The following is a 57,671-nucleotide window of genomic DNA, read 5'->3' as shown; positions in this document are numbered from 1 at the left end:
GGCCGAACCGCCCGCGTGGCGGCCCCGGCCGTCAGCCGCGCTTCATGAGCCGGCCGACCGCCGCCATCATCTCGGTGGCCATCTCGTCGGCCCGACCCTCGGCGGCGCCCTCGTGCATGCAGTGCCGGGCGTGCCCGTCGAGCAGCCCCAGGGCCACCTTGTCGAGGGCGGCCTGGATCGCGGAGATCTGGGTGAGCACGTCGATGCAGTAGCGGTCGTCGTCGACCATCTTCTCGATGCCCCGGACCTGCCCCTCGACGCGGCGGAGCCGCGCGAGCAGCTGGTCCTTGCTGGCGGTGTATCCGCGGATCGGGGTGGGTGCGGTCATGTCGACCAGGATAGCGTACCCCCAGGGGGTATGGTACGGTCGTGGCCGGACGAGTTACCCCCACCGGGTACCGGTACCGTAAAGGAGACGATCCAATGGTCAACACGACGTACCAGGTGCAGGGCATGACCTGTGGGCACTGCGTCAGCGCGGTCAGCGCCGAGGTCGGCGCCATCGCGGGCGTGCGTGACGTCCAGGTCGACCTCGCGGCCGGCCGGGTCACCGTCAGCAGCGATCAGCCGCTGGACACCGCTGTTGTCCGGGCTGCCGTCGACGAGGCCGGCTACGACCTCGTCGACGCGTGATCGGAGGGCCGGCGTGCGTACCGTGACGAAACTGGCCGGGTTCGCCGTCGGCCTGGTGGCGGTCTTCGGCGCGACCTACGGGGTCGGCCGGGCCGTCGACCCCGCCCCGGCCGCCGAGAGCCGGCACGACGATGCCGCCACCCCGACGGCGGACGAGTCCGGCGGGACGGCCGACCGGCTCCCCGGCGGGCTGCTCGTCTCCGAGCGCGGCTACACCCTCGAACCGCTCGACGCCCCGGCCGGCGAGTTCGCCTTCCGGATCGCCGGCCCGGACGGCCGCCCGGTCACCCGGTACGACGTGGCGCACGACAAGCAGATGCACCTCATCGTCGCCCGACGTGACCTGTCCGGCTTCCGCCACGTCCACCCCGAGCTGTCCCCGGACGGCACCTGGCGGGTCGGCACCCCGCTGACCGGCCCCGGCCAGTGGCGGGCATTCGCCGACTTCACCCCGACCGGGGGCGAGCCGCTGACCCTCGGCGTGGACGTGGCAGTCCCCGGCGAGCTGACCGAACGGCCGTTGCCCGCCCCGGCGACCAGCACCACCGTCGACGGCTACACGGTCACCCTGGCCGGTGCGCCGCAGCCCGGCCGCACGTCACCGCTGACCCTGACCGTCAGCCGGGACGGGCAGCCGGTCACCGACCTGGAGCCCTACCTGGGCGCGTATGGGCATCTGGTGGCGTTGCGCCGGGGGGACCTGGCGTACCTGCACGTGCACCCGGACGGGACACCCGGCGACGGGCGCACCCAGCCCGGTCCGGCCGTCACCTTCCTCGCCGATGTGCCCTCGGCCGGCAGTTACCGGCTCTACCTCGACTTCCGGCACGGCGGGCGGGTGCACACCGCCGAGTTCACAGTGGTCGCCGGCGCCGCCCCGACCGGAGACGCCCCCACCCCGAGCGAACCCGCACCGAGCGGTGGGGCAGACCACGGCACCCCTGGGCACGGACACAACTGACGGGACCAGACGATGACCACCACCAGCAGACCGTTGCCCGAGGCGCCGAACCGGATCGAACTGGCGATCGGCGGGATGACCTGCGCCGCGTGCGCCGCCCGGATCGAGAAGAAGCTCAACCGGATGGACGGGGTGAGCGCCACCGTCAACTACGCCACCGAGAAGGCGACCGTCCGGTACGCCGACGGCGTCACGCCGGACGATCTGATCGGCACCGTGCAGAAGACCGGTTACACGGCGGCGCTGCCGGCCCCGCCCAGCGCGGAAGCCCCGGTGGACCCGTTGCGGGGGCCGCGCACCCGGCTCTGGGTCTCGGTGGCCCTGAGCGTGCCGGTGGTTCTGCTGGCCATGGTTCCGGCCTGGCAGTTCGACTACTGGCAGTGGCTGTCGCTGACCCTGGCGGCCCCGGTGGTGGTCTGGGGTGGGCTGCCCTTCCACCGGGCCGCCTGGACCAACCTGCGGCACGGCGCGGCCACCATGGACACGCTGGTGTCGCTCGGCACCCTGGCCGCGTTCGGCTGGTCGCTCTGGGCGCTCTTCCTCGGTGACGCGGGGATGCCCGGGATGACGCACCCGTTCCGCTTCGACATCACCCGGACCGACGGCGCCGGCAACATCTACCTGGAGGCGGCCGCCGGGGTCACAGTGTTCATCCTGGCCGGTCGCTATTTCGAGGCCCGGTCCAAGCGGACCGCCGGTGCCGCCCTGCGCGCCCTGCTCGACCTCGGCGCCAAGGACGTGGCGGTGCTGCATGACGGCGTGGAGACCCTGATCCCGGTGGACCGGCTCGTGGTCGGTGACCGGTTCGTGGTCCGCCCCGGCGAGAAGATCGCCACCGACGGGGTGGTCGACGAGGGCACCTCAGCGGTCGACGCCAGCATGCTCACCGGTGAGTCGGTGCCGGTCGAGGTCGCCCCCGGCGACGGCGTGGTCGGCGCCACGATCAACGCGGGCGGACGGCTGATCGTCACCGCCACCCGCGTCGGCGCGGACACCCAGCTCGCCCGGATGGCCGACCTGGTCGAGCAGGCGCAGAGCGGCAAGGCGGCAGTGCAGCGGCTGGCGGACCGGATCTCCGGGGTCTTCGTGCCGATCGTCATCACTCTCGCCGTCGGCACGCTCGGCTGGTGGCTCGGCACCGGGGCCGGCCCGACCGCCGCGTTCACCGCCGCCGTGGCCGTGCTGATCATCGCCTGCCCGTGCGCGCTCGGCCTGGCCACCCCGACCGCGCTGCTGGTCGGCACCGGCCGGGGCGCCCAGCTCGGCGTGCTGATCAAGGGCCCGGAGGTGCTGGAGTCGACCCGCCGGGTGGACACCGTGGTGCTCGACAAGACCGGCACCGTGACGACCGGCCGGATGACACTGGTGGACGTGGTGCCGGCCAGCGGTGTGGACCGGGCCGAGCTGCTCCGGCTCGCCGGGGCGGTGGAGGCCGCCTCCGAGCACCCGATCGCCCGTGCGGTCGCCGCCGCTGCCACCGACGCGGGCGCGCTGCCCCCGGTGACCGACTTCGGCAACCTCGACGGGCTGGGGGTGACCGGCACGGTGAACGGGCAGGCCGTGCTGGTCGGCCGGGTCCGGCTGCTGCGCGAGCGCGAGTTCGACGTACCGCCGGAGGTTGAGTGGGCAGTGCGCGACGCGGAGGCCGCCGGCCGTACGGCGATCGTCGCCGGTTGGGACGGGCGGGCCCGTGGCGTGCTCGCGGTCGCCGACGTGGTCCGGCCGACCAGCCGGGCGGCGGTGGCCCGGCTGCGCGGGCTGGGGCTTACCCCGGTCCTGCTGACCGGTGACAACCCCACGGTTGCTCGCGCGGTCGCCGCCGAGGTGGGCGTGGACGAGGTGATCGCCGAGGTGCTGCCGGCCGGGAAGGTCGACGTGGTCAAGCGGCTCCAGGCCGAGGGGCGGTCGGTGGCGATGGTCGGTGACGGGGTCAACGACGCGCCGGCGCTGGCCCAGGCCGACCTGGGGCTGGCGATGGGCACCGGCACCGACGTGGCGATCGAGGCGGCCGACCTCACCCTCGTCCGGGGTGACCTGGACGCGGCCGTGGACGCCATCCGGTTGTCGCGACGCACGCTCGGCATCATCCGGGGCAACCTGTTCTGGGCGTTCGGCTACAACGTGGCGGCCCTGCCGTTGGCCGCCGCCGGGCTGCTCAACCCGATGATCGCCGGCGCCACGATGGCGCTGTCCTCGGTCTTCGTGGTGGCCAACAGTCTGCGGCTGCGCCGGTTCCGTTCGGCCGCTGCCGATCTGTGACGGCGGTGATGGTTGGGCCGGCGACGGCGGGGGTACCTCTCTGGTCGTAGCGACGCTTGCAATGGAGGTTGGCAATGGGTATCGACGACAAGATCAACAACGCCACCGAGGACGCGACCGGAAAGCTGAAGGAAGGCGCCGGTCGGGCCACCGACAACGAGCAGCTGGAGGCGGAGGGTCGCGCTGACCAGTCCACCGCCAAGCTCAAGCAGGCGGGCGAGAAGATCAAGGACGCCTTCAAGAGCTGACGTACGACGTAACCCGCACGCCGGGCCGGTGATCATCACCGGCCCGGCGTGCTGCGTGTCCGGCCGTTTGCGCCGACCCTGAGATCCCCCTGATTCCGCTCCCGTCCCGCGCCGCCGCCCGCCGGCACCTGCTAACTTTCCTTGGCATGTGCAAGGGCTGGTTATGAGCACCGCTCCACCGCCGACCGGCGACGACCTGGTCCGGGTGCTGGCCACCCTGGCCAACCCGCACCGGCTGCGGGTCGTCGCCGCGCTGGCCCGCGAGCGTGCGTACGTCAGCGGGCTGGCCCGGCAACTGGGCATCAGCCGGGCGCTGTTGCAGGTCCACCTACGGAAGCTGGCGGCGGCCGGGCTGGTCACCGCCCGCCTGGAGTTGTCGGAGGACGGGAAGGCCATGAACTACTACGAGGTGGAGCCGTTCGTGCTCACACTCACCCCCGCGGTCATCGCGGCGGCGGTCGAGACGCTGACCGTGCCCGACTCGGGCGAGCAGCCGGGAGCGCAGCGATGAGCGAGCACGACTGGACCGAGGTGGTCGGCGCGATCGGCATCTTCGCTTTCCTGATCAGCGTGGTCACGGTGACCGTCGTGCAGCTCGCCAAGACCCGGCGGGCCCGGTACGAGGCGGACCGCGCGGACGACTACCGCCGGCTCGCCGAGACCGCCGCTCAGGCCCAGGCGGAGAACGCCCGACTGCTCGCGGCGATGGATGGCCGGCTGGGCGGGATGGAGACCCGGATGACCACGCTCGAACGCGTCCTGCGCGAGGTCGACTGACCCGGCGGACGAGAGGCCCCGGGCCGCCGAGCGGCTACTCGACGGCCCGGGTGGAAGCAGCATCACCTCGCCCGGTGGGCGAGTTTCACCGGCAACGCTCCTTCGAGGAGAGGACAGCACCTCATGCTGCGCGTACGCAAATCCGCAGTCGGCTGGGCGGTCGCCCTGGCCCTCACGGCCGCCGGCCTGGCCCCAGCGAGCCCGGCCACCGCCCGAGCACAGTCCACCCCGACGATCGACTGGCTGCCCTGCGCCACCGACACCAGCGCCGAGTGCGGCACGCTGTCGCTGCCGGTGGACTGGAACCGACCCCGGGGTGAGCGCTTCGACCTGTCGTTGGCCCGTCGGGCCGCCGACCCGGCCACCCGGGAAGGTGCGCTGGTCTTCGGCCCCGGCGGGCCGGGCGACAGCGGGGTCGACCGGGTGGTGAACGGCAGCTCCCGGTTCAGTGCCGACCTGCGTGCCCGGTTCGACATCGTCAGCTTCGACCCACGCGGCACCGGCGGCAGCCACCCGGTGGTCTGCGCCCGGGCCCTGCTCGCCCGGCAACCGCAGGTGATCGCCGACCAGGCCCAGTTCGATGCCGTCCTGGCCAACAACGCGCTGCTGCGCGCCGACTGCCGGGCCCGCACCGGGGCGCTCTACGACCACGTCGACACCACCAGCGCCGCTCACGACCTGGACGCGGTCCGCATCGCGCTCGGCGAACGGCAGCTGACCTTCCACGGCAGCTCGTACGGCACCCTGCTCGGGCAGCGGTACGCCGAGCTGTACCCCGACCGGGTCCGGGCCATGGTGCTGGAGGCCACGATGGACCACAGCCTCGGCACCCGCGCCTTCCTGGACACCCAGGCCGCCACAGCAGAGGGCGCGTTCGACGAGTTCGTCGCCTGGTGTGACCGGTCCACGGCCTGTGCCCTGCACGGCCGGGACTTCCGGGCGATTTGGGCCGGGCTGCACGCGCGGGCCGAGCGCGGTCTGCTGACCGACCCGAAGCGGCCCGGGGTGGTGCTGACCCCATTCGAATTGAGCCGGCTCACTCACAAGGATTTTTACGACACCTGGCGGTGGCCGGGCCTGGCCGAGTGGCTGGGCAAGATGGATGCCGCCACCGCCCTGCGAAGCGCCGGCCCATCGACCGGCGACGCCGTGGCCCCGTACCCCTTCGCGGTCTTCTGTCAGGACTGGAGCCTGCCGGTCCGCGACTACAGCGAGTACGCCGGACACCTGCGCCGCGCGGCCCGGCTCGCACCGGACCTGCGCTACCCGCCGGCGCTGTTCGCCCTGGTCACCTGCCTGGGCACCCCGACGCCGGTGGCCAACCCGCAGCATCGGCTGCGGGTCCACACCGACGTGCCGCTGCTGCTCGCCGCCACTGTGCACGACCCGGCCAGCGGCTACGGTTGGGCGCGCAACGTGGCGCGGCAGTTGGGTCGGCACGGCGCGCTGCTCACCTACCAGGGGTGGGGGCATGGCAGTTACACCAGCAGCCCGTGCGTGGAACGAACCGTCGACTCCTACCTGATCGGCCAGGTGGTGCCCGCCCGGGGTGCCAGTTGCCCGGCCGTCGAACCCGAGGTGTGACCGCCGCTGCCGGCCGTCGGGTGGTCCGGGCCGTCCGACGGCAGGCAGCGGTGTGCTCACCGGCGTCGGGTGGCGCGGACGACCACGTCGTGCAGCGGGGCCTCCCGGCCCGGCGCCGTGCGGCGCTGCTCCTCGGCGGTGACGATCTCCCAGGTGGCGCCGTCCAGGCCGGCGGTGATGTCCGCGAGGGTGACCGAAGCCTCGTCCGGCGGGTGGTGCCCATGCCCGTGTGCGTGCCCGTGCCCCTGCTCGGTGGCTCCCGAGGTGTGCAGATGCCCGACGATCAGGAGGGTGCCGCCGGGTGCCACCCATCCGGCGATGCGGTCGTAGAAGGCCAGCTGTGGCATCGCCGGGTGCGCGTAGTGCGTGGTGACCAGGTCGAACCGCGTCTCCGGAGCCCAGGCCGTCAGGTCCGCCTCCACCCACCGCACGCGCTCGGACACCCCGCTCTCCGTCGCGCGTTCGGCAGCCGTGGCGAGGGCGACGGGTGCGATGTCGACAGCGGTGACCTGCCAGCCGTGGGCGGCGAGCCAGATCGCCTCCGCGCCGGCGCCGCACCCGGCATCCAACGCCGTGCCCGGCACCAGACCGCCGGCCTCCTGGGCCAGGTACGGGTGCGCGGGACTCGTGCTCATCGCACCGGGCCGGTCGTGGTGCGCCTGGTGCCAGTGCCGCTCCCAGTAGCCCTTGTCGAACTCGTGCTGCTCGGTCATCTGTGCTCCTTCGCGCGTCGCCCACGACTGTGACCGGCGACCGGCGTAATGCGCAAAGATTGTTGCCAAAACGGCAAGGTGGCGGCCCTCACCCCTGCCCGGTCAGCCGGGCCGCCCGCACCTCCAGGTACCGCTGCTCGGGTCGGCTCGTGGTGCCCCGCGCCGCGACCAGGTACGCCTCCCGTGCCGCACCGACATCCCCGGCCAGCTCCAACAGGTGAGCCCGGACGGCGGCGAGCCGGTGGTGCCCGACCGTGCGTTCGTCGGCGTCCAACGGCGTGAGCAGGGCGAGCCCCGCCCTCGGCCCGTCGACCATGGCCACCGCCACCGCCTGGTTGAGGGTGACCATCGGGTTCGGCGCGATCCGGGCCAACAGGCGGTAGAGCGCGACGATCTGCCGCCAGTCCGTCTCCGCCGCCGTCGACGCCTCGGCGTGCACAGCGGCGATCGCCGCCTGGAGCTGGTACGGGCCGGGCGGCGACCAGGTCAACGCCTCGGTGATCAGGGCGACCCCCTCCGCGATGGCTGCGGCGTCCCACCGGGAGCGGTCCTGCTCCGCCAGCGGCACCAACTCCCCGGCCGGCCCCACCCGGGCCGCCCGGTGCGCGTCGGTCAGCAGCATCAGCGCCAGCAGCCCGGCCACCTCGCCGTCGTCGGGCAGCAGCCCGCGCAGGATGCGAGCCAGCCGGATCGCCTCGCCGGTCAGCTCGGCTCGGCCCAGGTCCGGGCCACTGGACGCGGTGTAGCCCTCGTTGAAGATCAGGTAGAGCACCCGCAGCACCGTTCCCAGCCGCTCGTCCCGCTCGGCCGGCCCGGGCATGGTGAACCGGGCCCCGGCGGCCTCGATCCGCTGCTTGGCCCGCCGGATCCGTTGACTCATCGTCGCCTCGGGCACCAGGTGCGCCCGGGCGATCTGGGCGGTGCTGAGACCACCGACCGCGCGCAGGGTCAGCGCCACCTGCGCCGATCCGGGCAGCGCCGGATGGCAGCAGAGGAACAGCAGCGTGAGAGTGTCGTCGTCGGCCGGAACGGCCGGCTCCGCGTCCGCCGCCGGAGCCACCCCGGCGTACGCCGGCTCGCGTCGCGCCACCGCCAGTTCGCGGTCCCGGCGCGCGCTCTCGCTGCGCCACTCGTCGGTGAGCCGGCGGGTGGCCACGGTGAGCAACCAGGCGCGCGGATTGTCCGGTACGCCCTGGCCGGGCCACTGCGTCGCGGCGGCGAGCAGCGCCTCCTGGACCGCATCCTCGCACGCGTCGAACTGTCCGTACCGGCGGACCAGCAGGCCAAGGACCTGCGGCGCGAACGTGCGCAGCAGGTCCTCGACCGTCCGGTCCCCGGTCACATCTCCGTCCCGGCCTCGTCCATGATCGGGCGGACCTCCATCGCGCCGCCGTACCGGATGTCCGGCCAGCGGGCGGCGATCTCGGCGGCCCGCTGCGGGGTGTCGCAGTCGACGGCCAGATAACCGGCGAACTGCTCCTTGCTCTCCATGAACGGGCCGTCGAGGACCTCGGGGTGGCCGCCCACCAGCCGGACCGTCAACGTCTGCGACGGACTCGTCAACGCCTGGCCGCCGATCAGCTCGCCGGTCTCGGTCAACTCCTTCATGATCTCGTCGACCTCGCCGAAGAGGGCGGTGCGGTCCTGCTCGGTCAGCTCCTCGGTGAAGCCGGGCCGGTTCCAGATCAGCAGCATGTACTTCACGGCGATGCTCCTCAGGCTCTGGTCGCACCCCCGATCGGGGCGTGACTCACCGGAGGGTCGGAGTCGTTCCCCCGATCCCTACCGCGTACCGAAGAAAATCGCAGAAACGTCCGCCGGGGGTGGTCCCACGCCGGGTGGTTCAGCGGGGATCGGGTCGGCCGGGCACCTGTCGGGGCTTGCGGCCACCGCCGACGTCCAGCGACGCCCGGTCGGCGGCCGAGGTGCCGGACGACCAGCCTTCCGCGTCACGCACGCTGAGCCGGTGCCGGGTGACGCCGGGGAAGAGTGTGTCCAGCCGTTCCCGGACCGCCTCGCCCCGCGCCGCGAGCACCGGCAACAGCCGTTCCGCCCCGGCCGTCTCGGCCGCCGCCTGGTCCGCCGCGTCGGTCGCCGCCTCGGTTGCCGCCCGCAGCCGCTCGCCGATGCGCAGCGCGAACGCGTTGAGGAAGGACTCGTCCCAGACCTTCGTCCGCCGCCCCGACCCCGGCCGCCGCTCGGCACGCCCCCGTAGCATCGCCGCCGTGGCCTGCACCAGCAGCGACGTGTAGAGCAGCTCCACCGCCACCAGATCGGCCGGCCAGCCCAGCACGGTGGCGAAGCCGAGATCGTCGGACCAGACCGCCTCGCACCGGTTCGCCGCCGCCACCTCCTGCACGAGCAGCGCCTTCGCGCCCGCGTACGGGGTGTCGGTGCTCAGGCGTACCCCGCCGGGCAGGTCGCCGCGCTCCGACCCGGCGGCCAGCAACGCCTCGTCGATGCTGTGCCGGGCGATCAGCTCCTGGGCCTTCCCGGTCAGCGCCTCCGCCTCCGCCGGAAAGGTGGTCGACTCGGCCTTGGCCAGCAGCGCCCGTACCCGGTCCAGCATCGGCGACCCGCTGCGGGCCGTGCCGGCCGACCGGGGCAGCGCCGCGCCGCTCGTGCCCGGCGGTGGGCGCAGCACCGCGATCGGCGGCAGGCTCTCCACCAGCGCGAGAGTGTCCACGGCGGCACGGAGCGCGTCGACCCGGTCCAGGCCCTCCCGGCTGGCCCACTCGGTCAGCACGCTCCGGTCGGCGACACCCGCTGTGGCCGCCAACTCGCGTAGCTGGTCGTCCCACCAGGCCGGGACCGGCTCGGCCTGGTCGCGCCGCTGGGCGGCCATCGCGGCGCGGACCAGCCGGGCGGCGCGGGCGTCGAGCCGCCGACTGGTGATGCGGTCCACGTCGACCGGCTGCCAACCGCGCGGCCAGAGCCGTCCCAGGCCGCGGACCAGGCGACGCAGCAGCGCGGTGTCCACCGCCGTGGTGCCGTCCGCGGCGCCGGTACCGACCATCAGGTGGTCCAGCTGCCGTTCGGCCTGCCGTACGTCAGTGCCGCGCACCGCCGCGAGCGCGTTGGCGACGAGTTCGTCCGCGTCCGGCACGGGCACCTCCTTCTCGGGATCTGGCTGTTGTTCTTGTCGGGCTCTGGCGGTCGCTGCCTCTCCAGGCTCCATGATCATGCCGTCCGTGGCGTGTGAGTCGCGAAACGGGGATGTCACCGCTGACGCTGCGCCGCCGCCTGATCAACGCCCGGCCATATCGACACGGCTTTCCGGAAGTCGCGGTATCCCCCCGACCGGACAGCCCGGTTTCACCAAACCCGTGTTGATCATGATTCGGCCGGACGTAGACGGTTGGCATTGGCGGCATGGTCGTCCCGGTCCGGGGTAGTTTGACGCTTACCTGACCCGGCTGCGAGGTGTGTGATGGCCGAATCGCGCCTGCCCGGTGCACGCATCACCGACGTGCGCTCCTCGGTGCTCGCCGGCGTCCTCATCGGCATCGCGATCATGGCTGCGGTCGACGAGATCGTCTTTCACCAACTCCTCGCCTGGCATCACTTCTACGACCGTTCCACTCCATCGGTGGCGCTGCTGTCGGACGGGCTGCTGCACGCCGCCGAGGTGATCGCCCTGGTCGGCGGGTTCTTCTGGTTCGCTGACCTGCGTCGACGGGGTGCCCTGTCGAGCCGGCTGGCCTGGGGTGGCTTCCTGCTCGGCGCCGGAGGATTCCAGCTCTTCGACGGGCTCGTCGACCACAAGGTGCTCCGGCTGCACCAGATCCGCTACGGCGTACACCTGGTGCCGTACGACGTGGTCTGGAACGTGGCCGGCGCGGTGCTGCTGCTGGCCGGCGTCGCTGTCCTGTGGTGGGCCCGGTCCCGCCGGCCCGGCGCCGACCCCCGATGACGGTGGCCGGGCAGCTGGCGCACGCTGGGCACGGTGCCGCTGGGCCGACCTGGCTCCCGCTGTTCCCGGTTGCGGTGCTGGCGGCCGGCTACGTGCTGGCCGCCGTCCGCGATCCGCGGGGTTGGGACCACCGGCGCACCGCGTCCTGGCTGGTCGGCTGCGCCCTGCTGGCGGTCGCAGTCGGGCCGCTCGCCCAACTCCCCGACGACCCGCGCGGGCACATGGCGCAGCACCTGCTGCTCGGCATGCTGGCCCCGCTGGGCCTGGTGCTCGCCGCCCCGGTGACGTTGCTGCTGCGGGTTGCGCCGCCGCCGGTACGCCGAGCGGTCGGCCGGCTGCTGCGCGCCCGCCCGCTGCACCTGCTCGCCCACCCGGTCACCGCCGCGCTGCTGACCACCGGCGGACTGGCGTTGGTGCTGCTCACCCCGCTGTACGCGGCGGCCGAACGGCAACCCGTCCTGCATCACGCCGTGCACCTGCACTACCTGGCCGCCGGGTACCTCTTCGCCTGGTCGGTGGCCGGACCGGACCCGGCACCGCGCCGCCCGGGACTGGCGGTACGGGTCGGCGCGTTACTGGCCGCGTCGGCTGGCCACGCCGTGCTGGCCAAATACCTGTACGCCCAGGCCGAGACCCTCCCACCCGGCCTCACCGACCGGGACCCGGAGGCGTTCCGCGCAGCCGCCCAACTCATGTACTACGGCGGCGACCTGGCCGAGCTGCTCCTGGCGGCAGCCCTCTTCGCCACCTGGTACCACTCCCGCCGCCCCCGCCCGTCCCCATCCCCGTTGATCAAGAGTTTTGCGTCATCGAAAGGCGATTCCCTGACGCAAAACTCCTGATCAACACCGTAATGGTTTGTGCGTGGCGCACTAACCACTGCTAACCTTGGTGGCGCAGGAGGCCCTCTCTCGAGGGTTCCCGCAGCCGCCTTAGGGCCCGCTCACGCGGGCCCTTCGTGCATCTGCCGGGCTGTGGGAGACCAACACCATGAGTGGTACCGCCGCTGTTCGACCCAGGACCAAAGCTTCTCGTTGGCCGCCGCCTCGCGTGGATCGTGACCCGTGCCGTTGGCTATCCGGCGATACAGGAAGGTCACTAGATCCACGGCCTGCACCAGCCGCGAGGCGTGCGACGGCGCGAAGTGCAATGTGTCGACGATCCGGGTGAGCCGTCGTGACCGGTAGCCTCCGGTGCCGTCGACGCGGTAGCGGCTCAGGTCAGAGCGGTGGATCGCTGGGTTGTCCACCTCGTCGGCGATGACCAGAGCGAGTTCCTCGCGCATCGCGGCATACCCGTCGACACGTTCCAGCAGATGCGACAGCACCACCTCGTGGGCAGGTTTCGGGGCGGCATAACGGCGAGCGAGGCCGTGGCGGTCGACCCCGCGCAAAATGATCGTCACGTCGTGCGCGCCGATGGCCTTCATCGCGGCGTTGTAAACGGCGACACGGGCGCGGGGCGGCAGCCCACTCCAGTGCGCCCGCCCTTGAAACAGGTCGTACCCGTGCAGCTCGGACTCCGTGTCGACGCCGTACGCCTTCGCCGCGTTCAGCACGACATCGTCCAGGGCGGTGCTCAATGGGATGGCCACGTTGTCGGGGACCATCAGTGCGCCTATCCAATACCACCGGTCGGTGTACGACTCGTCCAGATAGGTGAGCAGCACCCACAAAGGATAGGGCGTCGCTACACGCCGTGGTCGGCTCGACGCGCCCCTGCCGACGGGCCGAATGCGTCATCAACCACCTAGCTGGTCCGGCCAGTCGGTGAGGATGTCCTCGACGGGCAGGACGTCCCGCTCAGGGTTCGGTGCCGGTGTCGGCCGGTCGGTCGGGGTGCGATCGAAGCGGGGTGCGGGGGCCGGCTGGATCTCGCCGCCCACCTCGACGAACGTGCCCCGGGCCGCGTTGTGCGGGTGCCCGTGCGCCTCGCCGGGGGCGAGCACCGGCGCGACGCAGGCGTCCAGGTCGGCGAAGACCGCCGTCCACTCGTCCCGGGTGCGTTCGGCGAACCGCTCGGTGAACCGGCGGCGCAGTTCGTCCCAGCCGCTCGGGTCGTACTGGGCGGGCAGGTCCGGGTCGTCGGCGAGGTCGAGGCCGGTGAGCAGTACGGCGTAGAAGGCCGGTTCCATCGCGCCGACCGCCATGAATCCACCGTCGGCGGTGGCGTACGTGTCGTAGAACGGCGCCCCACCGTCGAACATGTTGCGTCCGCGCGGTGCGGCCCACAGGCCGCTGCCGAGCAGCCCGTGCAGGAACGAGGTGAGCAGCGCCGAGCCGTCGACCATCGCCGCGTCGACCACCTGACCGAGCCCGGAGCGCTCCCGCTCCAGCAGCGCGGCCAGCACGCCGACGGCGAGCAGCATCCCGCCGCCGCCGAAGTCGCCGAGCAGGTTCATCGGCGCGTACGGGCGTTCGCCGGCCCGTCCCAGCGGCTCCAACGCCCCGGCCACCGCGATGTAGTCGATGTCGTGCCCGGCTCGGGCCGCCAGCGGGCCGTCCTGACCCCAGCCCGTCATCCGCGCGTACACCAGTCGGGGATTGCGGGCCCGGCACACCTCCGGCCCGAAGCCGAGCCGCTCGGCCACCCCGGGCCGGTACGCCTCGACCAGTACGTCCGCCCGCTCGACGAGACCCAGCAGGTCCGCCACCCCGGTGGGGGATTTCAGGTCCAGCGCGGTGACCCGCCGTCCCCGTTGCAACGGCCCGCTTGTCGGTGCGGCCAGCCGACCCGCTCCCGGGGCGCCCGGCCGGTCCACCCGCACCACGTCCGCCCCGAGGTCGGCGAGCACCATGCAGCCGAACGGCGCCGGCGCGAGGCTGGCCAGCTCGACCACCCGCACCCCGGCGAGCGGCCCGCCACGCGCCGCCGTCACGCGGCGCCCACCGGTTCGACGGGGCGATCGGCCGAGGCGGCGAGCCGGTCGACCAGGTCGGCGGGGGGTGTGAACCGGTCGCCGTAGCGGTCGGCCAGCTCGGTGGCTCGGGCCGCGAAGCCGGCCGGGCCGCCCGCGTACTGCCGGACGTAGCGGATCACCCCGCCCGTCCACGCCGGGAAGCCGATGCCGAGGATCGAGCCGATGTTGGCGTCGGTCTCGGTACGCAGCACGCCCTCGTCGAGGCAGCGCAGCGCGTCCAGCGCCTCGGCGAAGAGCATCCGCTCCTGAAGGTCGGTGAACGGCACTGCCCGACCCGCCTCGGTGACCAGGTCGGCGAGACCGGGCCACAGCCGGCCCCGGGTGCCGTCGTCGTAGGCGTAGAAGCCGCGTCCGGCGGAACGCCCAGGCCGGTCGTACGCGTCGACCAGCTCGTCCACCAGGCGGTGCGCCGGCAGGGGCCGGAACTCCTCGCTGGCCGCCTCGAACTGGCGGCGGATCCGCTGGATCAGCGTGAGGCTGACCTCGTCGGCCAGCGCCAGCGGCCCGGTCGGGTAGCCGGCTTGAAGGGCGGCCTGCTCCACCGACGCGGCGGGGACACCCTCGGCGACCATCCCGACCGCCTCGTCGATGAACTGGCCGATCACCCGGCTGGTGAAGAAACCCCGGCCGTCGTTGACGACGATCGGGGTCTTGCCGATCCGCCGGCCCAGGTCGAACGCCCGAGCCAACGCCACGTCCCCGGTCCGCTCGCCCACCACGATCTCCAGCAGCGGCATCCGGTCCACCGGGGAGAAGAAGTGCATGCCGATGAAGTCCGCCGGCCGGTCCACGCCCTCGGCCAGCCCGGTGATCGGCAGGGTGGAGGTGTTGGAGGCGATCAGGGCGTCCGGTGCCAGCACCGGCAGCACCTCGGCGAACACGGCCTTCTTCAGCGCCGGGTCCTCGAAGACCGCCTCGATGACCGCGTCGCAACCGGCGAGGGCGTCCACCTGGTCGGTGGTGGTGATCCGGTCCAGCACGGCGCGGGCGTCCGCCTCGGTGGCGCGGCCCTTGCCCACCTTGCGGGCCAGCAACCGTTCGGCGTGCTCCCGGGCTCGGCCGGCGGCCTCCGGCGTGACGTCCCTGACCACGACGTCCAACCCGGCGCTGGCGCAGGCGTACGCGATGCCCGCGCCCATCATGCCGGCCCCGAGCACCGCCACCCGGCGTACCGGTGGGGCGTCCACATCGGCCGGTCGGGCCGCGCCACCGTTGACGGCCTTCAGGTCGAAGAAGAAGGCACCGATCATGTTCTTGGCGACCTGCCCGGTGAGCAGGCCGATCAGGTGCCGGGTCTCCACCGTCAGGGCGGTCTCCAGGTCGACCTGCGCGCCCTCCACGGCGGCGGCCAGGATCGCCTCGGGCGCCGGCAGCCGGGCACCCTTGAGCTGCTTCCGCAAGGTCGCCGGGAAGGCGGGCAGTTGCGCCGCCAGCGAGCGGCTGGCCGGGGTGCCGCCCGGCATCCGATAGCCCGGACGGTCCCACGGCTGTGCCGGGTTCGGGTTCGCCGCGATCCAGGCCCGGGCATGTTCCAGCAGCTCCGCCTCGGTGGCGACCACCTCGTCGACCAGCCCGGCGGCGAGGGCGTCGGCCGGGCGCATCCGCCGGCCGGTGAGCAGCACCGTGGTCAGCGCCCCGGCCAGACCGAGCATCCGTACGGTCCGGGTGACACCGCCGGCCCCGGGCAGCAGACCCAGGGTCACCTCGGGCAGCCCGAGCCGCGAGCCGGGCGCGTCCAGCGCGATCCGGTGGTGGCAGGCGAGCGCGATCTCCAGGCCACCGCCGAGCGCCGAGCCGTTGATCGCGGCGACAACCGGCCGGCGCAGCGTCTCCAGCCGGCGCAGGTCCCGTTTGATGGTGCCGAGCAGGTCGGCCAGCGCGGGCGCGTCGGCCCGGGTTGCCCTGATCATCTCGGGCAGGTCGCCGCCGGCGAAGAAGGTCGACTTCGCGCTGGTCACGATGACGCCGACGAGGTCTGGCTCGGCCTCCAGCCGGTCCAGCACCGCGCTCATCGACGCGGCGTACGCCCGGTTCATGGTGTTTGCGGACTGGGTGGGGTCGTCCAGGGTGAGCGTGACAATGCCGTCGGCGCCGCGGTCGTACCGGATGGTGGTGGTCATGTGTGGTCCTCCGGTCAGCAGCGCTCGAGAACGGTGGCGACGCCCATGCCGCCGCCGATGCAGAGGGTCACCACGGCGCGGCGCAGGTCGCGGCGCTCCAACTCGTCCAACGCCGTGCCGAGCAGCATCGCTCCGGTCGCGCCGAGCGGATGGCCGAGCGCGATCGCGCCGCCGTTGACGTTCACCCGGTCCGGGTCGAGGCCCAGGTCACTGACGTACTTGAGCACCACCGCGGCGAAGGCCTCGTTGATCTCGAACAGGTCGATGTCGTCGACTGTCAACCCGGCGACGGCGAGCGCCTTCCGGGTGGCCGGGATCGGGCCGGTCAACATCAGCGTCGGGTCGGCGCCAGTGACCGCCGCGCCGACGATCCGGGCGCGCGGGGTGAGGCCGAGGTCCCGACCGACGTCGCCCGAGCCGATCAGCACCAGCGCGGCGCCGTCCACGATGCCGGACGAGTTGCCCGCGTGGTGGACGTGTTCGATCGCCTCCAACCAGTGGAACTTCTGCAACGCGACCGCGTCGAAGCCGGCCGCCTCGCCCATCGTGGCGAAGGACGGGGTGAGCTTGGCCAGCGCCTCCCGGGTGGTCTCGGGCCGCAGGTGCTCGTCGACGGTGAGGATGTCCAGCCCGTTGCCGTCGCGGACCGGCACCACCGAGCGGGCGAAGTGCCCGCCGGCCCACGCCTTGGCGGCCCGCTCCTGGGACCGCAGCGCGTAGCCGTCCACGTCGTCGCGGGTGAAGCCGTCAAGGGTGGCGATCAGGTCGGCGCTCACGCCCTGCGGCACGAACGACGTGGCCAGCGCGGTCTGCGGGTCGGTGGCCCAGGCCGCGCCGTCGGAGCCCATCGGCACCCGGGACATCGACTCCACGCCACCCGCGAGCCAGCCGGAGCGGATCCGCGCGGCGGCGGAGTTGACCGCTTCCAGTCCGGAGGCGCAGAACCGGTTGAGCTGCACCCCGCCCACCTGGTCGGGCAGCCCGGCCAGCAGCGCCGCGGCCCGGGCCAGGTCACCGCCCTGCTCGCCGACCGGGGTGACGATGCCGAGCAGCAGGTCCTCCAGCCGGCCGACGTCGAGGCCGGGGTTGCGCTCGCGCAGAGCGTCGATCAGGCCGACCACCAGGGAGATGGGCTTGACCCCGTGCAGCGCGCCGGTGTCCCGACCGCGTCCGCGCGGGGTGCGGACCGCGTCATAGACGTACGCCTCAGAGAGCACGGGCGATCAACTCCTTCATGATCTCGTTGGTGCCGCCGTAGATCTTCTGGACCCGGGCGTCGGCGTACATCCGGGCGATCGGGTATTCCGTGGTGTAGCCGTAGCCGCCGAAGATCTGCAGGCACCTGTCGACGACCTCACACTGCCCGTCGGTGAGCCACGACTTCGCCATCGCCGCTGTGGAAACGTCCAGGTCGCCACGCGTGTGCCGGACGATGCAGTCGTCCAGGAAGACCCGGCTGACCCGGGCGCGGGTGGCGCACTCGGCGAGCACCATCCGGGTGTTCTGGTGACCCATCAGCGTCTTGCCGAAGGCGCTGCGCTCCTTCGCGTACGCGACGGTCAGCGCGACCGCCCGTTCCATGGCGGCGACCGCGCCGACGCCGATGACCAGCCGTTCCTGCGGGAGTTGCTGCATGAGCTGGATGAAGCCCAGCCCTTCGGCGCCGCCGAGCAGGTTCGCCGCCGGCACCCGGAGTTCGTCGAAGAACAACTCGGCGGTGTCGTTGGCGTGCAGCCCGATCTTGGACAGCAGTCGGCCCCGGCGGAAGCCCTCCGGGTCACCGCCCACCTCGCAGACCAGCAGGGAGACGCCGGCCGCCCGCTGCTCGGGGTCGGTCTTCACGGCCACGATGACCAGGTCGGCCAGGCCGCCGTTGGTGATGAACGTCTTCGCGCCGGTCACCAGGTAGTCGTCGCCGTCGCGGACCGCGCGGGTGCGCATCGCCTGAAGATCGGAGCCACCGTCCGGCTCGGTCATCGCGATGGCGCCGACCAGCTCACCGCTGCACAGGCCGGGCAGCCAGCGTCGCTTCTGTTCCTCGCTGCCGTAGGCCACCAGGTAACCGGTGACGATGCCACTGTGGACGGCCAGCCCGAGGCTGCCCTCCCCGGTGTACGCCTGCTCGTGCAGCAGCACCGCCTCGTGGGTGAACCCGCCGCCCCCGCCGCCGTACTCCTCCGGGACCGACAGGCCGAGCAACCCCAGCTCACCGGCGCGCCGGTAGTGCTCGCGGTCCGGGTGTCCCTGCGCCAGCAGGCGCTCAGCGTGCGGCAGCACCTCCTTGGTGAAGAAGGTGCGGGCCAGCTCGGCCAGGTCGTCGTGCTCCGGCTCGCGCCAGGGTGAGGAGGAGCCGTCGGGCGGGGGGGTCGGCATGTGCATCACCCTCGCGCGCTGTTGGCGGCATGTCAATAAGTACGGATCAACCGCCGGGCGCAGGTCGGCGGGGCATCCGCGACCGCGGCCTCAGGGGGAACCCGAGTCGATCGAGTGGCGGCTGGGTGGGGCACTTCCGCCGCTAGCCGCGGGCCGACTCACGTCGTGCCGAGGCCGCCAGCCGCTCAGCGAGCGCGACGACACGGTCGCGGAGTTCGTCCGGGCGGACGATGACGAATGGCAGGTCGAGCGCGGCGAGCACACCGGGCAACCAGTCGAGACTCTCTGCCCGGATCTCCACGTCCTGCCAGCCTTCGTCCGCACCCTCTCGCACCTCGGCGACGCTGGCCGGTAGCCGCCTGCGGATCTGCTCGGGTGTTCCCTGTATCCGCACCGACACCGCATGCCGGTACGGCGCCTGTGCCATCGAGGTGAGAAGGCGCCCGGCAGGATCGTTCCCGGCGGGCGGCTCGAACGAGCCCGGCAGCGTTCTCGCGTCCGCGATGCGGTCGAGCCGAAGGGTTCGCTCCTCGTCGATCTCCGGATCGACCCCTGTGACATACCACCGGCCCGCATGGTTGACCAGCCCGTACGGATGCAGCACGCGGGCGCTACGCCTACCGTTGCCCGAGGTGTACTGCAGCGAGATCGGCCGGTGATGGCGGACCGCCTCGGCGACGGCGAGTAGTACGTCGGTCTGCGGCGCGGGGAAGTCACCGACTTCGGCGGTGAAGGCGAGGGACTGGAGTGCGGCGTCCAGCCGGTCCGCGGTCCGCGACGGCAGGACGCGACGGATCTTCGCGGCGGCTGTTTCGCCCGCCGTGCCTGTTGCCGTCGCCAACCCGGCGCGGCGGCCGGCAACAAGACCGAGTAGGACGGCCAGGGCTTCGTCGTCGCTGAACATCAGCGGCGGCAGACGATAGCCGGCGGCGAGCCGATACCCGCCGTAGCGACCGCGCACCGACTCCACCGGCAGGTCCAGGTCGACCAGATGACGCACGTAGCGCCGCACCGTGCGCGGTTCGACACCAAGGCGCTCGGCAAGCTCGGTCATCGTCCGGACGCCGCCGGACTGCAGGAGCTCCAGCAGTGCGAGCACCTGGGCTGTCGGTCGGGCCACGGTCTGAACTTTATCAAGATACTGGACCAAATCTGTCCAGTATTCGTTCTAGCGTGATCTCGACAGACCGATACCGACCCGTACTGAGCAGGGAGAAGACATGGACTTCGTCTCGATCCGCATCATCACCGGCGAGATCAACCGCCTGGTCGGCTTCTACGAGAAGATCACAGGCGTGCAGGCGGCCTGGGGCAACGAGGACTTCGCCGAGTTGCGCACCGCCCACGGCACGCTGGCGATCGGCAGCACCCGCACGGTCCCACTGTTCGCGCCAGGCTCGGCCCGCCCGGCCGACAACCACAGCGTGATCATCGAGTTCCTCGTGGAAGACGTGGATGCGCTCTACGAGAAGTTGAAGGGCGTGGTGGAGGACTTCGTGAACGAGCCCACGACCATGCCCTGGGGCAACCGGGCCCTGCTCCTCCGCGACCCCGACGGCAACCTGGTCAACTTCTTCACCCCGGTGACCCCCGACGCGATCGAGAGGTTCAACCGCTGACCGGGTCGACGCAGCCCGGCTTCCGGTCACCGCGAGACCGCAGCACCGGCTGGCGGGGACGTCGACGCCGAAGCCGGCGGTGTGAGCTGCCGATAGGGTCGGGCAGATGAGTGTCGAGACGGCTCCGCGCCGCCGCCGTCTGGAGCCGGACGCCAGGCGTGGGCAGATCCTGGCCTGCGCGGTCCGGCTGTTCGGCGAGCGCCCGTACGCGGACGTCTCGACCACCGACGTCGCCCGCGAGGCGGGTGTCGCCCGTGGCCTGGTCAACCACTACTTCGGGGCGAAGAAGGACCTCTACCTGGAGGTCGTCCGGGTCATGGTGACCATCCCCGAGGTTGCCCTGGAACGGCTGCCCAAGGGTGATCTCCGCACCCGGGTCGACGCCAGCGTCACCTGGTTCCTCGACGTGGTGTCCCGGCACAGCACCTCGTGGCTGGCGGCGGTCACCGCCCGGGGGATGGGCGGCGACGCCGACGTGGAGCGCGTGCTCGCCGAGGCCGAGGAGGTCGCAGCGGACCGGATGCTGGTCGCCGTCGGGCTGGCCGGCGAGGCGGAGCACCACGAGGAGCTTCGCGGCATGGTCCGGGCGTACTGCGGGCTGGCCACATCGACCGCCCGCGAATGGCTCCAGCGTGACGCGCTGACCCGCGCCCAGGTGCACCTGCTGCTCACCACGACCCTGCTGACAATCGTCGAACAGGTCATCCCGCAGGTCCTCGCCAGCGACGGTTCGACCCGGCCGGCGCACCCGGCTGCGTTTTCCGCTGAGGACGAGTTGCTGGACGAGATCGATGTTCGAGGCGCAGCTCGCCGACGTCGGGCGGCGGATCAAGACCTGCCGTAACCCTGTTGCCGGGTTCTCGTTCTACGACCGCTCACGCAACAACAGCGGGGTCAGGTGGGCTGACTCGGTCGCTCAGGCGGCCCGTCGTTCGTCGGCCTCGCCGGTGCGGGTGGATCGACAGGTACGCGCTGCCGGGGCGGCGTACCTGTCGGCTGCCTGCGCCGGATAGGACTCGGGGCGTACCACCCGCAGCGGCCGGTCCACCTCGTCGGCCCCGAACCGCCAGCGGGACGGTGTCGGCTGCCGCTGCGGTGCCGGCCCACCGGGGCGGAGCCCGGGCCGGGACAGCAGCACGGTGATCAGGTAGCCGACCACCAGGAAGCCGTGACTGATCAACCGTTCCCCGCCCACCGAACCGGTGGCCAGGTCGTTCACCGACAGCAGCAGCAGCGTGCCGACGAACGCGCTGAGCATCGGCAGCAGCCCGGCGGGTGGGCTGCGGCGCACCGCCACGAACAGGAATCCCGCGCCCACGGCCACGTTCCACGCCGCCGACTCGTGCCACAGGTGCTGGCCGGTGGGGTGCAGGTGATCGGCGGTCGCGCCCCGGCCCACCTGGGCCAGGCCGAGCACCAGTTGCACCGCGCCGAGCAGCCCGAGCGCCGAGCGCAGGCCGGCGACGAGCGGCCCACGTCCGAACGCCGCGCGCAGGCCGGCGGCCGACCCACCACGCCCGAACGTCGGGCGCAGCCCTCGTCCGGTCATGCGCCGCCACCGCGACTGACCGGCCGGCGCCGACGCGGTGGCGGCGGCCAGGATGGCCGCCGTCCGGTCGGGCACCTCAACGACCAATCGGGTACGAACCCGACGGGTCACCGCGGCCGCAGCCGTGAACCACGCCCGGCACTCGGCACACCCGTCGAGGTGCCCCTGCACCGCCGTCAGTTCGGCGGCGGTCTCCTCCCCGTCCAACTGCGCGGACAGGACCTCCCGCCACTGCTCACACCCCATGTATCGGTAGTCGCTCCGGCAGCCGCTCCGGTTCCCGGCGTTCGTGACTGGTTGTGGAATACTCGCCGGATCATGACGCGTTACGGCCTGCTCATCCTGCCCGCCACCAACCGGGTGTACGCCCGCGCTGCCGTCGACCTCACCCGAGCCGAGCTGGAGATCTTCGGCCGTTCGGCGCTGGACGGCCGGATCGGCGAGCTGGACACCGAGGTCGTCGGAGGGGCGTCCTACGTCACCTTCAGTGGCGACGGGCTGACCGAGCGGGACCTGGCCGTCCTGGGCAACCTCTCCGCCGGGTACGCGCTCTTCGAGATCGTCGGTGAGCTGCTGCGGCCGATCGAGTGGAGCCGGCTGGACCGCTACGACGACGACCTGCTCACCATCCAGAAGTACCCGGGAAAGACCAACGAGCAGTTCACCAAGCTGCTGCTCAACGTCACCCTGCTCGCCTCGGACTGGGCCACCGAGCTGACCAGCCGCCGGTTTCGGGTGCTCGACCCGCTCTGTGGTCGGGGCACCACCCTCAACCAGGCGCTGATGTACGGCTTCGACGCCGCCGGGATCGAGCGCGACCAGAAGGACGTCGAGGCATACCGGGCGTTCATCACCACCTGGTTGAAGCAGAAGCGGGTCAAGCACCGGGTGCTGGAGTCCGGGCCGGTGCGGCGGGAGCGCAAGGTGGTCGGCCGACGGGTGCGGATCGAGCTGGCCCCGACCCGGGAGGAGCACAAGGCCGGCCAGACCCAGTTGCTGGACGTGGTCAACGCCGACACCGCCCGGTCGGCGGAGTTCTTCCGCCCGGAGACCGTGGACCTGGTCGTCGCCGACGCGCCGTACGGCGTGCAGCACGGCAGTCGTACCGCTGGGCAGGGGTTGGCCCGCGACCCGCTGGCGTTGCTCGCGGACGCGGCGCCGGTCTGGGCCCGGTTGTTGCGCCCCGGTGGTGCGCTCGGGATCTCCTGGAACACCCACGTGGCCAGCCGGGACGACGCGGCGGCGGCACTGGCCGACGCCGGCCTGACAGTGGTCGACGCGGAGCCCTACCGCGCGCTGCGGCACCGGGTCGACCAGTCGATCATGCGCGACGTGCTGGTGGCCCGTAAGCCGGCCTGACCGGCCTCGCACCTCCGCCCCCGCGGCGCCAGGCGCCAACCCAGCCGGGTCGCGCCTGGTCTCTCCCGTGCGTCCTTTGCACGGCGGACAACTGGTCCTGACCTCGCGGACCACCGAGGTCTGTGCCGCATTTCACCTGCTCACTCGGCGGGTGTGAAAACCACGTCAAGAAAAGGTTCGCCGCCGTCATGGTCGCGTTATGACCGCTGCCGTCCGGCGGGTGGTGGGGCTTTGATTGCCCGGCGCGACCGGAAGGCGGTCGCGACGAACCTTTCCGGCTGAGGAGTCAGCGTGTCTGACGTGGTGTTCGTGGTCCTGACGGTGGCGCTGTTCGCGGTGCTCGCCCTTGTGGTCCGGGCGGTGGAGAAGCTGTGAACGCGGTAAATGCCGTCGGTCTGGTGCTCGCGATCGTCCTGGGCGCGTTCCTGGTGTTCGCCCTGCTGTTTCCGGAGCGCTTCTGATGACCAGGACAACAGCGGGCGTCATCTTCATCTTGACGCTGGTGGCGGCCCTCGTTGCCGTCTACAAGCCGTTCGGTGACCACATGTTCCGGGCGGTCTCCGGCACGAAGCAGTCGCGGGTCGAGCGGGGCATCTACCGACTGGTCGGGGTCAACCCGGCCGCGGAGCAGACCTGGGGCGTGTACGCCCGCAGCGTGCTGGCGTTCTCCGCGGTCTCGATCCTATTCCTGTACGTGTTCCAGCGGGTGCAGAACCACCTGTGGCTGTCGCTGGGCTTCGACCCGGTGGTGCCGCACGGCGCGTGGAACACGGCCGTGTCGTTCGTGACCAACACCAACTGGCAGTCGTACTCGGGTGAGTCGACGATGGGCCACCTGGTCCAGATGGCCGGCCTGGCCGTGCAGAACTTCGTCTCGGCGGCGGTCGGCATCGCGGTGGCGGTCGCGCTGGTGCGCGGCTTCGCCCGCAGCCGCACCGGGCAGCTCGGCAACTTCTGGGTGGACCTGACCCGGATCACGCTGCGGATCCTGCTGCCGATCGCGGTGCTCGGCGCCATCGCGCTGATGATCGGCGGGGCGGTGCAGAACCTGACCGTCGGCACCGACGTGAGCACGCTTACCGGTGGCACCCAGACCATCACCGGTGGCCCGGTCGCCAGTCAGGAAGTCATCAAGGAGCTGGGCACCAACGGTGGCGGCTTCTACAACGTCAACAGCGCGCACCCCTTCGAGAACCCCACCACCTGGACGAACTGGCTGGAGATCTTCCTGATCTTCCTGATCCCGTTCAGCCTGCCCCGGGTCTTCGGCCGGATGGTCGGGCAGAACCGACAGGGCTACGCCATCGCCGCGGTGATGGGCATCCTCGCGATCGCGAGCGTCGCGATCACCAACATCTTCGAGCTGGCCGGCCACGGCACTGTGCCGCAGGCGGTCGGCGCGGCCCTGGAGGGCAAGGAGGTGCGATTCGACGTGTCGAACTCGGCCACCTTCGCCGCCGCCACCACGCTCACCTCGACCGGTGCGGTCAACTCGTTCCACGACTCGTTCACCTCGCTCGGCGGCATGATGACCATGGTCAACATGATGCTCGGCGAGGTCGCGCCGGGCGGCACCGGCTCGGGTCTCTACGGCCTGCTCATCCTCGCGGTGATCACGGTCTTCGTGGCCGGGCTGATGGTGGGCCGCACTCCCGAGTACCTGGGCAAGAAGATCGGGTCGCGCGAGATCAAGTTCGCCTCGCTCTACTTCCTGATCACTCCGATCCTGGTGCTCGTCGGTACGGCGGCGGCGTTCGCCACCGGCAACAACTCCACCGCGCTCAACGTCGGCCCGCACGGCCTCTCCGAGGTGCTGTACGCGTTCACCTCGGCCAGCAACAACAACGGCTCCGCGTTCGGCGGCATCACCGTCAACACCACCTGGTGGGACACCACCCTCGGGTTGTGCATGCTGCTGGGCCGGTTCCTGCCGCTCATCTTCGTGCTCGCGCTCGCCGGCTCGCTGGCCCGCCAGGCACCCACCCCCGCGTCCGAGGGCACCCTGCCGACCCACCGACCGCTGTTCATCGGCATGGTCGTCGGCGTCACCGTGGTCCTCGTCGCGCTGACCTTCCTGCCCGCGCTCGCGCTCGGCCCGCTGGCAGAGGGGCTCTGACCATCATGAGGAACGAGGACATGTCCGTGACATCCGGGCAGCCCGCCACCGGAGCCGACCAGGGCAACCGGATCGGCGGGGGACTGCTCGACCCCAAGCAGTTGATCCGGTCCCTCCCGGACGCGGTACGCAAGCTCAACCCCAGCACGCTCTGGCGTAACCCGGTGATGCTGATCGTGGAGGTCGGTGCGGCCTTCACCACCGTCCTGGCGGTGACCGACCCGTCGGTGTTCGCCTGGGCGATCACCATCTGGCTCTGGCTGACGGTGGTCTTCGCCAACCTGGCCGAGGCGGTCGCCGAGGGTCGGGGCAAGGCCCAGGCCGCGACCCTGCGGCAGGCGAAGAAGGACACCATCGCCACCCGGCTGATCGACTGGAAACCGGGTGCACGGGCCAACACCTATCGGGACGAGGCGGTGCCGGCACCGGACCTGCGTCAGGGCGACATCGTGCTGATCGAGGCGGGCGGCATCATCCCCGGCGACGGCGACATCGTCGAGGGCATCGCCAGCGTCGACGAGTCGGCCATCACCGGCGAGTCGGCCCCGGTCATCCGGGAGTCCGGCGGCGACCGCAGCGCGGTCACCGGCGGCACCAGGGTGCTCTCCGACCAGATCATCGTGAAGATCACCCAGAGGCCGGGGGAGAGCTTCATCGACCGGATGATCGCCCTGGTCGAGGGGGCCAACCGGCGGAAGACGCCGAACGAGATCGCGCTGAACATCCTGCTCGCCGCGCTCACGATCATCTTCCTGCTGGCCGTGGTCACCCTCCAGCCGCTGGCCATCTTCTCCAAGGCGTACCAGGTGGCCGCCCCCGACACCGGGGCGATCACCGACTCCGGCGTCACCGGGGTGGTGCTGATCTCGCTGCTGGTCTGCCTCATCCCCACCACCATCGGCGCGCTGCTCTCCGCCATCGGCATCGCCGGCATGGACCGGCTCGTGCAGCGCAACGTGCTGGCCATGAGCGGTCGGGCCGTCGAGGCGGCCGGCGACGTCAACACGCTGCTGCTGGACAAGACCGGCACCATCACGCTCGGCAACCGGCAGGCCGCCGAGTTCGTACCGGTCGAGGGGGTCGACGCCGCGACCGTGGCCGACGCCGCGCAGCTGTCCAGCCTGGCCGACGAGACCCCGGAGGGGCGCTCGGTGGTAGTGCTGGCGAAGAACGAGTTCGGGCTGCGCGAGCGCGAGCCCGGGGTCATGCCGCACGCCACCTTCGTGCCGTTCACCGCGCAGACCCGGATGAGCGGTGTCGACCTCACCCCGGACGGCAGCGTGGACGGCGGCGCGGTGGGCGCGGCCCGCCGGGTCCGCAAGGGCGCCGCCGCCGCGGTGATGAAGTGGGTACGGGAGAACGGCGGCCACCCGACCGAGCAGGTCGGCGAGATCGTGGACGCGATCAGCGGCACCGGCGGCACCCCGCTGGTCGTCGCCGAGCACGTCGACGGTGAGCCGGCCCGCGCGCTGGGCGTCATCCACCTCAAGGACGTGGTCAAGTCCGGGATGCGGGAGCGGTTCGACGAGATGCGCCGGATGGGCATCCGGACCGTGATGATCACGGGCGACAACCCGCGCACCGCGAAGGCGATCGCCGACGAGGCCGGGGTGGACGACTTCCTGGCCGAGGCGACGCCGGAGGACAAGCTCGCGCTGATCAAGCGGGAGCAGGAGGGTGGCCGGCTGGTCGCGATGACAGGTGACGGCACCAACGACGCGCCGGCGCTCGCGCAGGCCGACGTCGGGGTGGCGATGAACACCGGCACGTCGGCCGCCAAGGAGGCCGGCAACATGGTCGACCTCGACTCCGACCCGACCAAGCTGATCGAGATCGTGGAGATCGGCAAGCAGTTGCTGATCACCCGTGGCGCGCTGACCACGTTCAGCATCGCCAACGACATCGCGAAGTACTTCGCGATCATTCCGGCCATGTTCGCCGGCCTCTACCCGAGCCTGGACGCGCTGAACATCATGCGGCTGTCCAGCCCGGAGTCGGCGATCCTGTCCGCGGTCATCTTCAACGCCCTGGTGATCATCGCGCTGATTCCGCTCGCCCTGCGGGGCGTACGGTACCGGCCGGCCGCCGCGTCGAAGCTGCTCAGCCGCAACCTGCTGATCTACGGGCTGGGCGGCATCATCGTGCCGTTCATCGGGATCAAGCTCATCGACCTGCTCATCCAGTTCATCTCGGGGATTTCGTGATGCGCCTACCCACCTGGATCGCCCAACACCTCGCCGCCCTGCGCGCCGTACTCGTCTTCACGGTGCTGCTCGGCCTGGTCTACCCGCTGGCCCTGGTCGCGCTCGGTCAGCTGCCCGGCCTCAACCACAGGGCCGACGGTTCGCTGATCACCTCGGACGGGAGGACGGTCGGCAGCGCGCTGATCGGCCAGTCCTTCACCGACGCGGACGGCAACCCCGTCGCCCGCTACTTCCAGTCCCGCCCCTCGGCCGCTGGCGACGGGTACGACCCGACCGCCACCTCGGCCAGCAACCTGGGCCCGGAGAGCGTGGTCGACACCATCGCCACCGACCCGGAGGAGTCCAGCGAAAGCCTGCTCACCCAGGTCTGCGGGCGTAGCAAGGAGGTCGGCGAGCTCAACGGTGTCGACGGTCGACGCCCCTACTGCACCGACGACGGGGTGGGCGCCGTGCTCGCGGTGTTCCGCGCCGACGGTCTGACCGGCCCGGTCACCCGGGTGGTGAGCGTCAACCAGGCCGCCCCGGCCACGCCGTTCGTCTCTTCATACCAGGGGGTGCCGGTGGAGTTGGCCCAGCCCGGCGAGGACTACGTGGCCGCCGGCGGGGTGGTCACCCCGATCCGCGGCGACGCGCCCGCCGACCCGGCGGTGCCCGCCGACGCGGTCACCGCCAGCGCCAGCGGTCTCGACCCGCAGATCAGCCCGGCGTACGCCGAACTGCAGGTGAACCGGGTCGCACGGGAGCGCGGCGCGGACCCGGCGGCGGTCCGCAAGCTGGTCAAGGAGCACACCGGCGGGCGTGGGCTGGGCTTCATGGGTGCCCCCGGCGTCAACGTGCTGGAGCTCAACCTCGCCCTCGACAAGCAGTTCGCCGCACGCTGAGCACCCGCACGGACGGGGCCGCGCCGACTGGGCGCGGCCCCGCCCGCCGATCTGACCAGGGAGGATGGTCCCCGTGCCACGCGGAGAACTGCGCATCTATCTCGGGGCCGCCCCCGGCGTCGGCAAGACGTACGCCATGTTGGAGGAGGCCCAGCGGCGGGCCGCGCGCGGCACCGACGTGGTGATCGGTTTCGTGGAGACCCACGGCCGGCGGCACACCGCCGCGATGCTCGGCGACCTGGAGCAGGTGCCCCGCCGGACCATGGCCTACCGGGGCGTCGAGTTCACCGAGATGGACCTGGACGCGGTGCTGGCCCGCCGGCCACAGATCGCTGTGGTCGACGAGCTGGCGCACACCAACGTGCCCGGTTCCCGGCACGACAAGCGCTGGCAGGACGTCCAGGAGCTGCTCGACGCGGGGATCGACGTGCTGTCCACGGTCAACGTGCAGCACCTGGAGTCGGTGAACGACGTCGTCGCGCAGATCACCGGCACCACCCAGCGGGAGACCGTGCCGGACGAGATCGTCCGCGCCGCCGAGCAGGTCGAGCTTGTCGACATGACTCCGGAGGCGCTGCGCCGACGGATGGCGCACGGCAACATCTACCGACCCGACAAGATCGACGCCGCGTTGGGCAACTACTTCCGCGTCGGTAACCTCACCGCGCTGCGCGAGCTGGCGCTGCTCTGGCTGGCCGACAAGGTCGACGAGCAGCTCGACCGCTACCGCAGCCAGCAGGGGATCGCGGCCACCTGGGAGGCCCGGGAACGGGTCGTGGTGGCGCTGACCGGCGGTCCGGAGGGCGAGACGCTGATCCGGCGGGCGGCGCGGGTCGCGGCCCGCAGCAAGGGCGCCGACCTGCTCGCCGTGCACGTGGCCCGCAGCGACGGCCTGGCCGGCGCCGACCCGGCCCAGCTGGCCCGCCAACGAGTGCTGGTGGAGAGCCTGGGTGGCACGTACCACCAGGTGCTCGGCACCGACGTGCCGGCCGCGCTGCTGGACTTCGCCCAGGGCGTGAACGCCACCCAGCTGGTGCTCGGGGCCAGCCGGCGGGGCCGCCTCGCGCAGATCTTCGCCAGGGGTGTCGGGGTGACCACCACCGCGCTGTCCGGCTCGATCGACGTGCACCTGGTCACCCACAAACAGGCCGGCAAGGGCCGCCGGGCGGCGGCCGTGCCGGCGGCGCTGTCCCGACGCCGCCGGCTGCTCGGCTTCGGCCTGGCCGTGCTGGGCATGCCGCTGCTCACAGTGCTGCTGAAGACCCTGCCCGACCTGACACTGACCAACGACATCCTGCTGTTCCTCGCCGGGGTGGTGGGGGTCGCGCTGGTCGGTGGGGTGTGGCCGGCCCTGGTCGCCGCGCTCGGCGGCTCGCTGCTGCTCAACTGGTTCTTCACCCCGCCCTTCCGCACCCTGACCATCGCCGAGGCGGACAACCTGCTCGCCCTGGCCGTCTTCGTCGGGGTGGCCCTGGCCGTGAGCTGGATCGTCGACGTGGCCGCCCGGCGTACCCGCGAGGCCGCGCGGGCCGCCGCCGACGCGCAGACCCTCGCCGCCGTCGCCGGTGGTGTGCTGCGCGGCGAACGACCCCTGCCCGCCCTGCTGGACCAGCTCCGGGAGACCTTCGGGCTGCGCGCGGTGAGCGTGCTGGAGTTGGTCGAGGAGGCCGGCGGGCGCCCGGAGCGGGCCCGCGAGGAGCACGCCTGGTGTGTGGTGGCCAGCGTCGGCGAGCAGCCACCCTGCACGCCGGACGGCGGCGAGACGGCGGTACCTGTCGACGACCGGATCACAGTCGTGCTCAGTGGCCGGCGGCTGGAGGCCGCCGATCGGCGGATCGTTGAGGCGTTCGCCGCCCAGGCCGCCGTCGCGCTGCGCCAGGAACGGCTCGCCGAGGAGGCCGCCACCGCCCGGCCCCTCGCCGCCGCCGACCGGATGCGCACCGCGCTGCTCGCCGCTGTCAGCCACGACCTGCGTACGCCGCTGGCCTCCGCGAAGGCGGCGGTGACCAGCCTGCGCAGCCACGACATCGAGTTCGACGAGTCCGACCGCGAGGAGTTGCTGGAGACCGCCGAGGAGTCACTGGACCGGCTCGCCCGGCTGGTCGCCAACCTGCTGGACATGAGCCGGCTCCAGGCGGGCGTCCTGGGCATCTCGGCGACCGCGATCGGCCTGGAGGACGCCGTACCCCTGGCGCTTGACGAACTCGGTCCGGCGGCCGCGACCGTGGGCACGGACATCCCGGCCGACCTGCCGGCCGCCACCGCCGACCCGGGCCTGCTGGAACGGGTGTTGGTGAACATCGTCGCCAACGCGCTGCGGTACAGCCCGCCCGGTCAGCCGCCCACGATCACCGCCAGCGCCCACGCCGGCCAGGTCGAGCTTCGGGTGATCGACCGGGGGCCGGGCATCCCGGAGGACCAGTGGGAGCACGTCTTCCTGCCGTTCCAACGCCTCGGTGACCGGGACAACCAGACCGGCGTCGGTCTCGGTCTTGCCCTGTCCCGGGGGTTGGCCGAGGCGATGGGTGGCAGCATCACCCCGGAGACCACCCCCGGTGGTGGGCTCACCATGGTGCTGCGGCTGCCGGCCGCGCAGACCAGCTCGGAGGGGTCGCCGGAATGACGCGCATCCTGGTCGTCGACGACGAACCGCAGATCCTGCGTGCCCTGCGGATCAACCTGCGTGCCCGCAGGTACGACGTGGACGTCGCCGGCACCGGGGCCGCCGCGTTGAAGGCCGCCGCCAGCCACCCGCCCGACCTGGTGGTGCTGGACCTCGGCCTGCCCGACATCGACGGCGTGGAGGTGATCCGGGGCCTGCGCGGCTGGACCGCCGTGCCGATCATCGTGCTCTCCGGTCGGGCCGGCAGCGAGGACAAGGTCGCGGCGCTCGACGCGGGCGCTGACGACTACGTCACCAAGCCGTTCGGGGTGGAGGAGCTGCTGGCCCGCATCCGCGCGGTGACCCGCCGCCTCGGCGCGCCCAGCGAAGCGGTGCCGGCACTGCGGATCGGTCAGCACACCGTCGACCTGGCCGACCACAGCGTGCGCAGAGACGACGGCACCGAGGTCAAGCTCACCCCCACCCAGTGGAGCGTGCTGGAGAAGCTGCTGCGCCACCCCGGCAAGCTGGTCAGCCAACGGCAGCTCCTCCAGGACGTGTGGGGGCCGGAATACCAGAACGAGACCAACTACCTGCGGCAGTACCTGGCCCAGTTGCGGCGCAAGCTGGAGGACGATCCGGCCCGCCCCCGGCACCTCATCACCGAGCCCGGAATGGGCTACCGATACCGGCCGTGACCCGTTGACACCCGTCGGCAGAGATTGAACAATTTCTGTCAGCAGCGGCAGCGGCGTGCTTCTGTAACCGTCCCCCCACCGGTGACCCCCCGGGAGCCCCGCCGTGTCCCTGCACCTGTCCCGTCGTCGGCTGTTGACCGTCGGCGGCGCCGGCCTGGTCCTGGCCAGTCTCGACGGCCCGTTCCGGGCCGACCCCGCCCGGGCCGCCGTCACCACCGCCGACCTGGTCGTCTACGGCGCCACCTCCGGCGGGCTGGCCGCCGCGATCACCATGCGCCGGCTCGGCCGCACCGCCGTGGTGGTGGAGCCCACCAGCCACGTCGGTGGGTTGAGCACCGCAGGGCTGGGTGCCACCGACACCGGCGTCCAGGCGTCCATCGGCGGGCTGGCCGCCGAGTTCTACCGCCGGGTGTACGTGAAATACCACGGCGGAACACTCACGCCGACGTCGCCGCTGCGGATGACCTTCGAACCGCACGTCGCCACCGCCGTCTTCGCCGAGATGCTGGCCGAGGCGGGCGTTCCGGTGGTCGTCGACGCCCGGCTGAGCGGCATCGGCCGCACCGGCAACCGGATCACCGAGCTGCGTACCGAGGACGGGTCGATCTACCGGGGCGGGGTGTTCGTCGACGCCACCTACGAGGGCGACCTGTTGGCCATGGCCGGGGTGGGATTCACCGTCGGGCGGGAGTCCAACGACACCTACGGCGAGACGATCAACGGGGTGCAGTCGCGCAACACCCACCAGTTCGCCTACCCCGTCGACCCGTACGTCACGGCCGGCTCGCCCGCCAGCGGGCTGCTGCCGGGCATCTCCGCCACCCCACTCGCCCCGCAGGGCAGCGGCGACGACCGGATCCAGGCGTACTGCTTCCGGATGTGCCTGACCCAGTCGGCCAACCGGATCCCGTTCGGCAAGCCGTCCGGTTACGACCCGATCCGGTACGAGCTGCTGCTGCGGCACATCCAGGCCGGCTACGCCGGACCGTACTTCACCACCCACTCGATCGGCGGTGGGAAGACCGACTCCAACAACAACGGCGCCGTGTCGACGGACAACATCGGCTTCAACTACGCGTACCCGACGGCGAGCTGGGCGGCGCGGGAGAGCATCATCGTCGAGCACCGCACCTACCAGCAGGGGCTGATGTGGTTCCTGGCCAACGACAGCCGACTGCCGGCGTCGGTACGTGACTCGACCGCCCGGTGGGGGTTGCCGGTGGACGAGTTCACCGGCACTGGCGGCTGGCCACCGCTGCTCTACATCCGCGAGGCACGCCGGATGGTCTCCGCGTACGTGATGACCGAGGCCGACTGTCGGGGCCGGGTACGCGCCACCGACTCGGTGGGCCTGGCCAGCTACACGATGGACTCGCACAACTGTCAGCGGGTGGTCGTCGACGGCCGGGTCCGCAACGAGGGGGACGTGCAGATCGGTGTGCCGGCGCCGTACCCGGTGAGTTACCGGGCGATCGTGCCGCACCAGGCGCAGTGCGCCAACCTGCTGGTGCCGGTCTGTCTCTCGGCGAGCCACATCGCGTACGGCTCGATCCGGATGGAACCCGTGTTCATGATCCTCGGGCAGGCGGCGGCCACCGCGGCGTCGCTGGCGCTCGCCGGGAACCTCGCCGTGCAGGCCGTCTCCGTGCCCGCCCTCCAGGCCCGGCTGCGCCAGGACGGCGGGGTGCTGGAGTGGGGCTCCACCAGCGAGGTGATCCTGGACAACGCGGCGACCACCGGGATCACCCGGGGCGGGACGTGGGTGCGCAGCAGCAGCACCGGCGGCTACTACGGTCCGGACTACGAGCACGACGGCAACGTCGGCAAGGGGGTCAACCGGTTGCGGTTCCGCCCGTCGCTGCCCGCCTCCGGTTCGTGGACTGTGCAGCTGCGCTGGACCGCGCACCCGAACCGGGCGACGAACGTGCCGGTGGACATCGCGTACGCCGACGGGCTGATCACCAGGACGGTCGACCAGCGGCAGGCCGGCGGTCAGTGGGTGGCGCTGGGCACCTATCCGTTCACGGCGGGCACCGACGGCAGCGTGCTGATCCGTACCGAGGACACCGACGGGTACGTGGTCGCCGACGCGGTGCGGTTCGTCCGCGCCTGAGCGACGCGAGGCGCCGGGTCGGCGGGCCGGCCACAGCCATTTCTTGACGCCCCGTTCGCGCGGCTGCCGGCCGGGGACGCCGACAGGGCGAGTATCGTGCGGAACGGACCAAGATCGGCGTACGAGGAGGCACGGTGCTGACGACGACTGTGGACATCCCGACCAGCGACGGAGTGGCGGACGCGTCCCTCACCCGACCGGACGGTGACGGCCCGTTCCCGGCGGTGCTGCTCTTCATGGACGCGTTCGGGCCGCGCCCGCGCCTGGTCGAGATGGCCGAGCGCATCGCCGCCCGGGGTTACCTGGTGCTGACGCCCCACCTCTTCTACCGGGCCGGCCGGGCGCCGTTGTTCGACCTGTCCCGACTCGGCGATGCGGACCAGCGCGGCGCGATCTTCGAGAAGATCACGCCGCTGGTCGGCGCGTTGACCCCCGAGGTGATCAGCCGGGACAGCGCCGCGTACCTCGACTTCCTGGCTGGCCGGGACGACGTCCGACCGGGCCCGGTCGCCATCACCGGTTACTGCATGGGCGGCACGAACGCGCTGCGGGCCATCGAGGCGCACCCGGACCGCATCGCCGCGGTGGCGAGCTTCCACGGCGGGCGGATCGTCACCGAGGCGCCGGACAGCCCGCACCTGGGGGTCGGCTCGATCACCGGCGAGCTGTACTTCGGGCACGCCGACGCCGACCAGTCGATGACGCCCGAGCAGATCGCCACGCTGGAGAAGGCGCTCGACGCCGCCGGGGTGCGCTACCGCTCCGAGGTGTACGCGGGCGCCCACCACGGCTACACCATGGCCGACACCCCGGCGTACGACGAGCAGGCCACCGAGCGCCACTGGGCCGCCCTGTTCGACCTGCTGGACCGCACCCTGCCGACGAGCTGACCACTGACGTGCCGCACGGCACGCTCACGGGCGCAGCAGCACCGGGCCGGCGTCGATGCGGGTGCGGAACAGGGCGTACGGCTTGCGCCGCAGGTCCTTGCCGCGCTGGTACTGCGGCTGCCGGTGCAGTTGGTTCGCTGTGACGTAGAGGTACCCGTCGGTGGCCACCGACATGGTGTCCGGCCAGAGCAGTCGCGGGTCGTGCACCAGCGTCTCGTACTCGCCGTCCGGCAGTCGACGCAGCACCGCGTTGTGCTCGTACGAGGTGATGTAGAGCCGCCCCGCGTCGTCGCTCTCCAACCCGTCCGAGGCGGTGCCCCGGTCGCCCTCGTCGACAACTGTCGCGGCGACCGCCTCCTGGGTGACGCCCGGGTCGACCAGCGCTTCGGTGGAGACGCTGTACAGGCGCCGGGACGCCAACGGGCAGTAGAAGAGCCGGGTGCCGTCGGCGGAGATGGCGATGCCGTCGGAGCCCATGCTCACCGGCTTCGGCGGCCCGTCGGCCGGTCGTTCCAGGAACGGTCGGCCCTCGACCACCGGACGGAACGACGTCAGCGGCTCCGCCTTGGTGGACGGGTGGTCGTGCAGCCGCCGCCAGGAGGCCCCGCTGGCCAGGTCCACCACGATGATCCCGTTCGCCCCGGCGAACGCGGAGTCGGTGATGTAGGCGACCCCCGACTCGCCCCGCCGCAGGTCGAAGCGGACGTCGTTGAGGTACGTCGTCGGCAGCGCCACGTCCGCCGGGAAGGTGATCACCTGGGCGACCGTGTCGGTGTCCAGGTCGACCCGGACCAGCTTCGGGCCGCCCGGCTTGGTGGGTTGCAACATCGGGCTGCCGGTGTCCAGCACCCAGAGCCGGTCGGCCGGGTCCACCACGATGCTCTGCACCGAGACGAACGCGCCCGCGTCGTCGTCGCCGGACGGGTCGTTCCACGCCTGGTCGGGGTAGGGCGTCTCCTGGCCGTCACGCAGCTCGACGACGGTGGCCGGCACCTCGTCGCCCCACTTCGGGAAGTTGACGAAGATCCGGCCCCGGTGCGAGACGCTCACCCCGGTCGGCATCGGGCCGGTGAAGGTGTGCACCAGCTCCAGTTCCCCCATCGGCTCGTCGCCGACCGGCCCGTTCATGCCACCCACCCTGTGCTGCTCATCGGCTCGCTCCCCACCTGGTCGGCTGTTACCGCGCTGCGCGGCGGTTGTTCCCGCCGTGGCGTCCGGTATGCCTCCGGTCAGCCGATCGGTGCGGCGGCCCGCGCGGCGGGCAGGCCGGGCACCGGGACGTCCACCGCGAGCAGCGCGCCGTCCTGCGGGCCCGCATTGTCCAGCCCCACCCGGGCGGTGCCGATGAAGAGTCGGCGCAGGTCGGGGCCGCCGAGGCAGATGCCGGCCGGCTGCTTGGCCGGCAGTCGGATCTCCCGGTCGAGGGTGCCGTCGGGCCGGTAGCGGCGTACCGCGGAGCCGCCCCACAGCGCGATCCAGAGGTGGTCGGCGGCGTCGAGCGTCATGCCGTCCGGGCCGCCGTCGGCGGGCGACAGCCGCACGAACGGCTCCCGCCCGTGCAGGGCCCCGGTGGCGGGGTCGACGGTGAACCGGTCGATCTCGCCGCGTGGCGTGTCGGCCAGGTACATGGTGGTGCCGGTCGCGTCGAACGCCGGCCCGTTCGGGATGGTCAGCCCGGTCACCGCGGGGACCGGCTCGGCGCCCGGGGTGAGGCGGAAGAGCGTGCCCCCGCCGGGCTTCATCGCGTACGTCATGCTGCCGGCCCAGAAGCGGCCGTGCGGGTCGGCGACCGCGTCGTTCATCCGGGTCGGCTCGGGCGCGTCGGCGACCAGCTCGGCGACCGGTCGGGGCTCGTCCCCTTCGGGCAGCACTGTGACGCCGGTCCCGGCGGCGGCCAGCCATTCGCCCGGTCGGTCGACCACCGGGGCGACAGCGCCGAGCGGCATGTCGAGGCGGCGCAGCTCCCGCAGCGGGGTCGGGGCGTCGCCGTCGGTCTCCAACAGTCGCCCGGCCAGCAGGTCGACCAGGACCAGCCGGTTGTCGACCCAGCGCAGGCCCTCACCCAACTCCAGCCGGTCGGTGCTCCAGACGGTCGGCTCGGTCAGCTCCATGATGCTCCTCCAAAGAGATCGTCAGCGGACGGTACCGCCGGGGCCGTGGTCGAGCAGCGCCAGCTCGGCCCGGTCGGGCAGGCCCTCCCAGTCGCCCCGGGTGGCGACCGCGAACGCGCCGGTGGTGACGGCGCGGTCCAGGCGGGTCGGCGCGTCGAGGCCGTCGAGCCAGCCGGAGAGCAGCCCGGCGACGAAGGCGTCGCCAGCGCCGACGGTGTCCACCACCGGCACCGTCCGGGCTGGACGGTGGATGGCACCGGTCGCGCTGTGGCTGGTCGCCCCGTCGCCGCCGTGCTTGACCACGACCTCGGTGACGCCGGCTGAGAGTAGCGCCGCGGCCGGGTCGGTCGCATCGGTCAGCACTGCCAACTCGTCGTCGGAGGCGATCACCAGGTCGATGGAGGGCAGCAGCGGGCGCAGCGCGGCGGCGGCCTCGGAGATCGACCAGAGCCGGTTGCGGTGGTTGACGTCCAGGCAGATCGTGCTGCCGGCCGCGCGGGCGCGCCGCACGGCCTCCACCACCGCCTGGTACGGCTCGACGCCGAGCGCGCAGGTGATCCCGGTGACGTGCAGCAGCCGCGGTGGTGGCCCGGGAGCGTCGAAGGCCCGTGTCACGTCGGCGGGGCCCAGCCGGGAGCCGGCCGACCCGGCGCGGTGGTAGGTGACCCGGTTGATGTCGGCGACCCGGTTCTCGAAGAGGATCAGCCCGGTCGGGGCGGTCGCGTCGACCCGGGACCAGGTCAGGTCGACACTCTCGGCGCGCAGCGTACGGCGGACCAGCTCACCAGGCTCGTCGGCGCCTGTGACACCGACCCAACTGGCCCAGTGGCCGAGCCGGGCCAGGCCGATCGCCACGTTCGACTCGGAGCCGGCGACGGAGATCCCGGCGGTGCCGCCCAGTCGCAGTGGGCCGGTGGTGCGGAACGCCGCCATCGTCTCGCCGAGCGTGAGCAGGTCGGTCATTGCCGGACCGCCGCGAGGAAGGCGGCGGCGCGCTCCCGCAGCGCCGCCTGGTCGCCGCCACGGACGGCGTCGCCGAGCAGCGGGGAACCGACGCCGACAGCGACCGCTCCCCGTTCCAGGTAGCGTCGCGCGCCGTCCGCGTCGACCCCACCGACCGGCACGAACGCGGTACCGGGGAACGGGTCGCGCAGGGCACCGAGGTAGTCGGGCCCGCCGAACGAGGCAGGGAAGAGCTTGATCGCGGCGGCCCCGCCGTCGGTTGCCCGCACCACCTCGGTGGGGGTGAGGGCACCGGCGAGCACTGGCAGCCCGAGCCGGCCGCCCTCGGCGAGGCTCGCCGCGATCGCCGGGGTGACCAGGAAACCAGCGCCCGCGTCGGCCGCCGCGCGGGCATCCTCGGCGCTGAGCACGGTGCCGGCGCCCAGGGCGTAGCCGGGTCCGAGGGCGGCCCGGGCGCGTCGGATGACGCCGAGCGCGTCGGCGCTGGTCAGCGAGACCTCGACCAGGGCGACGCCGCTCTCGGCCAGGGTGAGCACGGCGGTCAGCGCGGCGGCCGGGTCCGGGCCGCGCACGATGGCCAACAGTCGATGGGTACGCAGCTCGTCGAGCAGATTCATCACGGTGTCCTCAGGGGATGCGGTGGGCGGAGATGGTGAGTCGCCAGGTGACCTCGCCGGTGGGCGGGACGACCGCCGCGTCGTCGGGGCCGGCGTCGGCCAGGTCGAAGGCCGCGCCGAGCATCGGCTCGACACCGAGGCTGCGGTACGGGGCGATGGCCGGCCAGCCGCCCAGGTTGCGCCAGAGCGCGGTGCTGCGGGGCTGGTCGTCGCACTCCAACTCCAGGGTCAGCCGGTCGGGACCGTCGACCACCTGGACGCGGGGGCAGTCGAGCAGCACCGCGCCGACCGCCGTGCCGTCGTCCGCGCCGAGGGTGTCCAGGGTCAGGCCGGCCGGGGACGGCCACGGCCCGGTGAGCCACGGGTCGCCGGCCGGCCAGGTGCCCGGTGGCAGCAGAGCGGCGGCTTCCGGGTGCAGGCGGGTCGGCGTGCCGGCGGGCGCGTCGAGGCGGGCGTCGGGGGAGAGGCCGAGCAGGGCGTGCGCGGCCCAGACGAATCGGTACCCGGGGTCCGCGGCCAGCCGGTAGTCGGCCACCACCACACCGTCGGAGTCGCTGATCCGGCGGGTCAGGACGAACGTGGGCCGCTGGATGACGACGGTGCCGGGGCCGACGGTTCGCCACGGACGCGACCACACCTCGCCGTGATCGGGAAGGCCGCGCACTGTGGGCAGGCACTCCTCCAGCCCACCCGCGTCGACGAACGCGTCGTCGGGGCGTACCTCGTGCCGGCCGGGCTCCGGGCCACGCCACAACCACTCCCGGCCACCGCCGCGCAGACTGGTCCACCGGCCGCCGTGCGCGGCGTCGTACGCCACACGCAGCGGCACCGGCTCCGGGCCGGTCACCATTCGGCGAACGACCCGTCGGCGTGCTGCCAGACCGGGTTGCGCCACGCGTGCGGGGTCTGGGCGGCCTTGCGGACCGCCGCCTCGTCGACGGTGATGCCCAACCCGGGCCGGTCGAAGCGGACGATGTGCCCGTCCACGAACCGGAACGGCTCCGGGTCGACCAGGTAGTCCAGCAGCTCCGAGCCGGCGTTGTAGTGGATGCCGATGCTCTGCTCCTGAATCAGGAAGTTCGGCGTCGCGAAGGCCACCTGGAGGCTGGCCGCCAGGGAGATCGGGCCGAGCGGGCAGTGCGGGGCGAGCAGCGCGCCGTACGTCTCGGCCAGCGCGGCGATCCGGCGGACCTCGGAGATCCCACCGGCGTGCGACAGGTCCGGTTGGACCACGGCGACCCCGGCCTGCAACGGGCCGAGGAACTCGGACCGACCGTAGAGCCGCTCGCCGGTGGCCACCGGGATCGGCGTGCTGGCGACGATGTCGCGCAGGTGGTGGGCCTGATCGGGCAGCACCGGCTCCTCCACGAAGAACGGGCGCAGGGCGGCCAACTCGGGCAGGATCCGGCGCACGGCGGCCATGCCGGCGCGACCGTGGAAGTCCACAGCGATGTCCCGGTCGGGGCCGAGCACCTCGCGGGCGGCGGCCACCCGGCCGATGACCGCGTCCACCTCGGCCGAGGTGGGGATCGGCGAGAGCCGCCCGCTGGCGTTCATCTTGACGCCGGTGAGACCGGCGGCGACCTGCGCGGCGGCGGCGTCGGCCACCTCGCCGGGTTCGTCCCCGCCGATCCACGAGTAGATCCGTACCTTGTCGCGCACCGGCCCGCCGAGCAGCGCGTGCACAGGTGCGCCATACGCCTGCCCGGCGATGTCCCAGAGCGCCTGGTCGAGGCCGGCGACCGCGCTGGAGAGGATCGGGCCGCCCCGGTAGAAGCCGCCCTTGGTGAGCACCTGCCAGTGCTGCTCGATGCGCAGCGGGTCCGCACCGATCAGATGTTCGGAGAGCACCTCGACCGCGCTGCGCACCACCTCGGCGCGGCCCTCGACCACCGGCTCACCCCACCCGACCAGCCCGTCGTCGGTCTCCACCCGGCAGAACAACCACCGTGGCGCGACCAGGAAGGTCTCGATCCGCTCGATCTTCACTGACTGCCCCTTCGTCCCCGTACCTTCTCGACGTCGCGGACGGCCTTGTCCAGCAACTGACGCATCGCGGTCTCGGCCGCCGTCTCGTCCCGATCGCGCAGCGCGTCGACCACCGCGCGGTGGCTGGGCACCGGGTCGTCGTGCGGGGTGCCGCCGTGCACCAGCCGGTCCCGTTCGGCGAGCCCGGTCTCCATCACCACCTCCATCCGCTCCAGCAGCTCGTTGTGGGTGGCGGTGAGCAGCGCGCGGTGGAAGGCGAGGTCGGCGGCGATGGCGGCACCGGGATCACCGTTGGCCTGGGCCATCTCGGCAAGTGCCCGGTCGAGGGCGGTCAGGTCGTCCTCGGTGGCCCGGGTGGCGGCCAGCCGTGCGGCGGCCGGCTCGATGATGGCCCGCACCTCGTGCAGCTGGTCGAGCAACCGCTGGTCGGTGCCCTCGGCGAACTGCCAGCGGATCACGTCACCGTCGAGCAGGTTCCAGTCCGCACGGGGTCGGACGAAGGTGCCGCGCTTCTGTCGGGCGTCGACGATGCCCTTGGCGGAGAGGACCTTCAGCGCCTCGCGGAGCGCCGTGAGGCTGACGTCGAACTCCTCCTGCAACGCGACGATGTTCAGGGTCGCGCCGGCGGCGATCTCGCCGGTGAGGATACGGCGGGCGATCGCTTCGACGGTCTGCCCGTGGACGCCGCGGCGTGCGTACTGTGCCAATGCTCCTGGCCTTTTCGCTGGTCGGTGTCGATCTCTCAGGCCGAGGCTTTCACCGCTGTCCAGCCGCCGTCCACCACGAGGCTCGCGCCGGTGATGTAGGCGGCGTCCGACGAGGCGAGGAAGGCGACAGTGGCTGCCACCTCGTCCGGTGTGCCGAATCGCTTCGCGACGGTCTCCGCGACGCTGCGCTGTCGGTCCTCTTCGGACACGTCGGCCCAGGCGGCGGTGAGGATCGGCCCGGGCAGCACGGTGTTGACCCGGACCTGCGGGCCGTACTCCACGGCGAGTTGCCGGCCGAGCGCGACCAGGCCACCCTTGGCCGCGGCGTACGCGGGCCGGCCGGGCAACCCGACCAGCGCGTGCACCGAGGAGATCAGCACCACCGCGCCCGAGCGTGCCCGCAGGTCGTCCAGGCAGGCGCGGACGCCGAGGAACGAGCCGGTGAGGCTGACGCCGAGCTGGTCGTCCCAGGACTGCCGGCTGGTCTCGTGGGCCGGAGCGACCCGCACGGCGTACGCGGTGCTGACCAGGATGTCGATCGGGCCGAGGCTCGCTCGTGCGGCCGACACCGCAGCCGTCCAGTCGCTCTCCTCGCTGACACTGCCCATTACGGACAGTGCTCGGTAGCCGACGGCGGTCAGCTCGTCGGCCAGCGGCGTCGGATCGTGGACGTCGAGCAGCGCTACAGCTGCACCCTCGGCGGCGAGCCGTCGGGCGGTGGCCGCGCCGATCCCACCCATCGCGCCGGTGACCAGCGCGTTCTTGCCCTCAAGCCGGCGCATAGGCTGATCCACCTGACCCTCGCCTTGGTCTCGTCTAATCATTAATTACGAAGATATCTTGACAGCCGGCGAGGGTCGATGCAACCTTCTGGTCACAGCATTCACATGGACGACACATCGCGCGGTGACGCTACGTGTCGTAAAGGAAGGGATAACCTCCGTGAGCGACTTCGACCCCGGTCGCCGGCGATTCCTTGGCCACCTTGGGCTTGCCGGCCTGGGCGCGCTCGGCGCCAGCTCGTTCCTCAGCGCGTGCGCCAGCTCCGCCAGCGGCCCGACGACGAGCAACGGCTCGGGCGCGGTCACCATCCAGTCCAACCTCTCCTCGCCGCAGGCCAAGGCGGCGATGGAGAAGCTGATCGAGACCTTCAACGCGCAGGGCAAGGGCACGGCGAGCCTCAACACGATCGCCTCGGAGACCTTCCGGACCCAGCTGCCGACCTACCTGACCTCGGCCAACCCGCCGGACCTCTACACCTGGTACGCGGGCTCGGTCGCCAACGACTACGCCAGCAAGAACCTGCTGCTGGACGTCTCCGAGGTGTGGAAGTCACTGGACGACTACCCCCAGTCGCTGCGGACCCTCTCCACCGACGCCAGCGGCAAGCAGATCTTCGTGCCGATGAACAACTACTGGTGGGGCTTCTTCTACCGCAAGTCCAACTTCGCCAAGTGGGGCGTGCAGGAGCCGAAGACCTGGACCGAGTTCCTGGCGCTCTGCGAGACGCTGAAGAGCAAGGGCATCCCGCCGATCGGCATCGGCCTCGGCGACACCCCGTGGGTGGCCTCGGCCTGGTTCGACTACCTGAACATCCGGATCAACGGCGCGCCGTTCCACCGCGAGCTGCTCGCCGGCAAGCAGCGCTTCGACGACCCGAAGGTCAAGGCGGTCTTCACCCGCTGGCGCGAGGCCCTGCCCTACTTCGACCCCAAGGGCAAGGCGTACCCGTTCCAGGAAGCGACCACCGCGCTGCTGGCCGGCAAGACCGGCATGTTCCTGATCGGCACGTTCTTCGCCGACGCGGCACCCAAGGACGCGCTCGGTGACCTGGACTTCTTCCGCTTCCCGATTATCGACCCGGCGGTGCCGCTGGCCGAGGAGGCGCCGACCGACGGCTTCTTCGCCAGCGCCAAGACCGCCAACCCGACCGGCACCAAGGCCCTGCTCAGCTACCTGGCCGGGGTCGAGGCGCAGGAGGCGTACGTCAAGGCCAGCTCCGGCATCGTGCTGCCGGCCAACCCCAAGGCCAAGGCGTCCGACTCGCCGCTGGTGGCCAAGGGCAAGGCGATGCTCGACGAGGCCAAGGAGCTGACCCAGTTCTTCAACCGCGACTCCAGCGACGCGCTCCAGCCGACCGCTGACACCGCGCTGACCAAGTTCATCGACAAGCCGGACCAGATCGACGCGATCCTGCGGGAGTGGCAGGCCGGCGCCGAGAAGGTCTTCAAGGGCTGACGTGACAGCAACGATCTCCACGACTTCGGTCACCCCCACCCGGCGGCGGCGACGGTCGGCTCGACTGTCGCCGCTGCTGGTGGCGTTCGTCCTCGTACCGTTCGTGGTCGAGAGCGTCTGGGTCTTCTGGCCGGCGATCCAGGGTTTCTGGTTCTCCCTGACCCGCTGGGACGGAATGACACCGCCGACCTTCGTCGGCACCGACAACTACGTCGAGCTGGCCGGCGACGCCACCTTCCGGGGTGCGCTGCTCAACACGGTGATCTGGCTGGTGCTCTTCGGCGGCCTCTCCGTGCTGGGCGGCTTCGGGATGGCGCTCGTCCTGCAGAAGGAGCGGCGCGGAGTCGGCTTCTACCGGGCCGCGCTGTTCACCCCTGTGGTGTTCTCACTTGTGGTGACCGCGCTGGTCTGGCGGGTCTTCTACCAGCCCGACGGCATCGCCGACACGCTGCTGCGGGCGGTCGGCCTGGAGCAGCTGATCCGGCCCTGGCTCGCCGACCCGCAGACCGCCCTGTACGCGGTGATCCTGCCCGCGCTGTGGCGGCAGATCGGGTACGTGATGGTGTTGTTCCTGGCCGGGCTGAAGGCAATCGACCCGGCGCTGCACGAGGCGGCCCGGATGGACGGCGCGAACTCCTGGCAGCGGCTGCGGCACGTCACCATCCCCCAGCTCAAGGGGGTCAACGCGGTGGTGCTGTCGGTCATCGTCATCGACTCGCTGCGCTCGTTCGACATCGTCTGGTCGCTGACCAAGGGTGGGCCGTACCACTCGTCGGAGCTGCTCAGCACCTACATGTACTCGACCGCGTTCCAGAGCCTGCGGCTGGGCTACGCCTCGGCGATCGCTGTCGTGATCTTCGTGCTCGCGCTGGCCGTCATCCTCGGCTACCTGGTCCGCGCGTTCCGGGAGGAAGCGTCATGAACAAGCTCCGTACCGGGGCCTTCCACACCGGCATGATCCTGCTCTCGCTGCTCTGGCTGGGTCCGGTGCTGTGGGTGGTGGTGATGTCCACCCGGTCGTTCGACGACATCGCCGCGCACGGGGTGGGCAGCCTGCCCCGGTCGTTCACACTGGACACCTACCGGCAGGCGTGGACCGACGGCGGCGAGCTGCGTGCGCTGATCAACAGCATGCTGGTCACCGTCCCGTCGGTGCTGCTGAGCCTGGCGTTGGCGGCGATGGCCGCGTTCGCGCTGAGTCGCTTCCGGATCCCCGGGCGGCGGACGATCCTGCTGCTGATGCTCGCCGGCAACCTGCTTCCACCGCAGATCCTGCTCATCCCGGTGGCCAAGTTCAGCGAGCTGACCGGCCTGTACGACACGCTCTGGGCGTTGATCGCGGTGCAGGTCGGCTTCGGGCTCGGCTTCTACACGTTCGTCCTGCACGGCTTCATGCGGGACCTGCCGGGCGAGATCCAGGAAGCGGCCACCATCGACGGCGCCGGCACGGCGCAGATCTTCACCCGGGTGATGCTGCCGCTGACCCGACCCGCGTTGGCCGCGCTCGGGGCGCTCTCCTTCACCTGGATCTTCAACGACCTGCTCTGGGCGATCACCGTGCTGCGTACCGATGACAACATGCCGGTCACCCCGGCGCTGCTCGCCCTCCAGGGCCAGTTCGTCTCGTCCTGGAACGTCATCGCCGCCGGCACCGTCATCGCGGCCGTCCCCACCGTCGCGGTGTTCCTCCGCTTCCAACGGCACTTCGTCTCCGGCCTTGCGCTCGGAGCGGTCAAGTGACCGCCGGCACCGGGCAGCGCTGGACGCTGCGCGGCACGCACACCGAGTACACCGTGACGGTGCCCCCGCACGGCCGCTGGCTGGAACTTGTCGCGTGGGGGCCGCACGGCGTCTCCGACGGGCCCTCGCCGGTCGCCTACGACGGCCCGGTCCCGTTCCTCACCAGCGGGGACGCCGCACCCATCGAGTACGCCACCGACGCCGACCGCCCCTTCACCGGCGCCGACCTGGTGATCGAGACCTCGAACGGGCAGCGCCGGGTGGGCTTCGTGCACACCGACGCGCGGGTCGACGCCGACCAGCGGGAGCTGGCCGTCGAGTTCGCCGACCCGGTCACCGGGCTGCGCGCCACAGTGCACTACCGGGTGCCGGTCGGCACCGACGTGGTGCAGCGGTGGGTCGAGCTGGCCAACGACGGCACCGACGCGCTGCGGGTGGTCCGGGCCGGATCGGGCGGGTTCTGCGTACCGACGCCGCACGGCACGCTGCTCAGTCACCAGTGGGGGCAGTGGGAGCAGGAGTTCCAGCTCTCCCACGTCGAGCTGGGTCACGGCACGTTCAGCATCGGCAGCTCCCAGGGCGTACCCGGGCATCTGCACGTGCCCTGGCTGGCCGTGCGGGACGCCGCCGAGCCGGCCGGCTCGGCCTGGGGGATGGCACTGGCCTGGACCGGCTCGTGGGAGATCAGCGCCGAGCGGGACACCGGGGGCCTGACCCGGGTCCGGGTCGGCCGTCAGCTGGTCGACGGCCCGCTGGAGTTGGCACCGGGCGAACGGCTGACCCTGCCGGTGGCCACCGGGGCGTACAGCCCGGACGGTCTGGACGGGCTGGCCCGGGTGTGGCACACCCACCAGCGGTTGCTGGCCGCCGACCGGCTCACCCCGCGTCCGGTGCTCTACAACTCCTGGGAGGCGACCTACTTCGCCGTCGAGGCGCAGAGTCAGCTCGCGCTCGCCCGGATCGCCGCCGAGCTGGGCGTGGAGACGTTCGTCGTGGACGACGGCTGGTTCGTGGGCCGCAACGACGACACCGCCGGGCTGGGCGACTGGACGCCCGACCCGGCGAAGTTCCCGGCCGGGTTCGACGCGTTCATCGCCGACGTCCGCGCGCTCGGGCTGAACTTCGGGCTCTGGGTCGAGCCGGAGTGCGTCAACCCGAAGTCCTCCCTGTACGCCGAGCACCCGGACTGGGTCTACGCCGTCGACGGTCGGCCGCTCACCCCGGTGCGCAACCAGTACCTGCTCGACCTGGGTCGGCCGGAGGTCGCCGAGTTCGTGCACTCCACAGTCGACGGTCTGCTGCGCCGGTACGACATCGACTACCTGAAGTGGGACTTCAACCGGCCGCGTACCGAGCCGGGCCGACCCGGTGGGGTGGGCCCGCTCGACCTGGACGGCGCGCACGTGACCAACCTGCACCGGATCTACGAGCGACTGCGCCACGATCACCCCGGCGTGCTGATCGAGGCGTGTGCCGGCGGCGGCGCGCGGACCGACCTGGCGATGGCCGCCCGCGCCGACGTGTTCTGGCCCAGCGACAACACCGGCCCACTGGACCGGCTGGCCATCCAGTACGGCTTCCTGCACGCCAACGCCCCGCACCTGCTCAGCTCCTGGGTCACCGACGCGCCCGGCCTGTTCGACAACCGGCCCCGAACGCTGGCGTTCCGGTTCGTGCTCGCGATGGCCGGTGTGCTCGGCATCGGCGCGGACATCCGGGCCTGGACCCCCGCCGAGCGGGCCGAGGCCACCGGTTGGATCGCCCGCTACAAGGAGATCCGGGACGTCGTCACGACCGGCGAGGTGCACCTGGTCGGTGGCCCCGACCAGGCCCGCTGCGCGGTGCAGTACACCGCGCCGGACGACAGCCGAGTGGTCGTCCTGGCCTGGCACACCGGCCGACTCGACGGCGCCGGGCTGGTCCCGTCCCGCCCGGTCCGGCTCCCCCTGCGCGGCCTCGACCCGGCGGCCCGTTACTCGCACGGCGACCGGCGCTACTCCGGCAGCCACCTCACCACCGTCGGCCTGCCCGTGCAGTGGAGCGCGACCCACGACGCCGACCTCATCGTGCTGACCCGCGACTGAGCTCGGAGCACCACCACCCCCACCCCCGAGGGACAGGAGTACCTCCATGCGCCTGAACCGACCGCTGACCGCGGCCCTGGCCGTGCTCGGCCTGGTCCTGGCCAGCCCGCTGCCGGCCATGGCCGGCCCACCCCATTCCGACCCACCGCCTGCCGGCCACGGGCCCGGCCGCCCCGGTCACGCCCCGGCGGCCACCGGCGCCGAGGACCAGGGCGCGCCGACCTTCTTCAACAGTGGCCTCGCCCCGACGCCCTACCAGGGCTGGAACACCTACTTCGGCCTCGGTGGCGATCCCACCGAGGCCGAAGTACGGTCGGTCACCGACCACATGGTCAACAGTGGCCTACGCGACGCCGGCTACACCTACGTCTGGATCGACGGCAACTGGGCCGCGCCCACCCCGCGTAACGAGGCCGGCAATCTCGTCGCCGACCCGGCGCGCTTCCCCGGCGGAATGGCGGCGTTGGCCGCGTACATCCACAGCAAGGGGATGAAGGCCGGCATCTACACCGACGCCGGACCGTACATTCCGGGGCAGTGCGGGCTCGGCAGCAACGGCCACTACCAGGCGGACATCGCCCAGTTCGCCGGCTGGGGCTTCGACGCGCTCAAGGCCGACTGGCTCTGCGGCCGTGCCGCTGGCCTCGACCCGGAGACCACCTTCCGGCAGTTGGCCGAGGCGGTACGCCAGTCACCCCGACCGATGCTGCTCAACATCTGCAACCCGGTCAGCTCGGACTGGGGCGGCGGGCCGTACACCCCCGAGCAGCTTTCCACCTGGAGCTACACGTACGCGCCCACCATCGCCGACTCCTGGCGGACCTACACCGACGTGGGGCTCACCGACCCGACCCCGCAGTGGGCGTACCCGTGGGTGCTGCGCAACATGGACGTCAACGCGTACCACCCGGCGGCCACCGGGCCCGGGCACTACAACGACCCGGACTACCTGCTGCCGATGCGTCCGCTGCCCAACGGCGGGTACGAGTTGAGCCTGGAGGAGTCCAAGACGCAGCTCGGCATGTGGGCCATCATGGCCGCGCCGTTGGTGATCGGCTCGGACCCGCGCGGCCTGCCGCAGGAGATGATCTCGGCGCTGACCAACCCGGAGATCATCGCGGTGGACCAGGACCCGCTGGTCCGGCAGGGCGTCAAGGTCGCCGACACCGGCACCGACGCGCAGGTCTGGAGCAAGGTGCTCACCGGCTCCGGCAAGCGGGCCGTCGCGCTGCTCAACCGGCACGACACCGCCCAGCAGATCACTGTGAACTTCGCCGACGTCGCCCTCGGCGGATCGGTTCAGGTCCGTGACCTGTGGTCCCGCTCCACCGTGGACGCCCAGCCGGGCACTCCTGGCGCACAGCCGTTCACCGGCTCGTACACTGTCGAGGTGCCGGCGCACGGGGTGGCCATGCTCGGGCTGACCGGCACCGACCAGGTCGCCGGCGCCGACCTCGGTGGCACCGCCAGCGCCAGCCCGGCGCTGGTCCGGGTGGACGACACCCACGCCACCGCCTTCGTCCGCGACGCGCAGGGCGCCCTGGCGGTCAACACCCGCTCCGGTACGACCTGGGGAAGTCGGTGGACCTCCCTCGGCGGCCCGGTCGGCGGCCGGATCCTCGGCCAGCCGGCAGCGTACGGCTCCGCCGACGGGCGGCTCGACGTCTTCGTCCGCGGCACCGACAACGCCGCCTGGCAGCGCAGTTACGTCGCCGGTAAGTGGGGTCCGTGGCGCAGCCTCGGCGGCACGCTGACCGACGCGCCCACTGTGGCCTGGACCAGCCCGACCCAGTGGACGCTCGTCGCCCGCGGCGCCGACGGCAAGCTCTGGTCGCGTACGCCGAGCGGCGCCTGGACCGGCGTCGGGGCGCCCGACGACCGGCCGTTCTACGGTCGGCCGAGCGCTGTCGTCGACGACGCCGGCGTGTTGCACGTCGCGGTCCGCAGCCGCACCGACGAGGTGTGGTGGAGCAGCCGGACCGGCACCACCTGGTCGGCCTGGACCAACCTGGGCGGCACCACCAGCGGCAGCCCTACCCTGCTCGCCACCTCCGGCCGGGTCTACCTGTTCGCGCTGGCCGCCGACAACCGGCTCTGGCAGCGCAACCTGGCCGACGGCGCCTGGGGCGGCTGGTTCCGACGCGGTGAGTTCGCCACCGACGCGTTCCGGGGTGCGCCCGGCGCCGCCGCCGGTGCCAACGGCAGCGCCTGGCTGGCGGTACGCGGCGTGGACGACCGGGTGCACCAGGTCGTTCTCTGATCCGCCGGTGGCGGGCCGCCGGCCAGGTTGCGCCGGCGGCCCGCCACCTCGGTTTCCCCTGCCCCGCCAAGGTTTCCCCTGCCCCGCCACCTCGGTTTCCCCTGCCCCACCGCCGGGAGGGCTGGCGGGCCCGCGACCGGAAGGGTCGAGGTCAGCGCGCCTGGGGCGTTGACTGAGCCAGCGACGGAGGTCGATGATGTGAGGCGGTCGTCCTCTGTCCACCTCGGGCGGGTGGGGCCACCGGAGACGGAGCCCGTCCGATGCCACGCACCCGCCGTTTGACCGCGATGACCCTGGCCCTCGTGCTGCCGATGCTCGTGCTCGTTGGCGCCGCTCCGGCGGCCGCCGCCACCCCCACCCTCCAGATCAGCTCGGTGACCCTGGTGGCCAAGGGCGCCGGTGTGCGCCTGGACTACGTGGTGACCTGTGACGAGGGCGCCTACGGCGAGGTGCGTGCCAGGATCACCCAGGCGGTCGGGAACCGCATCGCCTACGCGTCCGAACCGCAGTACCCTTCCTGGACCTGTACCGGTCAGACACAGCCGTTGTCGGCGTTCTTCCCGGCCGATGTCGCAGGGGTTCCGTTCCGCACCGGCGAGGCGTTGCTGCTGGCGTCGATCTCCGCCTGTCCGGGGGCAAACTGCGAATTCGCGCAGACCGAACAGGTGGTGCGGATCGTCCGCTGACACCGGGCGGGCCGCTGTTGCGCGGCACCGGCGCGGCGACCGAGCCGGTAATGCCACAGACCTCTGGAGACGGACCGGGCGGCCCTCCACCCGCGCCGTCCGTTCGGCCGGTTCAGGCCGGGACGAGGTCGCGGCATCGGCGCAGGGCGGCCCGGGCGAGGGGCGTGTCACGGCCGGCGATCCCGACTTCCAGTTCGGCGACGGCCGTCGCGGCCCGCGCCGGTTCACCCTGCGCGGCTGCGGCCTCGGCCAGCACCAGCACCGCGTCGGCGGCCCACGCCAGGATGCCCTTTCCGCGTACCACCGACAGCGCCTCCGCCGCGTGCCGGACCGCCTCGTCCGGTCGCCCGGCCACCGTCAGTCGGGCCAGCGCCGAGAGTGCCTGCACCAGCGGCCAGATCGCGCCAACCCGCCGGGCGTCGGCGACCACCTCGCGCAGCGCCCGCTCGGCCGACTCCACCTCGTCGCGGCCTCTGTTGCTGTCGCCAAGCTCGGCGCATCCGTCGGTGCGGCTGATGGGGCTGTCGTGTTCCCCGGCGCTGCCAGCTCGTTCGGCGGTGGCGGTGAGCGCCAGCACGGTGGCCAGTTCGGCCCGCGCGTCCAGCAGGGTGACCGGCATCCGCTCGGCGCTGGCGACCAGCCGACGGAGCCGTTCGGCGAGACCGTCCAGCCGGCCGGCGGCCCGGTCCAATGACAGTTCGGTCGCCTCCACCAGGGACGTCAGCCGCTCGTACCCGGTCTCGTCGACAAGCGCCCGACCGGCCGCCAGCAGCGCTTCGGCCTGCTCCGGGTGACCGGCGTGCAGCGCGCCCTGCGCCCAGTTCAGGCAGGCCCGCGCGTGCTCGCGGGGCCGGTCGGCCAACTCGGCGGACGCGCGCAGCTCCTTGATGATCGCCCAGGCCGCGGAGTCGCCCAGCTCCAGCAGGAGCGAGGCTCGGGCGATGCGGACCGCGAGGTGCGCCGCCGGATCCCCGCTGGCCGCCGCGGCGCTCTCCGCCTCCGCGCACCGGGCCAGGTGGTCGTCGACGTGCCGGCCGACGACGGTGTCGGGGGCCGCCAGCACGGCGAGCGCCGGGGCCTTGCGGCGCGGCGCTCGCAGGTACGACACGGCACGCTCGATCTCGGTGTACCCGCGCAGCGCCTCGCCCTGCTGACGCAGCATCCGACCGAGCACCAGACCCAGCTCACCTCGGGCACCCGGCGGCAGCCGTCGGTCGGCGAGGAGCCGTTCCAGCACCGGGATCGCCTCGGCCTGGCTGAGCCCGTCGATGGCCGACCGGCCCAGCTTGGCGGCGAGCCGAACCCGTACCGGTCGGGGCAGCTCGGCGATGTCCATCGTCTGGAGCAGGAAGCTGGCCGCGGTCGCGTCGTCGCCGCGCTCGGTGGCCAGGTCGGCGGCCGCCTCGGCGTTGCGGACGAAGTCGGCCCCGCTGCCGGCCCGACGGTAGTGGTGCGCCAGTTGGGCCACCGGCCTCGGCAACTCCTGCTCCAACACCCGTGCCACCCGCAGGTGCAGCCACTCCCGGCTCTCCCGGGGTACCAGGTCGTACACCACCTGTCGGGCCAGGTCGTGACGGAACCGCAGGCCGTCGCCGGAGTCGTGCAGCAGGCCCGCCCGGTGCGCCGCGGTCAACGCCGCGCCGATCGCGACCCGGTCCAGGCTGAGCACCGAGGCGAGGATGCGCTGATCGGGCGTCATCCCCAGTACGGCTGCCGCGCCGAGCACCTCCCGGGTGGCCTCGTCGAGCGGGCGCAACCGCCAGAGCAGCACGTCACGGAGGACGAACGGGACACTGTCGTCGGCCAACGGGTCGCCGCCCCGCTCGGCGAGCGTCCGCAGCACCTCCTCGACCACGAACGGGATGCCGGCGGTGCGGTCGAGCAGGGTGGCGGTCAGCTGCTGCGGTGGATCATCGAGGCGCAGGGTGCGGGCCGCCAGCCGGCGTACGTCATCGGCGTCCAGCGGGCTGAGCGGGATGCGCGTGACGCTCCACGGAGGGGTCCGCGCCAGGGCGTCGTGGATGGGCGTACTGCTCCCCGGTGTCGCCGTACGAGCTGTCATCACCACGGCCAGCCCCTCCACCGGGTGGGTGCTCAGGTAGCCGAGGAGTTCGCAGGTCGCCGGGTCCGCCCAGTGGAGATCCTCCAGCAGCAGTGTGGCGGGGCTCAGCGCGGCGAGCACCGCCGCGACGGCGCGGAGCAGGCGATGTCGCTCGGCCGCCGGGTCGGCCAACGGGGGCGGCGCGTCCGGCAGTACGTCGGCCAGTTCGGGCACCAGTGGCGCGAGGGCGCCGGCCACCGGGCTGAGCGGACCGAGTTGGTCGGCGCCACAGCGGATCGCGTCCAGCAGCACGCCGAGCGGGAAGGGCTCGGGCACGTCGTCGCACTCGCCGACGAGGTGCCGCCCGGGGAGTTCGGCGAGCAGTTCGGCGACGAGCCGACTCTTGCCGATCCCCGGCTCGCCCTCCAGCAGGATCAGGCAGGGCGGGGTTGCGACGAGCCGGCGCAACTGGGCCAACTCCGCCGCTCGGCCGACGAACTCGACGGGCCCGCGCAGACGTTCGGGGCGGACGGGAGTTGGGCCCCCGCCGCCCCGCGTCTTGTCCTCGCCGCCGTCGATCACCGTGGGCCGAGCAGATCACCTCCGCGGTTCCTGCCGGCCAGCCGGCGGACCGGCGGTGACCTGGGTCACACGCCGATCCGCCGGGTCGGGGGAGCGGGTCAGGACTGGACGGTGACCGGCACGGTCTTCAGCGAGCCGTCACCGTTGCGGAACTCCAGCACCCCGAGGTAGCGCTGGCCCGGGGCGAGACCGGACCAGCGCAGGGTCAGGTTCGCCGTCGTGCCCGGCTGCACGCTGCGCTGCTTCGGGTCGATGGTGAACCGGCCGGTGGAGGTGCCCGGCGCGCCCGGCAGGTAACTGGTCACCGTGTACGTGTTCGCGCCGTCCTTGATGTTCTCGGTGAACTCCTGCTCGACGACCACGATGTAGTCCCCGGCGCCCTCGGGCAGGGTCACCTTGGCGCCGTCCCGGCCGCTGGCCGTTGCGGTGACGAACTTCCCGGACTTGTCATAGACGTTGAGGCTGAACTCGGTGCACTCCATCACCCCCTCCTCGTCGTCCCAGTCGATGTGGGAGCAGGTGGGCCGCTCTGACGTCACCTGGACGAGTGGGCTGCGGGTCCCGGCCGGCACGTGCAGGGTGGTCCTGCTGATCGACGCGGGCAGCGGCACCGGCAGGTTGTTCGACGTGCTCCAGTCCCAGCTCGGTCCGTCGCCCTTCAGGGTGACCACGTTGCTGGTGCCCGAGGTCAGCCCGGAGAGCTGGGAGATCAGCTGACCCTGGTAGCCGACCTCGGCGGCGATCCGGACGCTGCCGAAGGTGCCCTTGCCGGTGATCGCGTCGGGGGCCACCAACCCGGAGTTGTGCACGACCAGTGGGCTGCGTACCGCGTGCTTGTGCTCGTCGCGCCAGGTCAACGCACCGTCGGCCCAGGTGTCGAACGCGCCACCGGTGTTGGTGACCTCAACGGTGAAGCGGGCGCTCCTGCCCGGGCGGATCTGCATCTTCTTCGGGGTGACAGTGACCTGGTAACCCGGCGGGGCCTGCACCGACGAGGAGTAGGTGCTGGTCTTGTCGCTGACGTTGGTGACCGTACGGGTCACGGTCTGCTTGCCCACCATCCGGCCCAGCGAGATGGACGGGTAGTTGAGCTGCGCCGTGTCGATCGCGCCGATCGTGTCGCAGCCGTCCAGGTCGCCGAGCCCGTAGTCGCCGCCACGGTCGGCGGACACCCCGCACAGGTACTGGATCCAGTCCTGCTGGTCGGAGTCGTAGACCAGGCCCGGGTCGAAGGCGCTGCCCGGCTCGACCTGGCCGGCGCCGTAGTTGAGCGGAGTCGCGTCGTACGTGCCGATCTTGATGGGGTTGCCCTTGTCGGTCTTGTCCACCGCGCTGGTCATCAGCGCCGAGCGGACCGCCGCCGGCGACCAGCCGGGGTGCTTGGCCAGCAGCAGGGCGGCGATTCCGGCGATGTGCGGCGCGGCCATCGAGGTGCCCGACTCCAGGGCGAAGTCGTTGCCGCCGATGGACGGGGAGAACGCGGCGACGATGTCCTGGCCGGGCGCGCTGATGTCCGGCTTGAGCAGCTCACCGGCGTTCAGGTTCGACGGGCCTGCAGAGGAGAACGCGGCGACCGCGGGCGCCTCGACCGTCTCCAGCTTGCTCGGCGAGATGGTCGCCGTGGCGTTGCCCTTGGCGACGTACGCGGTGACCGTGGCCAGGTCGACCTCGTTGATGTGCACGGTCGGCACGGTCTGCACGTCGGCGTTCAGGGAGTTCAGCTCCTCGTTGTACAGCACCATGCCGACCCCGCCGGCCCGTGCCACCTCGATGCTCTTGTCGGTACGCGGGATCTCGCCGCGCAGGCAGAGCACGATCGCGCCCTTGACCTTGGCCGGGTCCAACGTGTCGTCGGCGCAGAGACCGGCACCGTACGCGCCGTCCGGGTCGATTGCGCTGTCCTTCGCGAAGACCAGTCGGGCCGGCCCGACACCGGTTTCACCCATGCCCACACCGGCGATCGTGGTGCCGTTTCCGAGGGTGAGCTTCCGGGTGTGCTGCCGGTCGGTAGTGCTCGCGGCCACAGTGGTCAGCCAGGGCGTCGAGTTGTCGACGGTGTTGGCGAACGGGCCGGAGTTTCCGGCGGCGGCGGCGACGAACACCCCGGCGGCGGCCGCGTTGAAGAACGTCGCGTCGACCGCCCCGAACTGCTCGGTGTCGTCCCCGATCGAGTAGTTGATCACGTCGACGCCGTCCGCGACCGCGTCGTCGATGGCGTGCACGATGTCGATGTCGGTGCCGGTCGCTCCGCCCGCACCGTTGTCGTACAGCGCCTTGTAGATCGCCAACCGCGCGGCCGGCGCCATGCCGGAGATCATGCCCAGGTCCTGGGTGCCCGACGTCGCCTGAACGCCGTGGATGCCGGCGGCGGTGCTGGCGGTGTGGGTGCCGTGGCCGTTACGGTCGCGCGGCGAGGAGTAGTCGTCCGGGAACGCCTCGGCGATGCCGCTGTCGTTGTACCAGCGCGCCCCGATCACCTTGTTGTTGCAGCTGACCGGCGCTTCGACGCCGACGTCGCAGGTGCCCCTCCACTTGGCGTCGATGATGGCCTGGTCGGGGCGGGGACTGGGCAGCGGCGCGAAGCTCGCGCTCTCCGGCCAGTAGCCGCTGTCGATGACCCCGATGATCACGCCCTCACCCGCGTGGGAGTCACCACCGAACTCCTTCTTCCACACCCCACCCTTGCCGGTCAGGCCCAGGTAGTCGGGGGTGTGTGAGGTGGTGGCGTGCACCTTCTGGCTCTCGTACACCGCTCGGACACCGTTGGTGGCGCGCAGCCGGGCGGCCTGCGGGCCGGTCAGGTCGGCGGCGAAGCCGTTGAACGCGGTCTCCATGGTGACGCGGGTGCGCTCGGCCGGCACACCGACGTGGTCCAGCACCGACTTGCGCTGCTGGCGCAGGTGATCCCGGTACGCGTTGGCGTTCCCCGACGTGCGGTTCAGCTTGGCCCCGTCGGCCGGCTTGGTCGCCGCGATCCCGGGAACTCCGCCGCTGTAGGTGGCAAGCGGCTCCTCGGCGAGCTGGACGAGGTAGCGGGCGGTCGGTCCACTGCTGGCCGGCGCGGCGCTGGCGCTGGCGGGCAGGCTGGTCAGGCCGGCCGCGGTCAGCGCCACGGCGGCCAGCATGCTGACCCCGTACCTGGCCCGTCCGGTCCGATCTGCGTTCGGTTGTGGCACGTTGTTGCCTCCACGTTCGGTGCCGGCCGCCACGACTGATGACGGTGGCCGAAACCTAGGATCGGTACCGATCTTCGAGAAGCACCCGTAACCTGGCTGTCATCTTGGAAACAAGCTCGTAACACAACGGGTACTTTACGCGTCATTTCAGGACGTCGACATGGGGGATCCATGCCAATTGGTCGGATTCCCGTGCCGCCGGTCGAGTCGGCCTTCGTGGTCTTCGACGCCCAGGGCTCCGGATGCCTGTCCTACGGGGTCGAGGAGGCGGGCCGCCGCTGGCTGGTCAAGACCGCCACCACCGTCGAGGGCCGAGCATCCCTCGACCGGGCCTGCGCGGTGCACGCGGCAGTCCGCCATCCGGCGATCGTCCGTCCCAGGTGGACGCTCCACGGCGCGGCTGGTCCAACCCTCGTCTACCCCTGGTACGACGGCAGCGTCCTGAACCAGGCCACTGTCCACGGCGCGGACCGCGGCGCGCTGAGCCGATTCCAGCGCCTGCCGGTCCCGCAGGTCGAGGTGGCGCTCGACGCGATCCTCGACGCCCACCTGGCTGTCAGCGCCGCCGGCCTGGTCGCGGTCGACCTCTACGACGGCTGCTTCCTGTACGACTTCGCCGCCAGCCGGATGCGACTGATTGATCTCGACGAGTACCGGCGCGGTCCGTTCGTGCCTGCGGCGGATCGGCTGCCAGGTTCACGCCGCTACATGGCACCGGAGGAGTTCGCCCGCGGTGCCGTCATCGACGAGCGGACCACCGTGCACAATCTCGGCCGCACCCTGCACCACCTACTCGACTCACCGGCGAGCCGGCGGGGTTCTCCGGACGACCGGCGGAACTCACCACAGGCTTGGCGGGGAAACGACGACCAGCGTCGGGTCGTGGAACGAGCGACGAGGCAGCCGCCGGCCGCCCGGTACGCCGACGTGCCAGCGCTGGTCCGCGCCTGGCGGCTGGCGACACCCTGAACCGGGCAGTGGCGCGTCCTCGCAGACGTGGGCCAGGCGGGCAGTTTTCGTCGGAGTTATGCGGGCGTGCGGCTGGCACTATGCCGCGTCGCCGAGCCCCGGGGCGTGCGTGCGTCGTCGAGTACCTGAGGGTCGCGCGTGCCTCGTCGAGCAAGCGGAGCGGCGCCCGTCGTTGAGCAGGCGAAGCGTGCGTCCGCGTCGTCGCGCAGATGACGGAGCGGCGCCTGCGTGTCGCCGGGCGGGCGAAACGCAGTACCAGCCCAGGGCCCAGCCACCGGGGAGGAAGTTCCCCTTGCCCCGAACCACGTGCGGATTGGTTGCCCGGCCGGCCGGTCGGCTGGCTGCTCTTACGTTCGTCGGTGGTAGTGGTTTCGGCGGGGGACCTGTTCGGGATCGAGCCAGGCGGGTGGGATGAATTGCGGGTGGCCGTCGTCGCCGAGTCGGACGGTCCAGTCGCTGTGGTGCAGGTGTCGGTGGTGGTGGCCGCAGAGCAGGACGGCGTTTGTCAGGTTGGTGGTGCCGCCGTCGGCCCAGTGGTGGATGTGGTGGGCGTGGCACCAGCGCGGTGGTCGGTCGCAGCCTGGGAAGGCGCACCCACGGTCCCGCAGCACCAGGGCGCGTCGGAGGGGCCCGGTGATGAGGCGGCGTTGTCGGCCGACGTCGAGGACTTGGCCGGTGCCGCCGAGGACGGCGGGCAGGATGGTGGCGTCGCAGGCGAGCCGGCGCACGGCCTCGGGCGTGAGGTGCAGGCCAGTGTCGAGGGCACCGCTGCCCAGTTGTCGGGTCAACCCGTCGTAGCTGGTGGTGACGACGATCTGGGCGGAATCGCGGCCGTGCTCGGGCAATTCGCCGGTGCGCAGGGCGAGGCGGCACACGTCGCGGAGGGCGTCGTGCCGGCGTTGACCGGGGGATCGGGAGTCGTCCGGCCCGGACGGGGTGGTCAGTGGGTCGATGGCGGCGCGGAGCAGGCCGGCGG

At 72.0% G+C, this 57,671-nt stretch carries 50 protein-coding genes; 27 read left to right on the top strand and 23 right to left on the bottom strand.

Translation table 11 applies throughout. The features are described 5' to 3' along the window. Positions 1-31: 31 nt before the first annotated feature. Positions 32-328: a metal-sensitive transcriptional regulator gene (locus ABZU74_RS00250; RefSeq protein ID WP_030329541.1), complete on the bottom strand. Its 297-nt coding sequence runs from the start codon at positions 326-328 to the stop codon at positions 32-34. A 95-nt stretch (positions 329-423) separates the two neighbouring features. On the opposite strand from ABZU74_RS00250, the gene ABZU74_RS00245 reads away from it, so the two are divergent. The 7 genes from ABZU74_RS00245 to ABZU74_RS00215 all read left to right on the top strand — a co-directional run bounded on the left by ABZU74_RS00245 (position 424) and on the right by ABZU74_RS00215 (position 6,462). Next, positions 424-633, top strand: coding sequence for a copper ion binding protein (locus tag ABZU74_RS00245; protein WP_091395144.1), 210 nt, complete (start codon positions 424-426; stop codon positions 631-633). A 13-nt stretch (positions 634-646) separates the two neighbouring features. Beyond that, positions 647-1,594 (top strand): hypothetical protein, encoded by a 948-nt coding sequence (locus ABZU74_RS00240; protein ID WP_355416413.1) that lies wholly within the window; start codon positions 647-649, stop codon positions 1,592-1,594. A gap of 12 nt (positions 1,595-1,606) precedes the next feature. After that, complete coding sequence (locus ABZU74_RS00235; protein WP_355416410.1) at positions 1,607-3,853, top strand: heavy metal translocating P-type ATPase; 2,247 nt, start codon at positions 1,607-1,609, stop codon at positions 3,851-3,853. Positions 3,854-3,927: 74 nt separating this feature from the next. Continuing rightward, positions 3,928-4,101 carry a CsbD family protein gene (locus ABZU74_RS00230; protein ID WP_036390803.1) on the top strand — a complete coding sequence of 58 codons (174 nt, stop codon included), beginning with the start codon at positions 3,928-3,930 and terminating at the stop codon, positions 4,099-4,101. Positions 4,102-4,264: 163 nt separating this feature from the next. Beyond that, a complete protein-coding gene (locus tag ABZU74_RS00225; RefSeq protein WP_124818380.1) occupies positions 4,265-4,612 on the top strand; it encodes a helix-turn-helix domain-containing protein in 348 nt (115 codons plus the stop codon). Continuing rightward, positions 4,609-4,878, top strand: a complete 270-nt coding sequence (locus tag ABZU74_RS00220) for a hypothetical protein (protein ID WP_091395128.1) — start codon at positions 4,609-4,611, stop codon at positions 4,876-4,878. Before ABZU74_RS00225 ends, ABZU74_RS00220 begins: the two co-directional genes overlap by 4 nt. Before the next feature lie 123 nt (positions 4,879-5,001). Further along, positions 5,002-6,462, top strand: a complete 1,461-nt coding sequence (locus tag ABZU74_RS00215) for an alpha/beta hydrolase (RefSeq protein WP_355416406.1) — start codon at positions 5,002-5,004, stop codon at positions 6,460-6,462. A gap of 56 nt (positions 6,463-6,518) precedes the next feature. On the opposite strand, the gene ABZU74_RS00210 is transcribed toward ABZU74_RS00215, so the two are convergent. The 4 genes from ABZU74_RS00210 to ABZU74_RS00195 all read right to left on the bottom strand — a co-directional run bounded on the left by ABZU74_RS00210 (position 6,519) and on the right by ABZU74_RS00195 (position 10,281). Then, on the bottom strand, positions 6,519-7,175 hold the full coding sequence (locus tag ABZU74_RS00210) for a class I SAM-dependent methyltransferase (RefSeq protein ID WP_355416403.1): 657 nt from the start codon (positions 7,173-7,175) through the stop codon (positions 6,519-6,521). 88 nt (positions 7,176-7,263) lie between these two features. Next, positions 7,264-8,517 (bottom strand): DUF6596 domain-containing protein, encoded by a 1,254-nt coding sequence (locus tag ABZU74_RS00205; protein WP_355416400.1) that lies wholly within the window; start codon positions 8,515-8,517, stop codon positions 7,264-7,266. Then, positions 8,514-8,870 carry a YciI family protein gene (locus tag ABZU74_RS00200; RefSeq protein ID WP_355418165.1) on the bottom strand — a complete coding sequence of 119 codons (357 nt, stop codon included), beginning with the start codon at positions 8,868-8,870 and terminating at the stop codon, positions 8,514-8,516. Before ABZU74_RS00200 ends, ABZU74_RS00205 begins: the two co-directional genes overlap by 4 nt. A gap of 148 nt (positions 8,871-9,018) precedes the next feature. Then, on the bottom strand, positions 9,019-10,281 hold the full coding sequence (locus ABZU74_RS00195) for a DUF2786 domain-containing protein (protein ID WP_355416397.1): 1,263 nt from the start codon (positions 10,279-10,281) through the stop codon (positions 9,019-9,021). A 324-nt stretch (positions 10,282-10,605) separates the two neighbouring features. Between ABZU74_RS00195 and ABZU74_RS00190 the strand changes: the two genes are divergently transcribed. Beyond that, entirely contained in the window at positions 10,606-11,088 is a 483-nt protein-coding gene (locus ABZU74_RS00190) for a DUF2243 domain-containing protein (RefSeq protein WP_355416394.1), read from the top strand. After that, positions 11,085-11,930 (top strand): cytochrome c oxidase assembly protein, encoded by an 846-nt coding sequence (locus tag ABZU74_RS00185; RefSeq protein ID WP_355416391.1) that lies wholly within the window; start codon positions 11,085-11,087, stop codon positions 11,928-11,930. The genes ABZU74_RS00190 and ABZU74_RS00185 overlap by 4 nt, the downstream gene beginning before the upstream one ends. A gap of 101 nt (positions 11,931-12,031) precedes the next feature. Here ABZU74_RS00185 and ABZU74_RS00180 read toward each other — a convergent pair whose 3' ends face one another. From ABZU74_RS00180 to ABZU74_RS00155, 6 genes are all read right to left on the bottom strand, one after another. Then, positions 12,032-12,757 (bottom strand): DUF3800 domain-containing protein, encoded by a 726-nt coding sequence (locus ABZU74_RS00180; protein WP_355416388.1) that lies wholly within the window; start codon positions 12,755-12,757, stop codon positions 12,032-12,034. A 72-nt stretch (positions 12,758-12,829) separates the two neighbouring features. Beyond that, complete coding sequence (locus tag ABZU74_RS00175) at positions 12,830-13,966, bottom strand: CaiB/BaiF CoA-transferase family protein (RefSeq protein WP_355416385.1); 1,137 nt, start codon at positions 13,964-13,966, stop codon at positions 12,830-12,832. After that, complete coding sequence (locus ABZU74_RS00170) at positions 13,963-16,128, bottom strand: 3-hydroxyacyl-CoA dehydrogenase NAD-binding domain-containing protein (RefSeq protein ID WP_355416382.1); 2,166 nt, start codon at positions 16,126-16,128, stop codon at positions 13,963-13,965. Before ABZU74_RS00170 ends, ABZU74_RS00175 begins: the two co-directional genes overlap by 4 nt. Before the next feature lie 14 nt (positions 16,129-16,142). Then, positions 16,143-17,345, bottom strand: a complete 1,203-nt coding sequence (locus ABZU74_RS00165) for an acetyl-CoA C-acetyltransferase (protein ID WP_355416379.1) — start codon at positions 17,343-17,345, stop codon at positions 16,143-16,145. Further along, the gene (locus tag ABZU74_RS00160; protein ID WP_355416376.1) at positions 17,335-18,501 is read right to left on the bottom strand and encodes an acyl-CoA dehydrogenase family protein; all 1,167 of its coding nucleotides are present in this window, start codon (positions 18,499-18,501) and stop codon (positions 17,335-17,337) included. Before ABZU74_RS00160 ends, ABZU74_RS00165 begins: the two co-directional genes overlap by 11 nt. Positions 18,502-18,643: 142 nt before the next feature. Then, on the bottom strand, positions 18,644-19,600 hold the full coding sequence (locus ABZU74_RS00155) for a YafY family protein (protein WP_355416373.1): 957 nt from the start codon (positions 19,598-19,600) through the stop codon (positions 18,644-18,646). Positions 19,601-19,721: 121 nt separating this feature from the next. Between ABZU74_RS00155 and ABZU74_RS00150 the strand changes: the two genes are divergently transcribed. Together ABZU74_RS00150 and ABZU74_RS00145 are read left to right on the top strand one after the other, a co-directional pair. Then, on the top strand, positions 19,722-20,120 hold the full coding sequence (locus tag ABZU74_RS00150; protein WP_355416370.1) for a VOC family protein: 399 nt from the start codon (positions 19,722-19,724) through the stop codon (positions 20,118-20,120). A gap of 106 nt (positions 20,121-20,226) precedes the next feature. Beyond that, on the top strand, positions 20,227-20,964 hold the full coding sequence (locus tag ABZU74_RS00145; protein WP_355416367.1) for a helix-turn-helix domain-containing protein: 738 nt from the start codon (positions 20,227-20,229) through the stop codon (positions 20,962-20,964). A gap of 72 nt (positions 20,965-21,036) precedes the next feature. On the opposite strand, the gene ABZU74_RS00140 is transcribed toward ABZU74_RS00145, so the two are convergent. Further along, positions 21,037-21,915 carry a zf-HC2 domain-containing protein gene (locus ABZU74_RS00140; protein ID WP_355416364.1) on the bottom strand — a complete coding sequence of 293 codons (879 nt, stop codon included), beginning with the start codon at positions 21,913-21,915 and terminating at the stop codon, positions 21,037-21,039. Positions 21,916-21,987: 72 nt separating this feature from the next. On the opposite strand from ABZU74_RS00140, the gene ABZU74_RS00135 reads away from it, so the two are divergent. From ABZU74_RS00135 to ABZU74_RS00095, 9 genes are all read left to right on the top strand, one after another. Further along, positions 21,988-23,028, top strand: coding sequence for an SAM-dependent methyltransferase (locus tag ABZU74_RS00135; protein ID WP_355416361.1), 1,041 nt, complete (start codon positions 21,988-21,990; stop codon positions 23,026-23,028). A gap of 371 nt (positions 23,029-23,399) precedes the next feature. After that, the gene (gene kdpF, locus ABZU74_RS00130; protein ID WP_036390805.1) at positions 23,400-23,489 is read left to right on the top strand and encodes a K(+)-transporting ATPase subunit F; all 90 of its coding nucleotides are present in this window, start codon (positions 23,400-23,402) and stop codon (positions 23,487-23,489) included. Continuing rightward, positions 23,489-25,144 carry a potassium-transporting ATPase subunit KdpA gene (gene kdpA, locus ABZU74_RS00125; protein ID WP_355416357.1) on the top strand — a complete coding sequence of 552 codons (1,656 nt, stop codon included), beginning with the start codon at positions 23,489-23,491 and terminating at the stop codon, positions 25,142-25,144. Before kdpF ends, kdpA begins: the two co-directional genes overlap by 1 nt. 20 nt (positions 25,145-25,164) lie before the next feature. Then, positions 25,165-27,348: a potassium-transporting ATPase subunit KdpB gene (gene kdpB / locus ABZU74_RS00120; protein WP_355416354.1), complete on the top strand. Its 2,184-nt coding sequence runs from the start codon at positions 25,165-25,167 to the stop codon at positions 27,346-27,348. Then, complete coding sequence (locus ABZU74_RS00115; RefSeq protein ID WP_355416351.1) at positions 27,348-28,229, top strand: potassium-transporting ATPase subunit C; 882 nt, start codon at positions 27,348-27,350, stop codon at positions 28,227-28,229. The genes kdpB and ABZU74_RS00115 overlap by 1 nt, the downstream gene beginning before the upstream one ends. A gap of 73 nt (positions 28,230-28,302) precedes the next feature. Next, positions 28,303-30,852, top strand: a complete 2,550-nt coding sequence (locus tag ABZU74_RS00110) for a DUF4118 domain-containing protein (protein WP_355416348.1) — start codon at positions 28,303-28,305, stop codon at positions 30,850-30,852. Continuing rightward, complete coding sequence (locus tag ABZU74_RS00105; protein WP_355416345.1) at positions 30,849-31,529, top strand: response regulator; 681 nt, start codon at positions 30,849-30,851, stop codon at positions 31,527-31,529. The genes ABZU74_RS00110 and ABZU74_RS00105 overlap by 4 nt, the downstream gene beginning before the upstream one ends. Before the next feature lie 103 nt (positions 31,530-31,632). Further along, positions 31,633-33,642: an FAD-dependent oxidoreductase gene (locus tag ABZU74_RS00100; protein WP_355416342.1), complete on the top strand. Its 2,010-nt coding sequence runs from the start codon at positions 31,633-31,635 to the stop codon at positions 33,640-33,642. Between the two features lie 134 nt (positions 33,643-33,776). Then, the gene (locus ABZU74_RS00095; protein ID WP_355416339.1) at positions 33,777-34,532 is read left to right on the top strand and encodes a dienelactone hydrolase family protein; all 756 of its coding nucleotides are present in this window, start codon (positions 33,777-33,779) and stop codon (positions 34,530-34,532) included. 24 nt (positions 34,533-34,556) lie between these two features. Here ABZU74_RS00095 and ABZU74_RS00090 read toward each other — a convergent pair whose 3' ends face one another. From ABZU74_RS00090 to ABZU74_RS00055, 8 genes are all read right to left on the bottom strand, one after another. Then, the gene (locus ABZU74_RS00090) at positions 34,557-35,660 is read right to left on the bottom strand and encodes an L-dopachrome tautomerase-related protein (RefSeq protein ID WP_355416336.1); all 1,104 of its coding nucleotides are present in this window, start codon (positions 35,658-35,660) and stop codon (positions 34,557-34,559) included. A 101-nt stretch (positions 35,661-35,761) separates the two neighbouring features. Further along, a complete protein-coding gene (locus ABZU74_RS00085) occupies positions 35,762-36,643 on the bottom strand; it encodes an SMP-30/gluconolactonase/LRE family protein (protein ID WP_355416333.1) in 882 nt (293 codons plus the stop codon). 21 nt (positions 36,644-36,664) lie between these two features. Further along, positions 36,665-37,606 (bottom strand): sugar kinase, encoded by a 942-nt coding sequence (locus ABZU74_RS00080; protein WP_355416330.1) that lies wholly within the window; start codon positions 37,604-37,606, stop codon positions 36,665-36,667. Further along, positions 37,603-38,223 (bottom strand): bifunctional 4-hydroxy-2-oxoglutarate aldolase/2-dehydro-3-deoxy-phosphogluconate aldolase, encoded by a 621-nt coding sequence (locus ABZU74_RS00075; protein ID WP_355416327.1) that lies wholly within the window; start codon positions 38,221-38,223, stop codon positions 37,603-37,605. The genes ABZU74_RS00080 and ABZU74_RS00075 overlap by 4 nt, the downstream gene beginning before the upstream one ends. A 10-nt stretch (positions 38,224-38,233) precedes the next feature. Then, entirely contained in the window at positions 38,234-39,073 is an 840-nt protein-coding gene (locus ABZU74_RS00070; protein ID WP_355416324.1) for a hypothetical protein, read from the bottom strand. Then, a complete protein-coding gene (dgoD, locus tag ABZU74_RS00065; protein WP_355416321.1) occupies positions 39,067-40,212 on the bottom strand; it encodes a galactonate dehydratase in 1,146 nt (381 codons plus the stop codon). Before dgoD ends, ABZU74_RS00070 begins: the two co-directional genes overlap by 7 nt. Next, positions 40,209-40,919 (bottom strand): FadR/GntR family transcriptional regulator, encoded by a 711-nt coding sequence (locus ABZU74_RS00060; RefSeq protein WP_355416318.1) that lies wholly within the window; start codon positions 40,917-40,919, stop codon positions 40,209-40,211. The genes dgoD and ABZU74_RS00060 overlap by 4 nt, the downstream gene beginning before the upstream one ends. A 35-nt stretch (positions 40,920-40,954) precedes the next feature. Next, entirely contained in the window at positions 40,955-41,701 is a 747-nt protein-coding gene (locus tag ABZU74_RS00055; protein ID WP_355416315.1) for an SDR family oxidoreductase, read from the bottom strand. A gap of 160 nt (positions 41,702-41,861) precedes the next feature. On the opposite strand from ABZU74_RS00055, the gene ABZU74_RS00050 reads away from it, so the two are divergent. From ABZU74_RS00050 to ABZU74_RS00025, 6 genes are all read left to right on the top strand, one after another. Next, on the top strand, positions 41,862-43,157 hold the full coding sequence (locus ABZU74_RS00050) for an extracellular solute-binding protein (protein WP_355416312.1): 1,296 nt from the start codon (positions 41,862-41,864) through the stop codon (positions 43,155-43,157). A 1-nt stretch (position 43,158) separates the two neighbouring features. Then, complete coding sequence (locus ABZU74_RS00045) at positions 43,159-44,079, top strand: sugar ABC transporter permease (protein ID WP_355416309.1); 921 nt, start codon at positions 43,159-43,161, stop codon at positions 44,077-44,079. Next, complete coding sequence (locus ABZU74_RS00040) at positions 44,076-44,897, top strand: carbohydrate ABC transporter permease (RefSeq protein ID WP_203147024.1); 822 nt, start codon at positions 44,076-44,078, stop codon at positions 44,895-44,897. Before ABZU74_RS00045 ends, ABZU74_RS00040 begins: the two co-directional genes overlap by 4 nt. Next, positions 44,894-46,981 carry an alpha-galactosidase gene (locus ABZU74_RS00035; RefSeq protein WP_355416305.1) on the top strand — a complete coding sequence of 696 codons (2,088 nt, stop codon included), beginning with the start codon at positions 44,894-44,896 and terminating at the stop codon, positions 46,979-46,981. Before ABZU74_RS00040 ends, ABZU74_RS00035 begins: the two co-directional genes overlap by 4 nt. Positions 46,982-47,027: 46 nt before the next feature. Then, positions 47,028-49,241, top strand: coding sequence for a glycoside hydrolase family 27 protein (locus tag ABZU74_RS00030; RefSeq protein WP_355416302.1), 2,214 nt, complete (start codon positions 47,028-47,030; stop codon positions 49,239-49,241). Positions 49,242-49,528: 287 nt separating this feature from the next. Then, a complete protein-coding gene (locus ABZU74_RS00025) occupies positions 49,529-49,927 on the top strand; it encodes a hypothetical protein (RefSeq protein WP_355416299.1) in 399 nt (132 codons plus the stop codon). 112 nt (positions 49,928-50,039) lie between these two features. Here the strand turns inward: ABZU74_RS00025 and ABZU74_RS00020 are convergent, their stop codons facing one another. Both ABZU74_RS00020 and ABZU74_RS00015 read right to left on the bottom strand, forming a co-directional pair. Next, complete coding sequence (locus ABZU74_RS00020; RefSeq protein WP_355416296.1) at positions 50,040-52,550, bottom strand: AAA family ATPase; 2,511 nt, start codon at positions 52,548-52,550, stop codon at positions 50,040-50,042. Between the two features lie 98 nt (positions 52,551-52,648). Beyond that, positions 52,649-55,726, bottom strand: a complete 3,078-nt coding sequence (locus tag ABZU74_RS00015; protein WP_355416293.1) for a S8 family serine peptidase — start codon at positions 55,724-55,726, stop codon at positions 52,649-52,651. A gap of 171 nt (positions 55,727-55,897) precedes the next feature. Here ABZU74_RS00015 and ABZU74_RS00010 point away from each other — a divergent pair, with 171 nt between their 5' ends. Next, positions 55,898-56,695, top strand: a complete 798-nt coding sequence (locus ABZU74_RS00010) for a serine/threonine protein kinase (RefSeq protein WP_355416290.1) — start codon at positions 55,898-55,900, stop codon at positions 56,693-56,695. A gap of 347 nt (positions 56,696-57,042) precedes the next feature. On the opposite strand, the gene ABZU74_RS00005 is transcribed toward ABZU74_RS00010, so the two are convergent. Next, positions 57,043-57,671 (bottom strand): DUF222 domain-containing protein (locus ABZU74_RS00005; protein WP_355416287.1); only part of this gene is annotated, 629 nt, incomplete at its 5' end.

Origin of the sequence: Micromonospora sp. NPDC005171 (genome assembly GCF_040608575.1) — a bacterium.
In the GTDB taxonomy this organism is placed as follows: domain Bacteria; phylum Actinomycetota; class Actinomycetes; order Mycobacteriales; family Micromonosporaceae; genus Micromonospora.
This window is presented reverse-complemented; position numbering and strand designations above follow the sequence as displayed.

What these genes read in the sequence shown, in the direction of transcription:
- ABZU74_RS00075 (WP_355416327.1), bottom strand. Translation starts at nt 38,223, where the DNA reads ATGAATCTGCTCGACGAGCTGCGTACCCATCGACTGTTGGCCATCGTG.
- ABZU74_RS00070 (WP_355416324.1), bottom strand. Translation starts at nt 39,073, where the DNA reads ATGGTGACCGGCCCGGAGCCGGTGCCGCTGCGTGTGGCGTACGACGCC.
- ABZU74_RS00040 (WP_203147024.1), top strand. Translation starts at nt 44,076, where the DNA reads ATGAACAAGCTCCGTACCGGGGCCTTCCACACCGGCATGATCCTGCTC.
- ABZU74_RS00245 (WP_091395144.1), top strand. Translation starts at nt 424, where the DNA reads ATGGTCAACACGACGTACCAGGTGCAGGGCATGACCTGTGGGCACTGC.
- ABZU74_RS00055 (WP_355416315.1), bottom strand. Translation starts at nt 41,701, where the DNA reads ATGCGCCGGCTTGAGGGCAAGAACGCGCTGGTCACCGGCGCGATGGGT.
- kdpB (WP_355416354.1), top strand. Translation starts at nt 25,165, where the DNA reads ATGTCCGTGACATCCGGGCAGCCCGCCACCGGAGCCGACCAGGGCAAC.
- ABZU74_RS00105 (WP_355416345.1), top strand. Translation starts at nt 30,849, where the DNA reads ATGACGCGCATCCTGGTCGTCGACGACGAACCGCAGATCCTGCGTGCC.
- ABZU74_RS00025 (WP_355416299.1), top strand. Translation starts at nt 49,529, where the DNA reads ATGACCCTGGCCCTCGTGCTGCCGATGCTCGTGCTCGTTGGCGCCGCT.
- ABZU74_RS00185 (WP_355416391.1), top strand. Translation starts at nt 11,085, where the DNA reads ATGACGGTGGCCGGGCAGCTGGCGCACGCTGGGCACGGTGCCGCTGGG.
- ABZU74_RS00030 (WP_355416302.1), top strand. Translation starts at nt 47,028, where the DNA reads ATGCGCCTGAACCGACCGCTGACCGCGGCCCTGGCCGTGCTCGGCCTG.
- ABZU74_RS00220 (WP_091395128.1), top strand. Translation starts at nt 4,609, where the DNA reads ATGAGCGAGCACGACTGGACCGAGGTGGTCGGCGCGATCGGCATCTTC.
- ABZU74_RS00010 (WP_355416290.1), top strand. Translation starts at nt 55,898, where the DNA reads ATGCCAATTGGTCGGATTCCCGTGCCGCCGGTCGAGTCGGCCTTCGTG.
- ABZU74_RS00140 (WP_355416364.1), bottom strand. Translation starts at nt 21,915, where the DNA reads ATGGGGTGTGAGCAGTGGCGGGAGGTCCTGTCCGCGCAGTTGGACGGG.
- ABZU74_RS00250 (WP_030329541.1), bottom strand. Translation starts at nt 328, where the DNA reads ATGACCGCACCCACCCCGATCCGCGGATACACCGCCAGCAAGGACCAG.
- ABZU74_RS00085 (WP_355416333.1), bottom strand. Translation starts at nt 36,643, where the DNA reads ATGGAGCTGACCGAGCCGACCGTCTGGAGCACCGACCGGCTGGAGTTG.
- ABZU74_RS00235 (WP_355416410.1), top strand. Translation starts at nt 1,607, where the DNA reads ATGACCACCACCAGCAGACCGTTGCCCGAGGCGCCGAACCGGATCGAA.
- ABZU74_RS00200 (WP_355418165.1), bottom strand. Translation starts at nt 8,870, where the DNA reads ATGCTGCTGATCTGGAACCGGCCCGGCTTCACCGAGGAGCTGACCGAG.
- kdpA (WP_355416357.1), top strand. Translation starts at nt 23,489, where the DNA reads ATGACCAGGACAACAGCGGGCGTCATCTTCATCTTGACGCTGGTGGCG.
- ABZU74_RS00090 (WP_355416336.1), bottom strand. Translation starts at nt 35,660, where the DNA reads ATGAACGGGCCGGTCGGCGACGAGCCGATGGGGGAACTGGAGCTGGTG.
- ABZU74_RS00215 (WP_355416406.1), top strand. Translation starts at nt 5,002, where the DNA reads ATGCTGCGCGTACGCAAATCCGCAGTCGGCTGGGCGGTCGCCCTGGCC.
- ABZU74_RS00135 (WP_355416361.1), top strand. Translation starts at nt 21,988, where the DNA reads ATGACGCGTTACGGCCTGCTCATCCTGCCCGCCACCAACCGGGTGTAC.
- ABZU74_RS00160 (WP_355416376.1), bottom strand. Translation starts at nt 18,501, where the DNA reads ATGCCGACCCCCCCGCCCGACGGCTCCTCCTCACCCTGGCGCGAGCCG.
- ABZU74_RS00145 (WP_355416367.1), top strand. Translation starts at nt 20,227, where the DNA reads ATGAGTGTCGAGACGGCTCCGCGCCGCCGCCGTCTGGAGCCGGACGCC.
- ABZU74_RS00230 (WP_036390803.1), top strand. Translation starts at nt 3,928, where the DNA reads ATGGGTATCGACGACAAGATCAACAACGCCACCGAGGACGCGACCGGA.
- ABZU74_RS00225 (WP_124818380.1), top strand. Translation starts at nt 4,265, where the DNA reads ATGAGCACCGCTCCACCGCCGACCGGCGACGACCTGGTCCGGGTGCTG.
- ABZU74_RS00150 (WP_355416370.1), top strand. Translation starts at nt 19,722, where the DNA reads ATGGACTTCGTCTCGATCCGCATCATCACCGGCGAGATCAACCGCCTG.
- ABZU74_RS00170 (WP_355416382.1), bottom strand. Translation starts at nt 16,128, where the DNA reads ATGACCACCACCATCCGGTACGACCGCGGCGCCGACGGCATTGTCACG.
- ABZU74_RS00210 (WP_355416403.1), bottom strand. Translation starts at nt 7,175, where the DNA reads ATGACCGAGCAGCACGAGTTCGACAAGGGCTACTGGGAGCGGCACTGG.
- ABZU74_RS00080 (WP_355416330.1), bottom strand. Translation starts at nt 37,606, where the DNA reads ATGACCGACCTGCTCACGCTCGGCGAGACGATGGCGGCGTTCCGCACC.
- ABZU74_RS00190 (WP_355416394.1), top strand. Translation starts at nt 10,606, where the DNA reads ATGGCCGAATCGCGCCTGCCCGGTGCACGCATCACCGACGTGCGCTCC.
- ABZU74_RS00115 (WP_355416351.1), top strand. Translation starts at nt 27,348, where the DNA reads ATGCGCCTACCCACCTGGATCGCCCAACACCTCGCCGCCCTGCGCGCC.